Source organism: Paenibacillus koleovorans NBRC 103111 (assembly GCF_004000845.1).
GTDB classification, from domain to species: domain Bacteria; phylum Bacillota; class Bacilli; order Paenibacillales; family NBRC-103111; genus Paenibacillus_AA; species Paenibacillus_AA koleovorans.
In genome coordinates, this window is record NZ_BIMA01000004.1 from 1 (window position 1) to 57,671 (window position 57,671).

Sequence of the window (57,671 nt, forward strand, 5' to 3'; positions counted from 1 at the left end):
CACAATCGAAGACTAATAGGAAAAACCGCCTCAGGACACATGCTTCAATGTCCTGAGGCGGTTTTTTATTTCAGCGTCTCACTGCCATCCGGCAATCGGATCGCCACGTGAGCTCTAGACGCTTCCTCAATTGCACCGAACGCCCAATGCGAGGCATTCACATCCGGCCATGTAGCGTCTGATACTCCACCCAGCGGACCTCGATTCAACAGGCGGTTCATCGTCGTCACGAGCTCCGCGCGCGTCACTTGTTGATCCGGCTTGAACGCGAGGTCGGCGTAGCCGGTCATCCAGCCGTTCTTTTTCACCGTTTCAATCGAAGCTTTCGCCCAATGCTCCGCAGTATCCGTGAAGGAACCAGCCTCTCCGCTTACCCCTGGCGCTTGTTTCATCCAGCGTGCCACGATCACCGCCAGCTCGGCTCGGGTTAGAGAAGCTTCCGGAGCAAACCGATCTTCCGTTACCCCGGTCATCATCGCGGCAGCACGCACTTTCTCAATAGCAGACGCCGCCCAATCAGACGTGCTCACATCTCCGAACGCGGAAACCGTTGCTGTCGAATCCCCCGACTCCGTCCCCGTGAGCAATCGCGCGAAAATCGTCGCTGCTTCCGCACGCGTAATCGGATTTTCAGGTCTGAACAAACCGTCCGGATATCCTTGAATGTAAGGCGTATGCGACTCTTTTTTCGGAATCGCGATCATGGTGAATGTACTGAATTTGTTGATTTCGATTTCGATCGCAACCGGGTTGTTGTTCGCATCATAGATGATGGTCCCGAATTGAAGCACCTTATCTCCGTCCGAGTGCTCCACATAGACACCTAAGCTGTCCACGAATGCTCGCCGTTCCGTTTCCCCCTTCGGCAGCACCTTGGGATCAATCGGGAATGCGAGCTTCACGCGCTGGTTCTGGAAATTGGTCTCGATCGTCATCGGCGTCCCGATCAGAATCGCTTGCTCTTCTCCCGCCACAATACGAACTTCGGTGGAGTGCACGGTGCGATCCTCGACCTGTTGCTTTTTCTCCTCATCCCGAATCGGAATGAAACGGAAGTACAGATCGTTTCCTTTGCCATCCCACTGACGAATCGAATCGCTCGGCAACGTTACCGTTGCGCCTTCTGTTTTCACTTCCATAGCCAGGGACTGGTTATTGATTTTCTCATAAGCCGCCGCTGACAAGGTAACCGTAGCCTCGTCGGCCAGGTCGTTCGGCAGGTCATCCACCACAATTCGGATCGTGTTCTTGGACTCGGTCAAGGCGCGGTTAATCGCCTCTTCCATTTTGGCCGGCTCCATCACCACTTCATCGACCTTTTTGCCGCCCGCCGCTTCCTTCCGAACTACATCCAGCGTGACCGCAGTTGATGCGCCGTTCTGATTGCCTTCAACCTCCACGTTGACTTGTCGCGTTTTGCCGCCATTCGACGGTTGTGCGGGCTCCTCCGGGATGAGCTCCCATTTCGCATACAGCGTAGTATCTCCTTTGATTACAAAGCTGCCTGAAGCCGCATAGGTCGTCCCCGAACCGTCCGCTTTCGTATTCCAACCTGCGAACGAGTAGCCATTTTTGCCCAAGCCACCGGGATTTCCGAGCAAGATGACAGAGGAATTGTAAGGATGGCTGCCGTCATCGAACGGGACAGTACCTGATGTGTGTCCATTGCCATCATAGGCAACGTGATAGTTGTTGATCGTCCACTGAGCGAATAACGTCACATTGCCGGCCCCGATTGTAAACACAGAGTCCGCCGTATACGCCGCCCCCGAACCGTCCGCCGCTGTATTCCAGCTTGCGAACGTATGCCCGGTTTTCGCCAGCCCATAAGTGTTGCCTGTTACCGTCACGCTCGTATTGTACACATGCGCCGCTCCGTCGATAGGCACGCTACCTGCTGTGTGTCCATTGCCGTCATAAAGAACGGAGTAGGAGTTGATCGTCCATTGCGCATAAAGCGTCACATTAGCCGCCCCAATCGTGAACGAGCCCGTTTCCCCATAACCCTCTCCCGACCCATCGGCTGCCTTGTTCCAACCAGCGAACGTATGCCCCAGCTTCGTCAAGCTTCCCGTATTGCTCAGCACCGTCACGCTTGAATTGTAGTTGTGATTGGCAGCGTCGATCGGCGGCGTTCCTCCGGTTGCGCCATTGCCTAAGTAAGTGACCGTGTATTGGTTGATCGTCCATTCGGCGTAAAGGAGAACATGCGCCGCGCCAATCGTAAACGTCGCCCCGCCGTCATAATGAGTACCCGTACCGTTCGCCAACGTATTCCACCCAGTAAACGTATAGCCGGTTTTGCTCAATCCGTAAGTGCTTGCCGTAACGGTAGCGGTCGTGTTGTATGGATAATTCGTATTATCCGTCGGGACGGTTCCGGCAGTCTGACTGTTGCCATTGTAAGTAATCGTGTAGTTATTGACCGTCCATTGGGCGTACAGCGTCACATCGGCGTCGGCCATGGTCAGAGTGGCATCGGGTGCAAAGCTTTCTCCCGTGCCATCGGTAGCTGTATTCCAGCCGGCAAAGGAGTGGCCTGTCTTGACCAAGCCGCCAGTATTTCCGAGGACCATTACCGTGTCGGTGTAAAAATGGTTAGTGCCATCGACCGGCGCATCTCCAGCGGTACGGCCGTTTCCATCATATAACACGGAGTAAGGGGTCAGTGTCCAGTAGGCATACAGGGTGGTGTTCGCAGCCCCCATCGGGAACTTATCCCCTGTGCCATAAACGGTTCCTCCAACGGTAGCAGAGGTGCTCCAACCGCTGAACGTATAGCCGATTTTCGTTAAGCCGTAAGTGTTCCCCGTGACAGTTACGGTTGTGTCATACACGTAGCTGACTGCAGGCGGCGCGGAACCGGTCGTGTTGGTGTTCCCGTCGTATGTCAGCGTGTAGGAATTGATTTCCCATTGTGCGTACAACGTTACATCGGAGCTGCCCATAGTTAGTGAAGACGATGCCGCGTATGGCTCTCCAGTACCATTCGATGCCGTATTCCAGCCGGCGAACGTATGACCGGTTTTCACAAGTGGGCCCGAATTGCCAAGCACGATAACATTGGACTCATAAATGTGAGTATCCGAATCTACCGGAACGTTACCACTCGTGTTACCATTCCCCACATAGGTGACTTTATATGGAATCGGAGTCCATTTGGCATACAAGATCACGTTCATCGGAGCCATCGTGTAGTCGGCTCCTTCTGCATAGCTCGTGCCATTGCCGTCCGCAGCCGTATTCCAGCCTGTGAAGGTGTATCCGGTTTTGGTTAGAGCACCTTCGTTCGACTTTAGCGTGAAGGTCGAGTCGTATTCATGGCTGTCGCTGTCGATCGGCGGCGTTCCGCCGGTCTTGCCAATGCCTTCGTATGTGATCGTATAAGTGTTGATGGTCCACTCCGCGTAGAGCAAGACGGGTTCCGCCCCCATCGTGAACGTCGCACCGCCGGCATAGTGAGTACCAGTCCCATCCGCACTCGTATTCCAACCTGTAAACGTATAGCCGGTTCTGCTCAACCCGTAAGTGTTTGCGGAAACCGTGGCGGTCGTGTTGTATAGGAAGCTGGCTGCCGTCGGAGCCGAACCCGTCGTGTTGCTGTTTCCGTCATACGTGATCGTGTAGGAATTGACCGTCCATCGGGCATAAAGGGTTATATCGGCAGCCCCCATGGTTAGGGTAGCAGCTGGCGAATAGCTCTCTCCGGATCCATTGGAAGCCGTGTTCCAGCCGGCAAACGTATGGCCCGTCTTGACCAGAGTGCCCGTATTTCCAAGAACAGTTACCGTATCGTTGTAAAAATGGTTAGTGCCACCCACCGGTGCATCACCGTCGGACTGGCCGTTTCCATCGTACAGAACAGAGTAAGGGACCGGCGTCCAGACGGCGTACAGAGTGGTGTTAGCAGCTACCATCAGGAACGTATCCCCTGTTCCATAAACGGTTCCTCCAACGGTAGAAGAGGTGCTCCAGCCGCTGAACGTATGGCCGATTTTCGTTAAGCCGTAAGTGTTCCCCGTTACGGTTACGGTTGTGTCATACACGTAGCTGGCTGCAGGCGGCGCGGAACCGGTCGTGTTGGTGTTCCCGTCGTAGGTCAGCGTGTAGGAGTTGATCGTCCATTGGGCGAAAAGAGTCACATTCGAGCTGCCCATAGTCATGGTGGACAATGCTGCATATGGCGTTCCGGTACCGTTCGCAGCCGTATTCCAGCTGGCAAACGTGTGCCCGGTTTTCACAAGTGGGCCCGAATTGCCAAGCACGGTAACACTGGACTCATATATGTGCGTAGCCCCATCTACCGGAACGGTCCCGCTCGTATTTCCGTTTCCATCATACGTCACTTTATACGGAATAGGAGTCCATTCGGCGTACAAGGTCACGTCAGTCGGGCCCATCGTATAGTCGGCCCCTTCCGCATAGCTCGTGCCATTGCCGTTCGCAGTTGTATTCCAGCCTGTGAAAGTGTATCCGGTCTTGCTTAAAGTTCCTGTGTTTGACTTCAGAGTGACGGTCGAGTTGTACTTGTGTTCGTCATCGTCGGTCGGAACGTTACCGAACGTACTGCCATTGCCATTGTAGGTGATCTTGTACGAGTTGATCGACCATACCGCGTACAGAGTCTTGGCCTCCGCTCCCATTGTGAACGTGCCGTTAGGGGAAAGGTCGGTTCCGTTTCCATCGGCTTGCGTATTCCAATGGCTGAACGTATGCCCCGTTTTCACAAGTGAACCAGTGTTGCCAAGCACCGTTACAGTGGAGTCGTAGTTGTGGTTCTGAGTCGAAGGTGGCGCGCCGCCTGAGCTGCCGTTTCCGTAATAGGTTACCGGGTAGTTGTTGATCGTCCATTTCGCATACAGCGTTGTGTTCGAAGCCCCCACTGTATAAGAAGCTCCTACTTGGTAGCTTGTTCCTAGACCATCCGCTTGCGTGTTCCAGCCGTCGAACGTATAGCCCGTTTTGCTAAGAGTGCCTGAGTTGCCTAGCGTGATAGTGGAGTTATAAAGGCTGCTGCCAGGGTCTGCCGGTGGATTGCCGGCCGTGTTCATGTTGCCGTCGTATGTAATCGTGTAGGAGTTGATATCCCATTTGGCATAAAGCACGATGTTCGATGTACCCATGGTGATGGTGGACGGAGGCGTATCGGCTGTATAGAGAGTGCCGGTGCCGTTCGAGTCCTGTGTCCAACCTAGGAAAGTATGTCCGGTTCTCACCAGGCTGCCCTTGCCTAAGACGGTGACTGTCGCGCCGTTTAGGTAGTAATTGGAGTCCGTCGGGACATTTCCGCTGCTGGCATTGTTACCGTTGTACGTGACCGTATAGCCGTTCGGCGTCCATTTGGCATACAACGTGATGTTGCCGGTAAGGAGTAGCGGCGAACCCACTGCATAATCGGTACCTAACCCATCAGCCTGTGTGTTCCATCCAGCAAACGTGTAATCGGTTCTCGTCAAAATGCCGCTGTTGCTGGCTACCGTGACTGTGGAGTTGTAGGCTTGAGAGGCGCTGCTCGGTACTGTACCGCTTGTGTTGGAATTGCCGTTATAGGTTAGGGTGTATGTAATAGGCGTCCATTTGGCATAAAGGGTCGTGTCCCCCGTCAAAGTAAAAGAGGAGGTTGCGTTGTAGACCGTGCCCGTGCCGTCAGACGACATGGTCCAACCGGCGAATGTGTGGCCCGTCTTGGTCAGCGTGCCGGTATTGCCTACTACGTTGAAGGTGGTGTTGTAGCTCTGCGAGCCGCCGGTCGGGGGGGTCCCGGTGGTTGCATCGTTTCCGTTGTAGTTCACCGTATAAGTGACTGGCGTCCAGATTGCGTACAGGATGATGTTGGAAGAACCCATGGTTAATGAGCTGCCCACAGCCTGAGATCCGTTCGAGGTTAAACTCCAGCCGCCGAAGGTGTAGTGCGTTTTGGCCAAAGTTCCCGTATTGCCGAGTACCGTCACGTTCGCACTGGGTGCATAGCTGGCAGCATCCGTTGGGACTGTCCCGGACGTCTTGCCGTTGTCGTTGTAGGTGACGGTGTAGGTAGGAGGAGGCTGATCATCATAGGTGCTCATACTTCCTGGGCCATCGGCCGAAAAATTGACTGAACCTGTAACCCCTGCCTCGTAAGAGGATATAACCACATAATAATTGACACCTTTAACTAAATCCCGTTCTATTCGTGACTTAAAATTTCCACCGCTATCACTATAATTAATATCATCATTAGCGGCTAACACATTATTCATTGGGGCACCAGGAATGAATTCGTTCTCATACAAAAACATAATAGTATCATCAGTAGAGCTATTAGCCGTGTCACGCAAATTTGCTTGAGTAATTGTGATCGTATATGTGCCTGAAACATCCACAACGAGTCGTTTGAAGAAATAGTTATAATTAACCGTACCTGCTGTCAAAGCATCCTTCTCATGCGTTGCGTTGTAGTCAGCCGCATTTGTCCCCCCTGCGCCAGGCAATACTGGCCTCATAAAAAAACCTTCTCCTGTCGATTGGTTACCGGAAAGCAAGCTCCCGCTGAATGTGGAAACAACAGCATATGCACGATTCCCGTTTAACAAATCAGCGTAACCTGCAAACGCCAGCAGGATCACAATAGCGAAACATTGCTTGAGCACCCTCCTTGTCCAGGAACTAAATAATTCGTTATTCATTTTTTCTGCCTCCTCATTAACCTCAATCCACGGGATCAATTTCCAGTTTACTATAGTTAGAGATAGGAAAAAAGACCCAGCGACTGTTAAGTTTCATACATTTTGCATTCAACTTTCGGCAGGGGCTCAAGGAGTAGCTTGACATGACTGCGGAACTCAAATAGTTGAAGTACTAGACTTGGCTTTGGGTGGATATCGGTGGACTGTAGCGAACGAGCTGGAATGCGGAAGGCTGACTACTGGGTGAATGGTGCGACTTTGTGCGGTTGTTGCGAACTTTTTGTGCGGATTGCTGCGTGAACTCGGTATGGAGCCATTACCCTCGCCACCCTAGATCAGGAAGCGAAGCCTGATCGAAAGTTCACCGATCAGGTTTTTGATTGCCTGCCGTGAGTAAACGTTGGACCATTTCTTGCTGGAGAGGGTACTGGCGGGACCCGGATTGTCGTGCTGGAATGTGGGGATGGGGAGCCGAGCGTAACGGTAGATGCAACCCAGAGCGCCGAACGCCAAGTACCCTCTGGATGCAGTCCGAACAAGTCGGTCTGCAAAGCCGCTCGTAGTCCGGATCGGTTCCCTAATCCGAGTTGGCCGAATTGGAGCGGTGCTTTCGAGAGAGGTTGCGTGGAAATGGCTCTGCAATGAGGGAAAATCGGACTACGGCACCGATCCAGACTCGCTCCCGCCATGCAGCCCGAAAAAGTCGGACTCCAGACACCGATGCCGCGTCGCGGCACATGGACCTTGTCTCCAGTTTCCCGTACTACACTCTCAGCCCCTACCAGAAACTCCCGACCTCAATGCCCACTTACAGAGCCGGTTCCACGCACCCCCATCGAAAATCGCCGCTCCAATTCGGCCCATTCGGACTACGTGGCCGATGCGGATGACGATCGCCTCCCCAGTCCGACTTTTTCGGACTCCAGACACCGTAGCTGCGAGGCGGCGCCACGGCCGCTGAAAAGCGGGCGAATGTTCAGAGTAGAGTAACGAGCGGAGATTGTCTCTTCTCCCCGAATGAATAGTTACTTGCCGGGACCGGGAGTGTCGTGCGGACAAGCCAGGAGCAAGCGGTGAAGAAGCGGCAGATGCAACCCAAGTCGGCCGAGCATCAAGTAGCCTTGCTCTGCTACTCTGCAGTCCGGCTCTCCCAGAAGTCAGGAAACCCCTGACGCAACAATACGGTGAAGGACTTAAACTTTCGCATATGTCAAAAAAAAGCACCGCCCCCGAAGGGACGATGCTTGTCGCTCACGCCTAAGCAATTAGGCAGGATTGTCTTCCGTTTCCACGTTGAATTGCCATTGGATGCCGAACTTGTCTTCCAGGGCGCCGTACATCGGGCTCCAGAACGTTTCTTGCAGCTCCATCGTGATGTTGCCGCCGACCTTCAGCTTATGGAAGGCCGACTCCACGGCTTCTTTGTCCTTCAAGACGAGGGCCAAAGTCACATTATTGCCTTTCACGAAGGGCATGCCAGGGAATGTATCGGAGAACATAAGGCGAGTGCCTGCCACTTCAATGCGTGCGTGCATGATCAAGTCCTTGGCTTCTTCCGGAAGCGGGTAGTTCGGGTCTTGAGGAGCTTGTCCGAATGTCATGATCTGCCCTACTGGCACGCCGAAAACGTCCGCATAAAACTCTACCGCCTCACGAGTGTTGCCGTCGAAGTTGAAGTACACGTTGATTGCCATGCGATTCATTCCTCCAATAAATTATTGTCTCTCGGATGCAATACTAAATCAGCATACCCCAATTGTACCATGCCCATCCAACGCACGCAAACATATGTTTGCAAACAAATGGTTAAACCGGAAACCGAACCGCATTCGGCCGTGTCCAAACGAGATGCTGAATGAAGCCTTCGGCGTATTTGCAGCCCGCCTGGATGCCGCGCGTCTTGGCGAACGTGGTTACGAAATCGACGATATCGACCCCGTCATGCTCTTGCAGCCATACGAGCTGGCTCTGATGCTTGCGCAGCATGTCCAGCTTCGTCTCCAGATGGTCGCTGATGTCCACATAGAAGGTCGGCTGGAATTCGAGTCCCGACAGGTTGTCCATGTAGTATAGCGCAGGCACTTTCTCCAGTGGAGGCTGTTTGGTCTTGAAATTCGGCAGCGTGGCGAAAAAGGTAGCGTAAAACACTAACTGGCTGACGGCGATATGATCCGGCATATAGTCGTTCTGCGCATGCGTGATGACGATATCCGGCTTTGCATACCGCACCATATCGAGGAACCGGATCCGGTTCTCCTGGTTGTCAGCGATCACTTCCCCATCCCCGAACTCCAAAGTCAGCACTTCGCTTCCAATCACCGCGCCGGCCGCTTGCGCTTCCTTCCGCCGAATTTCCGTCAACTCGGGTGCCGAAATATGATAATGCCCCTTGTCCCCTTTGCACACATGGCACAATACGACGTGATGGCCTGCCTGCTTGAGCTTGCTGAGCGTACCCGCACAAGAAATTTCGATATCATCGGGATGCGCCCCGACCGCGAGAATGTTCATGGCTGCTTTCCGCCCCTTTTAACATAAAATGGATGATGGTTGTAGCTGTCGATAATCGGTTGCAGGCGCCTCTAGCTCTCATGATATACTTTTCATATTCGGACTTACTATCGGCAATCACGAAGAGGAGGATTGATACTTTGTGCAAACACAACTGAACGCCGTCCTAACACGACTCCAAGAGCGTGAATCGCTTCAACTGCTTACCCCGACAAAAGCTTGGGACCCCGCCCTGGAAGCGCAAATCGAAGCGATCCGCCGAGCCGCGACCCGTCCCGACACGATGCAAATCGCCTTAATCGCCGGGCTGCATCTGCGCAACGACAATTTGGACGTCTCCCACTCCTACGCCCAGCAAATCGAGCATGACGCGACAGGCGCCTACTGGCATGGAATCATGCATCGGATGGAGGGCGACTATTGGAACGCCAAGTACTGGTTCCGCCAAGCCGGCCGCCACCCTGTAATGGAGATTGCGAAGCAGCAGATCGCCGAGTGGTTGAAAGCCCATATTGACGAGACGACCCTCCCGCATAGTCATGCCGGAGAAGTGCTGCAAACCTTCCGGGACGCATCGGCATGGAACCCATCCTCCTTCGTCGATCTAGTCGATTGGCAACAAAGCGGCCAAGCAGGCAGCTCCGAACAAACACGTACGATCCTGGAGCATCTGCAGCAAATGGAAATGAATGCCTTGTTCGACTATACCGCCGCAAAAGCAGCCTTGAAATAGCCGGCGGCCGACACGCAAAACCAAAACGCCTGCCTTCCGGCAGGCGTTCCCCATTTCTACGTCAAAACCGGGCGACCCAGCTGCTCCTCGATCAAAGACCAGCCTTCCCGGCACAGCTCGCCTCGCACATGGGGCTTGAACCCGTACTGCAAGTACATGTTCACGGCTTTCCAGCTCGTCGTCTGCGTGGTCAAGTAAGCCCGCTCATGCCCGAGCGCCGCCATCACGCGAAGCGCTTCGCTCAGCAGCGGCTTGGCCAGCTTGCTGCCCTGCTCCTCGGGAATGACCGCCACCCAATGGATGCGGCCCTGCACCCCGTCCCCCAACGTATCGCCATACCAAGCGGTCGTCGTACCGACATACCGCCCGACCGGCGACACAACAAACAAACAGCGCCGCTTCATCTCGTCCAGATAGGGACAGAATTCTTGCCGAAAGCGCGTTAGCGCGGCTTCCCGCTCCGGGAACTCGCTCGCCAGCGTCTCGATGTCCGCCCAGTGCGACTCGTCCCCTTCGCGGTATAGCCGAAACGAATACCCTGCGGGCAACGCCGCCTCAGGAATCGATTCCAGCCCCTCCCTGACCATTGCCAACGAAATGTGCTTCACGATTACAGCTTGACCGTCTCGCCGGTTTCACGGCTCTCATTCGCCGCTTCGATAAACCGGATCAGCTCCTGCGTCTCCGCGAAGTCGATTGCCGGCTCGCCGCCTTGGAACATAACCATAATACGTTCCAACAAGCTGGCATAATACGGCTTCGGATTCGCATAGATGTCGACAAACTGCGAAGCTTTCTCGCGATGCAGCGTCATGCCGAACTTGTTGTTGCCCTTGCGGTTGCCCCGCACCGTGCCGAGACGCCCGTCGCTCCACCGGCCTACAATCACATCGTAATCCGCATTCGTCGTAACGGTCACGCTTTCGCAGCCTTTGCCGAACGCCGCATACAGCATTTCTACCGAGTGGATGCCGTACCAGTAGAAGCCCTTCTGGGTTGGCTGGATTTCCATCGGCCCGTATGTATCGGCACCGATGACACTGCCATTCGCATCATCCTTCAAAGCCTCTACCAGTCCCTCTGCATAGCGCAGCGCGGACGAGCTCAGCACGCGAACGCCGTGTTTGGCCGCCAGGTCGGCGATCCCTTGCGCATCTGCAGAGCTTACGGCAAGCGGTTTGTCGATGAAGACCGGCTTGCCGAGCGGAGCGATAGCAGCGAACTGCTCCAGGTGCACGCGGCCATCTACGGATTCGAGCAGGATGACGTCGCTCAGCTCCGCCAATTGTTCCACGGAGTCGACGATTTGTACGCCATGCGTATTTTTCAAGGTTTCGGTGAACCCTTCCACGCGCGAAATACTGAGCTGGAAGTCAGGCGAGCCGCCTGGAAAAGCGGCGACCACTTTACCGCCCGGTACATGGTACTGGTGGTTGGCATCGTTCAAGATCGATGTAAAAGCGGTAACATGCGAGGTGTCCAATCCGATAATCCCAATTTTCAATTCGTTCGACAACTTAGTCTCCTCCTTATATTGGACCCGCCAAGCTCCTACTTAGCGGACCAGCTCATTCAAGAAGGACAGCCGGTAAATTTGCTTCGGGCGGCCCTTCGACTTGCCTTTTTCTTCCCCGATAATCTCGATCAAACCGCTGTCCAGCCAAGCCAGCAGGAAGCGGTGAGTGCTCCGTACCGTCACACCTAGCACGGAGGCGAGATCCTGCGCCGTATAGTCGATTTTGCCAAAACGCGTCACATGCGCCACCAGCTTGCTCATGTAGCCGGAGGTAAGCCCGGCCTCCTCGGCGCGCTTCAGCAAACTCGCATCGATAAGCGACAGATCGTACTCGTGCGGATGGGTCATTTCGAGCGGCCCGATCACGCTTTTGTCTTCCCGGACGATGAAGCAGATGTCGCCGCCCGTCTCCTTGGAATTGCGCAGCGCGAGTCGCGCATGCGTCCCCGCCTCGTTGGCCGAACGGCCGAAGCCGATGCCGATGCTGAGGCTGAGCCCATAATATTTTTCCGCGATGCGCGCGAGCGGGATCGACTTGTAGCCATGCGTTTCCCGCTCGAAAATGCCTCGCGTTGTGATAAACAAATATTCATTGCCGCCCAGATGGGTCAAGTGCCCGTCGAGCGACTCCACATAACCAAGCAGCATTCGATGAATGTCCAGCTTCAGCCGCTGCACCTCGTGCTCCGAGGACCGCTTGTTCGCGATCCGTTCGAAGTCATCCACGTGGATAAAACCGACGACGATCTGCGACTCCTTGCTGCGGCGCGTCTCCGTAGAGAGGAGCGCCCGCTCCAGCGAGACGACGATGTCCTGCTCGATCGGCTGCATCCATTCGGTCGGAACGCCTTTCTCCGACAATGCCAATGCTACGGAGCCGACACCTGTCATAACGCCCTGAACCTGTCCATTCCGCCAGAGCGCCTCGTGATAGTCGACAAGCGCATCCATGCCGATATATTCGATTCCGTTCGAGAACTCCAGCTTGCCCGGCGTCTCTTCGAGCTCTTTGTACGCTCGCTCCACAACAGATTTGGTCAGCGTGTCAATCGACATGTCGCTCAGACCGTGCCGCTTCTCCATCCGGAACATCGCCCGGAACAAACCCGCTCCCGTCAAGGGGACGAAATGAACCGGAATTCTGAAATTGACGTTCTCGACCGCCATCCGATACGGAACCGGACCGGAGAACAGCAGTACCTCGATTTGCTCCTGCTCGACCAGCTCCTTGGCCAGCTCAGGCGCCTCCGCCTCCTGCAGGTATACACGCGACACCGCATCGAAGGAAGGGAAACCCTTCAGGCTGTGGTTGATTTTCTCCACCAGCTCCTCGGGGCCGATTATACCGATCGCAATTCCTTTCGTTTCCGAGCTGTTCGAATCGGGCATGGTTGACTTGCCTCCATCAGGAATTGTTACTGCGCGTCTGACAAACGGGACATCGCTACCGCTGCAAGCATAGAAGCGCCGAGCGGCAAACATTCTTCATTGAGCGTAAACTTCGGATGATGCAGGCCGAAGGCGTTCTCCGCCCCTTCTTGCGGGCCGGCGCCGAGCCAGAAGAAGCAGCCCGGCACTTGCTGCAAATAAAGCGCAAAATCTTCGCCGCCTAGCGTAGGCGCAGCTTCCACTCGAAGCTCCCGACCGATCATCGCGTCCGTAACCTGTTCCACATAGGCGACATTCGCATCGTGGTTCACTAGAACGGGGGACAGCTCGGTGTAGGTCAGTTCCGCCTTGCAGCGGTACGCTTCGGCGATCGTGCAGACAAGACGTTCAATTCGTTCGCGCATCGTCTTCTGAACGTCGGGCGAGAACGTCCGAATCGTGCCGACCATCTCGGCGCGGTGCGGGATGACGTTGTACGAATCGCCCGCATGGATTTTGCCGATCGTCACGACGACCGGGGCGAACGGGGACACTTCACGGCTGACCGCCGTCTGCAGCCCCATCACGATCGCGGAGCCGGCTACGACCGGATCTATCGTCTGGTCGGGCATAGCGCCATGACCGCCGCGGCCTTGCAGCTTGATCTCGATGCGGTCGACGGAGCCCATCAGCGATCCGTACCGCGTCGCTACTTTGCCGGCAGCCAGTGTAGGCAAGTTGTGCAAGCCGTATATCTCGTCGACGCCGTCCAATGCGCCTTGCTCGATCATCAGCTTGGCGCCTTGGTTGATCTCTTCGGCGGACTGGAACAGGAATCGGACACGGCCCCGGAGCTTGTCCTTTTGCTGTACGAGCAGACGAGCGGCGCCTAGCAGCATCGCCGTGTGCGCGTCATGGCCGCACGCATGCATGACGCCCGGACGCTGCGAGGCGAACTCGAGGCCGGTCTCTTCCTCAATCGGCAGCGCGTCCATGTCGGCGCGCAAGGCGACCGTACGCCCGGCGACAGGTCCGACCAAATCGGCTACGATACCGTGAGCGCCGACGCCGGTGCGCACTTCGAGCCCCAGCTTCTTCAATTCTTCGGCCACACGCGCGGCCGTCTCCGACTCCTGCAGGCTGAGCTCCGGCTTGGCGTGCAGCTCGCGGCGGAACGCCACGAGCTCGCGCTCGCCGCTCCGGCCTCCCTCCAACACGCTTTGCAGTGTTTCCTTCGACAATGTCGTAGCGGTCATTCGGGTCCCATCCTCTCTCTGTATGCTGAATGCGGTATTCGGATTTGCTATCCGTATATAGTTCTAACTCGATGGCGTCGGTTCCTGCCCGGCGGAAGATTTCGGTTTGCCTTTGCGATACAGCTGATCCATGATCGCTTTGCCTGTCGGCGTCTGGGCAAGTCCGCCCTTAGCCGTCTCGCGATGCGATTCGGGCATAGCGCTACCGACCTCAAGCATCACTTGAATAACCTCGTCCGACGGAATGACGCTGCGGACGCCGGCCAGCGCCATGTCGGCCGCGGCCAAAGCGTTGACCGCCCCGAAGCCGTTACGCACGATACAAGGAATTTCCACTAATCCGCCGACCGGATCGCAGATCAGGCCGAGCGTGTTCTTCAGCGCGAGCCCTACGGCATGCGCCGCTTGAGCGGGGGTACCGCCGCGCAGCTCGACCATCGAACCCGCCGCCATGCCGATCGCGGAGCCGACCTCCGCTTGGCAGCCCCCTTCGGCGCCGGAGACGAACGAGTTGTTGGCAATAACATAGCCGATCGCCCCGGCGGAGAAAAGCCCCATGACGAGCTTGTCGTCGTCCCAGCCGAACCGCTTCTGGCTGCTGACGAACACGCCTGGAATAATGCCGCAGGAGCCGGCTGTAGGCGTGGCGATAATGCGGCCCATCGAAGCGTTAACTTCCGAGACGGCCAGCGCATTCGCCATCGCTTCGCAGGCGATGTCGCCGACGGCGGCTTCATTCGTCTCCATATACTGCACGACGCGCTGCGCGTCGCGGCCGGTAAGCCCGCTGCGAGACGTCGTATCTTCCGTCAGGCCCTTGCGTACGGCCTCCTTCATGATCTGGTAATACTCCGCCATTTTCGCGTATTCCGTCTCCACGGAACGTCCCGATTCGGCGGCTTGCTCTTCCAGCATCATTTGGCCGAACGACTTGCCTTCTTGCTCGCATAGCGCTACGAGCTGCTTCAGCGTGCGGAATCTCATGGCCCGCTCCTTTCCGTCAAATCCACCTTCCGGACTTCCTTCACGGTCGACAGCTGCTCGATTTCTTCCACCAAAGCATCCGTGATGGAACCGTCGACGTCGATGACCGTTACAGCCTCTCCGCTGCGTCCCCGTCGATCGACCGACATATGTCCGATGTTCACACTGTCCCGGCTCAAGATTCGGGTTACTTCAGCGATCATCCCCGGCCGATCCTCATGGAAAACGATTAGAGTAGGATACATAGCGGTAAATTTCACATCGAAATCGTTGATGCCCAGCACCTCGATATTTCCCCCGCCGATGGACGCGCCGACGACGATCGCTTCCCGTTCGCCCGCGCGGACGATCAGCTTGGCCGTGTTCGGATGAGGGAACTGCCCTTTGCCGGGTCGAAAAACAATTTTCATGCCGAGCTGTTCGGCTATCGTAATGGAGTTCGGGATGCGCGGATCGTCGGTATCGAAGTCGAGGAGCCCCCCGATAATCGCCAGATCGGTGCCATGCCCTTGGTACGTATCGGCGAAAGACCCGTAGAACAATATGTCGGCCTGCTCCGGCAGCTCTCCCAGCAAATGGCGCGCAACGCGGCCAATCCGGACGGCACCCGCCGTATGCGAGCTCGAAGGCCCGACCATAGCCGGCCCAATGATCGAGAATACATCTTTAAAGCGCATCCCTGGTCCCCTCGTTTTCCATATCGATCGAATAAAAGCTTTTCCTATCCCTATTATATGCCGATTGGCACAATTGGATAAAATACGCGGAAAACGGACAGCACAATACTGTCCGTCCTCCGTATCCTATTACTTCAGCCATTCGGTCAAATTCGCCCGGACGAACTCGTCGTCATTCAAGTGCGGATAATCGTTATACATGCGCGTTATTTCTTCCGCTTGACCCGGCGACAGCACCTCATGCGGGTTCAGGCACCAGGTTCCCTTCAAGAGCCCTTGACGGCGAAGCACTTCGTGAATGCCCGGTATACAGCCTGCGAAATTGTGAGCCGGATCGAAGAAGGCCGCGTTCGTCTCGGTCACTTCGATATTGCGAGTCAGCCACTCGGCCGACAGCGTTGCGTCGTTGCGTACTTGCTTGACTTCCTCAAGCAGCTCGACCGCCTTCTTGGTCCAGACGCACCAGTGGCCGAGCAGACCGCCGACGATCTTCTTCTCCACTTGCTCGCCGTCCACTTGGAAGCGGTAGGTGGTGAGAAGATCGTTCACAATATTATCGTCGTTACCTGTGTAGATTGCAATGTCGTCGCGCCGTTTCGAGTAGCTGACTGCACGAATGACATCGATTGTCTGGTAACGATTGAACGGAGCGATCTTGATCGCTACAACGCCTTCGATATCGGCGAGCTGGCGCCAGAAGTCGAAGCTGAATATACGACCGCCGACGGACGGCTGCAGGTAGAAGCCTACGACCGGGATCACTTCGGCTACAGCGCGCAGGCGCTCCAAGTGCTGCTCCTCCGTCCATTCCTTCAAGCCGCCCATGCTTACTAGACCTGCGTCATAACCGAGACGGACGGCAATAGCCGCTTCGTTCAGGGCTTGCTCGGTCGGGCCGCAAATGCCGGCGATTTTGATAAACGGACGGTTCAAATCGGCATTCGCCACTTCCTCAGCCGCCAGCTTGAGCACCGGCTCATACAGGTTGTGCTGCGGCTCGCGAATCTCGAACTGCGTCGAGTGTACGCCAACAGCCACGCCGCCTGCGCCGGCCGCGATGTAGTAGCGGGTCAGCGCGCGCTGATGCTTCTCGTCGAGCTTGCGGTCTTCAGTCAGCGCCAAAGGCTGAGCGGGGATGACCAAGCCGTCATGCAGCGCGGCAACTTGCTCGGGACTTAACGGTTTGCGTGCCATGGCTTAGTATTTCCCCTCTCTTTCTTGGAAATGGGTTGGTTTGTTCCATGTCTTGCCGTCGATCTCCACCCAATCGGCGATCCAGTCGAGCATCTGAATGATGCTTACGCGCGGGTAGCCGAATTGAGCATGCGCCTTGGAGCAGTTGCTCAGCAGGGCGGTGTCGGATTCTTGGCCCACGATGTTCGGTTGCACACCGAAACGTTTGCCGAATTCCTGAGCGACCCAACGAAGCGACAGCGTCTCCGGACCGGACATGTTGAATACGGCAGGAGGCGTGCTGCAAATGTTCAGGCAGCGGATCGCCCACTCGTTGGCGTCGCCTTGCCATACGACGTTGGCGTGTCCCATCGAGACGTCGATCGGCAGCCCGCTTTTGACCGCTTTCGCCATTTCGAGCAGAACGCCGTAACGAAGGTCGATCGCGTAGTTCAAGCGGTAAATCGCCATCGGAATCCCATAGCGGTGCGAGAAGCTCTCGAATACGCGCTCGCGGCCCAGACAGGACATGCCGTACTCGCCGTTCGCTCCTGGAGGCGTTGTCTCTGTTGCGCCGCCGGCGAATACCGGAGTCAGCGGGTATACGTTGCCGGTCGAGAAGACGACGATGCGGGAATTGCGGTACTTCTCCGCTACTCGGCCCGGCAGGTAGGCGTTCATCGCCCATGTGAAATGCTCGTTGCCGGTCGTGCCGAACTTGTTGCCGGCCATATAGATCACGTTCTTCACGTCAGGGAGCTGCTGCAGCTGGTTGTCGTTCAGCAGGTCCACCGCGATCGTCTCGACGCCGTCCGCTTCCAGCTCAGCCTTGAGCTCCTTGTCGGAAAACCGGGACGCCCCGTAAATTTTTTTGCTGACCCCGGCTTGCTTCAATGCGTTTTGCGCCAGACGGGCCAAGCTCGGTCCCATCTTGCCACCGATGCCGAGCAGCATAATGTCGCCGTCGATCTCGGCAATGTCACGGACAAGCGCCTCGGAGGGCTCCGCCAATTTCGCTTCCAGTTCTGCTACAGTTTTCATAAGTGCTCCCTTCAGAAACGTGAGATTTTCTTTGTTCCTGAATCTATCATAAGCGATCCGGGAAATTAGAGACAAGTCTATAAAGGGACCATAAATAACGGGAAAAAAGTCTGTAATTTGTCTCTAATTAGAGCCGCGCGATGGAGCCTGCAACAGCGCTGTGAAGCCGCGCCCTGAGCGGGCCGACGGACTTTTCGCGGCCATAGTGGACGCGGTTCGTGAGTATGACGATAAAGAGTCCATAATTTGGGTCCACATACAAGCTAGTGCCCGTGAACCCGGTATGCCCGTAGCTCTCCGGCGACAGCAAATCCCCCGACGCGTCGAACGGATCGCCCTGAAGCACCCATCCGAGCCCTCGATGCCCCGGCGTCAGCGCTCCGGTGTGGGAGCGGATCGCGGCGCGCACGGTGGCTGGCGCTAGGATGCGGGCGGGCTGGGCGGTGGAGACGGGCGACGAGGCGGCCGGGGCGGATGGCGACACGGTCGGAGCTGGCGCTGGCGCGGCGACGGCCATTGCGGACGGCAAGGCGTTGGAGCCGAGGGCTTGGCCGGGCGGCGGGGCGGCTGACGACACGATCGGAGCTGGCGCTGGCGCGGCGACAGCCAGCGCGGGCGGCAATGCGCCCTCGTGCAGCCACATCGCGGCGTAACGCGCGATGTCCGACGCCGTGGCGAATAGCCCGGCGTGCCCGCTCACGCCGCCCATCGCGGCGGCGTTCTCGTCGTGCACCGCGCCGTGGCGGAACGCCTGCGCGGCCGGGTCCCATTCGGTCGGAGCGACATTAGTCGCCGACAGCGGGTTGTAGCCGCTCGCGGCCATGCCGAGCGGCTCGAGCACGTGCCGCCGGGCGGCTTCCGCCAGCGGCAGCCCGTGCAAGCGCTCGGCGAGGCGGCCGAGCGCGATGTAGCCCAGGTCGCTGTAAACGACCTGGGTGCCCGGGGCGTGCGCCAGCGGCTGCGCGAGCGCTTGCGCCAGCACTTCCTCGCGCGGCCAGCCATGCGCGTGCAAGTTCACATACGGCTTCAGCCCCGCCGTATGCGTGAGCAGCTGCCGGACGGTCACGGCAGCTTTCCCTTCGGTCGCGTACTCGGGCAAATACGACGCGACCGCATCGTTCAACCCAAGCCGTCCTTGCTCGACGAGCTGCAGCACGAGCGGCAGCGTGACGACGACCTTCGTCAGCGAGGCGCAGTCGTACACCGTCGTCTCCGGATGCACCGGAAGCGCCGGCTCTCCGCTCACTGCAGCACTTCCCGCCGCGTACGATACCATCCAGCCTCCTCGCCCGCCTACGACCGCAGCCCCGCCTGGAATCGTCCCCTCCTCAATTGCGCGATCTATACACTGAAAGGCTTGCACCAGCTTTTGCGAATCCAACCCGTTCTGCTCTGCGTGTTCCATTCCTAAGGTGATGCTCGGGATTATCGTCAAGGCTGCTCCTCCTTCCTGTTCCTTATCTATGTAAAGTAGTCTCAAAAACCACCCTAATCGTACCACACCTACTCGCTGTTCAAAAAATTGCGCTGCACCATCCCCTTCTTCCTGTAAGTTGTTCCACACGCCCCCACACAAGCACCTCCAAGAGCTAATGTTACTTTTCGATACCGGGGAGATGAGCAGGAGGAGGGGGAGACGAGTACGAGTAAGGTAAGAGCAGGGCCAGACTAGAACAAACAAATGCTCGGCGGGTGGAGCAGGAGGCAGCAGGTGATGTCAGGCAGCATCGGGCAGCAGGCGATGTCGAGCACAATTGGATCTCCTTGGTGGGTCGGATGCAGTAAAAAAACGATCTGGGAAGATCACGCTGAAGGTCCTCTAGCGAAAGAGTTCAGTTGGCGCGTGGGGAGGACAGAAAGAGGGGTTCCGGCCGCTGTTGTAAGCACGGCCCTTGAATTGAAGGTTAGTCGTTGTTGGGCCACGCTTTCAAAGACGGACGCTTCGCTCCTCCACTCCCTCCTCCTGCACTTTTCGGTACTGTTTTTTTCATGGTGTTACTTTTACTTCAGGATGGGCCGCCTTCCTAGCGAACGCAGAGGATCTTATTTCGCTCAAACAAGGCCCCAACTTTACCCATTCGGACACAGGGGACCTTTGTATGCAGTCCGAAAAAGTCGGACTGCAGGGCCGCTCGTAGTCAGGATCTGCTCCCCAGTCCGATTTTGCCGAATTGGAGCGGGGTGTTCTGCAAGAGGTGCGTAAAAATGCCACTGCAAGTGGGTGAATTCGGACTGGAGCTCTAATCACGCTGTGAGGGTACTGCGTAGTCAGGAAAAATCGGACTACATCGGCATGGAGATAGCTCGGCTCGGCTCCTTAAAGGAAGTTACCGGCTGGAATCGGTGGTGTCTTGCTAGAACATGTGGGTTTGAGCGAAAGTATCTGTAGATGCAACCCAAACCAACCCATTGCCAAGTAACCTAGCCCTTGCTCTTTCACTCATCAGCCCGAAACCCTCATGAATAAGAGGGAACCTTCGGTTCGCCCCAAAACTTAAATAATGTTAAAAAAAACGATCTGGGAAGATCACCCTGAAGGTCGTTGGTCGTGGCATTCCGTTAGCGTGTATGGAGGACTGCAAGAGTGGCAGCGGCGGGGCCGTGATTTCAAAGGCGACCGCGTCGCTAGCCTGTCGATTACTTGTTAAAGAAGAGTTGAAAGCCGCCCTTCCATACTTTAGTTTTGTAAAGGTTTAACTTTCTGATCTGCCTAAAAAGGACATCAACGGGGCATCCAAGCCCGTATGACGTCCTTTTTTGCATGATCTACTGCAATCTTATCGTACACGGCGGGCGGTCACATAACGATCGTCCCAGTACCCGGAGTTCAGCGTGCTCGTGCCGACACGATTGGTCGGGGAGCTGTGAATGAACCGGCCGTTGCCCATGTAAATGCCGACGTGATTGATTTTGCCGTCGCGGTTCGTATCGAAGAACACGAGATCGCCTTTCACCAAATTGCGCTTGGCTACAAAGGAGCCCCGCTTGGCTTGCTCGCGGCTTGTCCGAGGCAAGTAAACACCTTCACGCATGAAGACGAGTTTGGTGAACGAGGAGCAATCGGAATATTTGTAGTTGGAATTCCACGGCTCGGAACCAAATTTATATTTGAAATCGCCCAAGTAATTATCGGCTCGATTGGCAATTTCGGTCCCGGTAGCTGCGAACGTCAACGTTCCTAACAGCAGAGATCCGGCCAAAAGCGAAGTCGTGGTACTGACAAGCTTCTTCAACATCGGTGTTCACTCCTAATCTGTTATAGCACGATGTGCCTGTAGTGCGATATTTTCGCCCAGAACAGATCGTAACACAGATGGAGGATGAGCTGAACCGGACAGCATTTACCAAATGAGACCGCATACAAAACGCCATAATTGACGAACACTATGGGAACACTACATAAATCGAATCTTAAGGCAACCTTAAGTACCTTAAAATTCCCACCATTTACTTGCGGATCAAGAAGCAATTTCTGTAAAATGAATGCCCGCCCTATCACTTCAGCCACAAAAAAACGTTGGAGAATCCACCAGCCTTGTAAAGCAGATGGTCTCCAACGTCTTATTCATGCCTGCAATTCCTCGTACAACGGGTTCAAGTTCTCCTGCCCCGTCAAATGCACGAGCATGTCGGCGAGCAGCTCAATCTCCTGCTCGATGTCCGCGAGGCTCGCCGTCTCGACCGGCGAGTGCATGTAGCGCAGCGGCAGCGAGACAAGGCCGATCGGCACCCCGGCACCGGTCAAGCGGATCTTGTCCGCGTCGGTGCCGGTGTTGCGGGGCGTCAGCTCGTATTGCAGCGGAATGCCCTTGCGTTCGGCGGCGAGCTCGAGCAGCCGGTTGATTTTGCGGTTGATCGGCGCACCCTTGGCGAGCACCGGGCCGCCGTCCAGGGCGACGACCTCGTGTTTGGTCGAGGCGCCGGGGTAGTCGGTCGCGAACGTCACGTCGATCGCGATCGCCATCGTCGGAGACAGCCCCGCAGCGGCGAAGTAGGCGCCGCCCATGTTCGTCTCCTCGTTCACGGTGCTCGCGGCGTACACGCCGACCGAAGCTCCGCGCTCGGCGACGCGGCGCAGCGTCTCGGCGACGATGAAGGCGCCGGTGCGGTTGTCGAGGCCGCGTCCGCTCAGCCGGTCGCCGAGCAGCAGCTCCGGCTCGCGCTTGTAGACCGCCGAGTCGCCGACCCGCACGAGTCCGGCCAAGTCCGCCTTGCTCCTGGCGCCGCAATCGATGCACAGGTCGGCAAACTCGAAGCCGTCCTTCAGGCCGCCGTGATGCTGCGCATTGGCGCCGATGACGCCGGTGACGCGCCCCCCGTAGCCGTAGATGTCCACCTTCATGCCGACCGCCAGCTTCTGGCTGATGCCGCCGAGCGCATCGAAATGGACAAAGCCGCGATCGTCGATCTTGCTGACGATCAAACCGATCTCGTCGCAATGGCCGGCGAGCAGCACCTTGAACTTCGCATCCGGATTGAGGATGCCGATGGCGTTGCCGGCGAGATCGGTGCGAATCTCATGCGCGAACGGCTTCACATAGTCGATCCATTTGGGCTGGATGCGCCATTCTTCGCCCGAGGGAGACGGTGTATTCAGCAATTCGAGCAAAAATTGCTTGGCTTGGTTGTCCATTCTTTTATCCAATTCCTCTCTATAACAGCGTTCTTCCCACCATCATAGCGGTTTTGGGACTTCTTTTCCAATCGGCGCGTGGCGGCCCAAATAAATTTCTCCGTTCTACCATTCGCCCTTTGTTTTCAACTTCTCCTCCGCCGCTTGACCGAACGCCTTTGCCGCCTCGTCGAGCCGCTTCAGCACTTCGTCTGCGGACAAGCCAAAGGAGGAGCGGGCCGCTTCTATGAGCGTGTTGCACTCATTGGTGTCCATGAACACGGAAGCCTCGAGCAGCTTAGGCGCGTCCTCGTCGGGAATAACGAGAAAGCCGTGTTTGTCGGCGTGGATAAGCTGCCCCGGATTCACCTTGCACCCGAACACTTCCACCTCGCAGCCCCAACGCACCGGATGGACGAAAGCATGGCCAACACACAGCCGGCGGGCCAGCGCCTTGAAGCCGGCGTTCGTCATTTCATCCACATCGCGGATCGCCCCGTCCGTAATCGTCCCGACACAGCCAAGCGCCCGATGAATGTTGCTGTTGACCTCGCCCCAGAATGAGCCGTACGTCTCCGGCTTGTCCAGATCCTGCACGACGACGATCTTCGGTCCGGGAATGCTGGCAATATAGCGGCGATACTCGCTCGCGGCGTTCGGATTGCTTTTCGGATGCTCCGGATTGCTCGGTTCGATCTGCACCGTCACGGCGTAGCCGACCATAGGTCCCATCTGCGGCATGAAATCCTGCGTCTCTTCCCGGTTGAAATGCGTGCGGCGGTCATGCTTGGTGATCGCTTCCCAACCATTGTACATCGTCGGCGTATTCCAACGTTTCCATTTCAACAACTCGCTATACGGCAGCTTGTCCGTCATTCGTCAGCTCCTCCTCCTGAGTCCAATACCGCTAATTCCGCTACAACCGTACAAGGACCGCTATCGACCCCGCGAATGAGCAGAGGCAAGGCGACAACCCGGCGCAGCCGATCGGCGCTCAGCTCCCGCAAATCCAAATCTTCAATAATGAGCTTAAAGTGCTCGTGATATTCCCCCAACAAAAAACGGTGCGCCTGTACCCCCTCATCCGGATGCAACACAGAGGAGAGCGAGATCCAATCCATCCCGACCGCCTTCAGCTTTGGAAATTCGTCCATCAACACTTGGCACAGCCTGGAGCTGAAGCCGGGACCGCGCTCGGAATAAGCGGTCGGATCGCTATCACGCTTCACGGAGAACCCGCTGCGAATCAGCAGCAGGTCGGCTTCCTGGAGCTCGCTGCGGTACGCCAGCACTTCCTCGGCCAACACCAGCTCGCCCTCGCCTTTCGGGATGTCGAGCAGAAGCGGCCGATCGTAGAAAAAGCTCGATACGGGCAACTGCCACATTTGCAAACCGCGGTCTACAAAATGATTCGGCGCATCCATATGGGAGCCGTAATGATTGAATAGCTCCACCTTGAATTGATTGGCCGTGTCTCCAGCCGCAATGGCGGAATACGGCGTGGCGCGCAGCTTGGGGTTCCCCGGCCAGCCCGGGGCATCTTCGGTCATCGGGTAAGACAGCAGCTTGCGGATCATGCGAAATCGTTTCCTCCTCGGCTCTCTTAAGCTTCACGTTGGGGCAGGATCACCATCTTGACGATGCTCTCATCCCTTGCCTCCATTATAGCAAGCGCTTGCTTGTATCCGTCCATAGAAATTCGATGGCTAACCAGTTTGCCGAAGTCGATCGTCTTCGATTCGAACAGCTTCACGACTGCCGGCCAAACGCTAGGGCTGCCTAAACTCCCGAATAAATCCATGTCATAGCGGATAATCGTATCGATATCCATGCCCGCCTTCTGACCGCCGCAGCCGCCAAGCAAGCAGAGTCGTGAACCCGGGGCGCACAGCTCCAGCACGCGCTCGATGGCGCCGCGATTGCCGGAAGCTTCCACGACGGCGTCGAACGGCTCCCGCTCGGCAGAGGCAATCGAACCAGCCGCTGAAGCTCCGCCAGCCATGGTCGTCCCCACGTTCACCGTCTCGTCAGCCCCCAGCTGCCGCGCCAAATCAAGCCGAAGCGGACGGCTGTCGAACGCCACAACGCGGCGGACGCCGAACGCCTTCAGCATGCACACCGTCAGCAGACCGATTGGCCCGGCGCCTACGACCGCCACAGCTTCGCCCGGCTGTACCGCTAGCCGCAGGACGGCGCGGTAGGCGACAGCCGCCGGCTCGACGAGGCAAGCGACGTCGGGGGCTACCGAATGATCCACCCGATGCAGCATCGATACCGGGTAAGTCATGTATTCGGCCATCGCGCCGTCCTTGCCGAAGATGCCGTTCTCGGCCAAGTTCAAGCACAGGTTGTACCGGCCTTTCCTGCAAAACGAACAGTGGCCGCAAGCGATGCTAGTCTCGCCCACGACCTGGTCTCCCGCAACAAATTCCGTTACCCCCTCGCCCAATTGCACGATCGTCCCCGACCATTCGTGCCCTGGCACGACGGGGAACTGAGCTTTCGAGTGATGGCCGTTATACAGCTCCAAATCCGTCCCGCAAATCCCGACCGCGCCGACCCGGATCAGCGCTTCGCGGGGGCCGGGTGTCGGGATCGGCATGCTCCTCACCTCGGCACGCTTTACGTCCTCCAAGACAACTGCGCGCATAATGGATGGTTCCCTCATCGACTGGCGCCTCCTTTGTCTTGGAGCGCCTGGACCGCCGCCGGCAACGGCACCGGGTAACGAGGGGAGTCGCCGCCCAGCACTCGCACTACTTCCTCCGCGCTCATGACGCACATACGGCGGAGCGCTTCCTCCGTATGAGAGGCGATGTGGCTCGTCAGCAGGCAGTTGCCGAGCGTAGTCAGCTTATTCCCCGCTGGGAGAGGCTCCTCGCGGAAGACGTCTAATCCCGCGCCAGCGATCATACCGTTCGAGAGCGCTTCGTACAACGCCTCCTCGTCCACCAGGGTTCCTCTAGCCGTGTTGATCAGAAAAGCCGTCGGCTTCATTTTCCCTAAAAACGCTCCGTTCACCATCCCGACTGTCTCACTGGTAGCCGGCGTGTGCAAGGTGACCACATCGGACTCGGCAAGCAGCCGATCGAGCTCGACATAACGGATCCCGTTCGACTCGGCCCAGGCGGCGTCCGGATAAGGGTCATAGGCGACGATTCTCATATCGAAGCCTGCCGCCCGCCTTGCAACCGCCTTGCCGATGCGGCCCGTCCCGACGATGCCGATCGTCTTGCTCCACACTTCGGTGCCGATCGGACCGGCCGACCAGCCTCCTGCGCGGACCGAACGATCCTGTTCCGGCAGCCGCCTCGCCAAGCCTAGCAAGTGCGCGAACACGAGGTCGGCGACCGATTGCTCGTTCGCGCCCAATGTGATCGTTACCGGAATGCCCCGCTCCGCCGCATACCGGCAATCGACCGCGTCGTAGCCGACTCCGACTCTCGCGATCACTTTCAGCTTGGCGGCCTGGCTCAGAATATCGGCCCCGAGCGGCTCCGAGCCGGCGATATGCGCATCCGCCTCCCGCAGCAGCTCCGCCATTTCCGCTTGCGTGGGCATCGGCTTCCAGACGACTTCGAACCCCTTATTTTCGAGCAACGCCTTCGCATCGTTATGAAATGCGGTCGAGGTGACCGCCACCAGATAGCTCATATTCCCGGCCTCCGTCGGTCAATATCGGATCTCTCGGCGCTCGTAGCTATGCACCGCGTTGTTTACGAGTCCGTTCAACACTTCTTGTCCTTGGTTCATCATAAAGCTGAGCTCGCTGCCGATCGCGATGAACTGGAATCCTTCCGCGATTCGAGCGTTGGCCGTCTCCGCATCGGATACGTGGATGCCGGAGGCAACCCCGTATTTCTTAGCCGTCGTCCGGACCCGCTCGATCGCTTCGATGACCGTCGGCTCCTCGCTCGTCATTTGCGGCCGCAGTCCCATCGACGACATCAGATCGTTCGGCCCGATGAAGCAGGCGTCGATGCCCGGGACGCTTAGAATATCGCCGAGATTGCGGATCGCCTCGATATGCTCGATTTGGACAACGACTAGAATCTCGTCATTCGCTTGAGCATAATAAGTTGACGGCTCCGAACTGAAGCCCATAGCATGACGACGCCCTCCAACGCTGCGCCCTCCCTCCGGAGAGTATTTCGCCTCGCGGACGACCCGCTCCGCTTCTTCCCGGGTTTTGACCATCGGCACGACGATGCCCCAGGCGCCCATATCGAGCACTCGCTTGATGTTTTCGCCGGTATTCCAAGGAATGCGCACAAGAGGCGCCGTGGAACTGCCGAACATGGAGGACGTCATCAACGCCGCTGTTTCGATCGAGATCGGGTTGTGCTCCATATCGATGACCAGCCAGTCGAACCCCAACCGGCACATGCACTCTGCGGAAAACGGACTCGGAATCGACAGCCAGGAGCCTATGCTTGGCTCGCCTCGTTTCAACCTCGCCTTGACCTCATTTCGTTTCAATCGCGTATGCCCCCTTCAACTCTACTATTTGGCCGCTTTCATGGGATCGATAAATCGCTTCCACCGCTTCAATGATCGACTTGCCGTACGCTCCCCCGCATTCCAGCTCGCCGCCGCTGCCAATCGCTCGAGCCAACATTTCCAGTTGCTCGCTATAGCTGTCCTGCTCATCCGGCTCCCCGAGGCTGATGCATTCGCTGTCCCTGATTACCCAGGCTCCCTCATTCAGGACGACCCGGATGACGCCATTCTCGCACATCAGCTCCAGTTCGTTCTTGGGTCTGCGATGATAGCCGTACAAGGTCAGCACCGCCGGAACCCCCGATTCCGTCTCGACCATCACCGTCCCAGCCGCTTCGATGTCGCCGCGTCGACCCGCGTAATGCAACCGCGCATTTACCCGGCTGACCCGGCTAGACGACATCCATTGGACAAGATCGAGCGAGTGCGAGCCCAAATTCATCAGAATGCCTCCGCCTGACAGCTTCCTGTCGAAAAACCAATCGAGCCGGTCATTGTAATAAAACGCATGCCAATTGTGATTGATCATGAGCAGCTTGCCGAGCTCCCCCGAATCGAGAAGCCGCTTGGCCAACACGTTCAAATTGGAAAAATGCATCGTATGCCCGACCAGCATCCGGACGCCGTGACGCTCCACCGCGCGGTTGATCGACTCGCATTCTTGAGCCGACCTGGCCATCGGCTTCTCCATCAAAATATGGCAGCCGCGCTCCGCGCAGTACTCAGCCGCCTCCAGGTGCAGGAACGGCGGCAACGCGATTACGGCGATATCCGGCCGTTCCCGGTCGATCATCTCGCGATAATCCGTATATACCCTCACCGTGAAGCAGGCGGCTTGCCGTTCGGCCGCTTCCGGAATCGTATCGGCGATCGCCACAGGGGTGACGTCTTCGGCATGAACGGCCGCCCGCAGATGCACGCCTCCGATTCGTCCTGCGCCTAGTATGACTACCCGATAATTTCGTTTGCTCATCCTCTGTGCCTCCCCAATATCTACCCGCCGTTCAGGTAATCGATCGCGGTCGCTGCGAATACTTGGGCCGCCCGCACCGTATCCTTGACCGGTGCCCGCTCCCCGTACTGGTGAATGGTTGAGAGATCGGCAGGACCGTACTGCAGCACCGGGATACCGTATTCGCGAAAATGACGGGCGTCGCTGGCCGCCCACTGCAGCACGCCGTAGGAGGGCTGTCCGGTCAGCCATTCGATGTTGCTCGTCAGCGTTCGGCAGACGGAATCGTCCGGATCCGTCCAGTTCGGCTCGCTCTGGATGCCGAACAGCTCGATCTCCACATCCGGGCCAAGCGGTTCCAATCGCCGCTTCACGGCTTCCAGCACTTGCTCTCGGGCCAGACCGACCGGAATCCGCATATCCGCTTCCAGCTCGCAATAGTCCGGCACGACATTGACACTCGTGCCGCCGCGGATCGTCCCTACGTTGAAGGCTATCCGGTCCAGAATCATACTCTCCGCCCGGAAGCCGAATTCGTCGAGAAACTGCTTCGAGCGCTCCATGAGCGGCTGCATTGCCGCAGGCAAGTGTACCGGCAATTCCGCCGCTGCGGCGATCGCCTGCATCGCCAGTGCCGCTGAGGCGATTGCATTGCGGCCTAGCAGCGGAGCGAGCGCGGAATGCGCCGGCTGGCCGCGGAGCTTGAGCCGCAGCCGTATGCAGCCCTTCTGGCCGATCGTCGGGTGGTATGGGAACGCCGGCTCGGCGATGATGCAGCCATCCCCGGCCAGCAAGCCACGCTCGAGCAGCCAAGGGATCCCCCATCGGCCGCCGGTTTCCTCATCAGGCACTACGGCCACAATCAAATCGCCGTCCAGCGGCACGCCTTCTCGCTTCAAGGTGACCGCGGCATACAGCAGGCCGGCGAGTCCGGCCTTCATGTCAGTCGCGCCTCGGCCGTAGATCCACTCGTCGTCGCGGAGACCGGCGTAAGGATCGAACGGCCAGCGCGCCAGGTCGCCGGCAGGGACGACGTCGGTGTGGCCGCAGAAAATCAGCCTCCTGGGCGGCGATGCGGTGCCAATGCCGTGAGTGGCACTCGTGCCCATGCTTAGATTCGTGTTCGAACTTGAGCCTGGGCTAGAGCTTGGGCTTGGACCTCCTCCGCTCGTCCGCGCCACCAGATTCCACATGCCCGGCGTCGCTTCATGCCACTCGCACTGAATACCCGCTTCACCGAGATAATCGGCGATAAACCGGGTGATCGGATACGAGTTCCCGGGCGGGTTCTCGCTCGGGAACCGGATCAGTGCGGACACAAGCTCGAGCAGCTCCTCCCGGCGCGACTCGATCGCCGTCGTTGCTTTGGTTTTCCAGACTAGCCTGTCTTGGTGCTCCATCCCGTTGCTTACCCCCTCTCCGATCCGACTGGCTACAGCTTCTCCGGCAAGCCGGACACGCGGCTGCGATTCGCCGCTTCCATGAAGCGGACGATCTCCAGCGTCTCCTTCTGTGAAACGGGCGAAATGCCGGTCCGCAGCATGCCGATCGCCTGCTCGAGCAGGCAGGCGAAGTCCGGCTTCTCGGCCGAACGGACATCGACGAGCTCCGGCTTCTCGCCTTGCTCGCGGTGAAGCATCGCGAAGTAGCGCTTGTGATGCTCCGTCTGCCGAATATCGCCATGGAAGGTGCCGATCCGCCCGTCCTCCCAATGGCCCACATAATGCTCGCGGCCCTCGCCTTGAACCGCCCATACGGTGCGGCAGCCGGCACCCAGCGCCGTGAAGAGCAGCTCCGTCAGATGGACGCCATACCAGAACAGGCCCGGCAGCTGCGGCTGCAAATCGAGCGGCCCTAGGCAGTCGATGCCGAGGATCGCGCCGTCCTTCTGCTTGCGCAGCGCCTTGTTGAATGTCTCCGCATAGCGAAGGGAGGAGCTGCAGAACACCGGCGTACGGTAGCGGTCGGCCAACTCGAAGATCGCTTCGGCATCCCGCACCGACAGCGCGAACGGCTTCTCGACGATGACCGGCTTGCCGGCCTCGGCAATTGCCCGGAACTGCCGCAGCCTCTGGCGCGCGTCGATGGAGGAGAGGAAGACGGCGTCGGATTTCTCCGCCAGCTCTTCCGCCGAAGCCGCCAGCGGAATGCCGTATTCTTCGGTCAATGTTTTCCGGTAAACCTCTACACGGTGGAAATTGAAAAAGTTCTCGTCCGTATCGTCAAAAGCGCAGCCCACGGTCGCGCCTTCTACGAAATACTTGTCATCCGGATTCATTAGCAGTTGAGCGGTCGCGACGACATGGCCGGTATCGATGCCAAGCAGTCCGATTCGATAAGTGGAAGTTTTATGGGTGCGGGGAGCCGAGTTCCCCTGAGCGGCAGTTGTCATCGGGTAATGCCTCCATATACAGGAATAAATACTTAAATCCAGCATACAGCAATAATTTGTGATTATCTTTAATACTCTTGCTTTGTTTGTCTGTTTTCTACATATCTTGCTTTATTGCCATTTCGACTGCTAGCTTAGCATGAATCCGCCTTGCTCGTGGTGTGTAAACAATCTTGCTGCTCTGCAGTTCGACTTTTTCGGACTGCATGACGTGAGCGAGTCCTGATATGCTTCGTAGTCCGATTTCACCCATTTGCAGAGCCATTTCCGCACACCTCCTCCCAACAACACCGCTCCAACTCGGCAAACTCGGACTACAACACATTTCCCCACTCGCCATCGCGCTCCAGTTAGGAAAACTCGGACTAGAGTCACTCTGCACCGTCTATAGTTTCCTTTTTCATTAACAAACTCAGTCTCCACTAATGCCCGCAGCAAGTCAGCAAGGAAGGATTCGAGCTCACGCCAAAACCGACCCAGCTAACAACTCATTAGCGAAGCCGACTCCGTCCACACCTAGCCCGGCCCAGTCCGCCACACCACCACACAACACCACAACAAGAAGGCCATCCGCGAAGATCATCCAGTTCCGTGGCCTTTCGTTTGTGCAGGGGAGGGCAGCGGCCGGGAAACTACACTCTCCAACCGACTTATCCGCCCAGCGTTGCCTCTTTGGTTCCTTATAACGACGACAAAACCGCCCGGCATCGCCGAACGGTCCAAATGGGATATATAAATGAAGGAAGGCCAGTGTCTCCTAATCGCAGTCGGCGCACATTTCGTTGCGGTCGGCGCAGCTCGTATCCTGACAGACGGAGTAGTAGGTGACGACGTTCTCGGAATCCACCGTATCGATGATGGCCGAGCAGTGTTTGCACAAAATGACACCCAAATTCAATTTGACAGCCGTATTTTCCATTCTCCGTTCCACCTTTGCGCGTATTAATGGTCCTGCAGATATAGTATACACCATTCATTATATAGTATGGAATATAAATATTTTTATTACGTCACAATTAGGCGATAAATGTATTATTCCCTCCTTTCTTATGACCTGATCAGCGATTGAAAACGGATACGATACAGCTTATGCAGCTACAGAACCGTAACATGACGACGGATGTGAGAGTTTTCTGATTCAGACGCAGGGGATGGCGCGGGAGTAATACGCCCTATCCTTATTTTTTACGCCAGTAAAATGCCATCAAAAACAAACAACGGATGAGCCCGGCTCATCCGTTGTTTGTTTTTGCTTTTGTTAACTTGGCTTTATTGATACGTAATGCTCAATTCCGGGCGATAGCTCGTCGTAGCATGCTCGGACGTGTAGAAGCGAATGATCTTGCCCGGCACCGCGGAGTACAGCAGCACCCCGTGGTTGTTCGAAGGATTGTCGAGCCAATCCTGCACCGTCGCCGTATCGAGCGTGATGTTCTTCACGATCGCCGTCCCCGTCGTCGTGAACGGTACTGTAAACGACAGCCCGCTCTTGATGTCGGTACCGACGCCGCGAGCTCCCGCTGTGTTCCAAGGCGTACTCGTAGCTTTGTTAACCCAAGTGGCCGAGGTAGCCCCCCAAGTCGTGTTCAAGTAGTACCCGGTTAAATCCATAGTGTTGTAATTGATGAACGTCAGCTTTAGTGAGGCCGACGTCACCGTCTTACCGGCCGGAATCGAGATGTTGTCGAACCGGAGCAAGCTCTGGATCTCGTAAGCACCACTCGTCAGATCCAGTTTATTGTAGACATAACTTTCCGTTCCCGTATACGAGGAACCGCTTCCCGTACGAATCTGGATATCCTTTGTCCCCGTGTAGCTGCTGACGCCTTCCTGGAACGTCACGGTCACCGGTGCCGGCGCTGCGACGGTCACGTTGACGCCGGAAGACGTCGTCGTGTTGCCGGCCGCATCGCGCGCTACCGCCGTGACGGTGTAGGAGCCCGGCGTCAAAGCGCTCGTATCATACGACACGTCGTAAGGAGCGACGGTATCTTCCGCACCGGCCGCATTTCCGTTGAAGTAGAACTGTACGCCCACCACACCGACATTGTCGGAGGCATTGGCAGTCAAGTTCGTCACACCGGTCAGCGTAGCGCCGCCTGTTGGCGATGTGACCGAAACCGTCGGGGCGGTCGTGTCCGAAGGCGAATAAGTGATGCTGAGCTTCGGTCGGTAAGCCTCCGTCGTATTCTCCGAGCCGTTGAGCTTGACGGTTGTAGCTTGAGTCATAGAGTTAATTTTAACCCCGTGATTCGAGGAAGGATCCGTCAACCAGCTCTGCACGACATCCGGATCAAGGGTAATCGTCTTATTCTGCCAGCCGGTCGTAAGGGTTGTCGTAAACGATTTGCCGGTGATGAAATCCGTACCGTCGCCGGCCGCCCCCGGCGTATTCCACGAGTCCGTAACATCGCGTTTATTCCAAGTAAGCTGCGAGGAGTCATAGTTCCAATAAGTGTTCAAGTAGCGCCCTTCGATATTCGTCGGATTCACGTTGGAGCTCATGCGAACCGTCAAAGTGGCGGAGTCCACCTTCGTATTCAGCGGAATCGTGATACCGTCGAAACGAATGATCGAGAACATATTATAAGGCGACGCCTGCTGCGTTTGGTTGTAAATATTGATATCGGCCCCCGTCTTGGCTGCAACCGTATTGCCAGAGCCTTGGCTGGTAATCCCGACATCCTTCGTGAGCGTATAGTTGTCGACTCCGTACTGATACGTAATTGTACCTGAGCCGCCGCTGTTGTTGCTGATCGTGACGCCTACGCCGGAGGAAGTCGTCGCGTTGGCCGCATAGTCGACGGCCGTTGCGGTGAACGTATGGCTGCCGTCCAGCACGCCCATCGTGTTGTAGGACATTGTGTACGGAGCCGAAGTGATCGGAGCTCCGATCGGATTGCCGTCCAGCTTGAACTGCACGCTGCCTACGCCGTAGTTGTCGGAAGCGGTAGCGGTCAAGGTAATGTAGCCGCTGTTCGTCGAGCTTGCGGTCGGCGAAGTGACGGATACGGTAGGCGCTGTGCTGTCCGGGCTGAATATGATGTTGACCGCAGGCGTCGTATACGTATTGTTCGACGTGTCGCGGACTACCGCCGTCAGCGCATGCGCGCCGGCCGACAGCATGCCGGACGTGACAGTAAGGTTGAACGGTATGCTCGTATCCTCAGCCGCCAGCGGGCTTCCGTCGGCATAGAATCTTACGCCCGCTACGCCGACATTGTCGCTGGCAACAGCCGCCAGCTGGAACGACGTCGTATAGATCGTGCCTGCAGCAGGCTGACTGATGACGCCTTGCGGCGGAGTTCCGTCCGTCACGTTGACAGTCACGCCTGTGGAGGTCGTCGTATTGCCCGAAGTGTCGCGGGCGACGGCCGTAATGGTGTGGTTGCCCGACGTGAGCGAGCTAGTGTTGAACGAAGTCGAGAACGGTGCGTTCAGCAACTCGGTCGTGGCCGGCTTGCCGTCCACGTGGAAGGTGACGCCGCCTACGCGCACGTCGTCCGCAGCGTTCGCAGACAAGGTAATCGAGCCGCTAACGGTGCCTGGGCTTGGCGAGGTCATCGAAACCGTCGGCGCAGTCGAATCCGACGAGCCGCCGCCCGTCACCGTAACGGAGACCGGTGCCGAATAGGATGTATTGCCTGCGGCATCCACCGCTTTCGCCGTTATCGTATGCGTGCCGTTCGACAAAGTAGCCGCGTTGAACGTCGTCGTGTAAGGCGAAGCCGTCAGCGTATTGCCGACCTGGATGCCGTCGATGAACAGCTGCACGCTGCTGACGCCTGTCGCATCGGTGGCGGATGCGGTAATCGTCGTGGAGCCCGAAATCGTGCTCGAGGCGGACGGTGCCGAGATCGAGACCGTCGGAGCGGTAACGTCGCCGGTGCCGCCTGTTACGTTGCCGACGAGCAAGCCGCCGATATCGCCCATTACGTTCAGCGTATCGAGGCTCGATACGACCGGCGTGCTGCGGAAGGCGATGTTCGTCGCAATCGTCAATTCCGAGCTGCTAGGCGGAGTTACATATGCGCTATACGTCTTAGCCGCCGTATCGACGACGATGCGCAGACGATACACTTGATTCGCCGAATACGTAATCGGCGTTCCCGGACCGACATAGGTAATGTTGTCGCGCGCTTCGATCTTGCCTGCCGTTCCGAAGCGTACGACGGCCGGCATCGACCAAGAGCCGCCGGCCGAGCCGAGGGAAAAGCTCACGCCGCCGTCGACCGTCGCAGCGAGCGGCATGGCATCGAGCTCTACGGTAAACGTGCCGGTTTGCGTGCCCAGCGGATAAGACTTAAATTGACCGGCATAGATCGCCGCCTTCCAGTTAGCAAGTCCCGTCGTGTCGAGCACCCGCACGTTGCGGATCGTCTCGCTGGACTTGCCGTTGCTGTCCGTCGCCTTCACCTTGATCGCATAGCTGCCTGCCGCTACGGATGACCAAGTGTAGTTGTAAGGAGGCGATGTTTTCTCTCCGAGCTTGGTAACGCCGTTGAAAAACTCCACTTTCGTAATCGATCCCGAGTTCGCGGTCACAAGCGGATCGATGCCGATCGTAGCCGATTCGGAGAAAATCTGGCCTTCCACAGGAGCGGACATCGTAATGTCCGGCGGCAGCTGCAGGCTGACCCCGATCTGGTTCGCAAGCCAGGACAAGCTGACAGAAGGTTTGTGCTCCCACGACCATTTGCGCCACGGGTTCACGCGGAAAGCCGCTTTGCCGCTTGCCGGACCTGCCGGACGCGTCCAGTAGTTGACGCCGATATCATAGCCGAGGTAGAGGTCCATAGCCAGATCCGTAATCGTAGAATCGGGCGAACCGCCAAGCAGCTGGTTGAAATATTCGGACCAGAGCAGCCCGGTCGCAATCGAAATATTGTGATCGATCGTGCTGCCTCCATGCGGATTGCCCGCACTGCCGCGGCCGCCGCTCACCGCGTCGGTCGTTCCGTCGTACTTCATCATATAGTCGGCGTAAGCCAGCGTGCCTGCATATGAATCGTAGCTATGGTACGGATCATATTTGACTGCAGCTTTCAGAAAATTGCCGACACGCTTCACGAAGCTCGCAATGTCGCTGTCCTGCGTAATCGAGTAGGCGCGAATCATCGATTGCTGCAAGAGGATGGTCATCCATGACGAAGCGACAAAATCCGCGCTCACACCGTCCCCATGCTGCGAGCCCTTGTGATACAAACCGCCGTCGACGTAACCGGACGGTATCGCACCGCCGGCGCCATTCTGATGCCAGATGAAGTCACCTGTTTGCGAGACCACGTTGTCCTTGTACTTCGTTAGCCCCAATACTTCATAAGCGATAACGTTGGCTAGCAGGCGGAACGCCGTATGCCGTTCCGTCCATGTGCTCAGACCGGCCGACCAGCGGGTGTTCTCCGTATTTTGTTCTTGCGCGTTGACGATCCAGTCGATCGGATCTAGCATCCCGGCATTGCCGGTCAGCCAGTAGTCGTACGCGAGCGGCTCGTTGTAAGAGTACATAGAGTTGTTGCCGCCGCCTGCAGATGTAGAGGTCGCCTTCAGCTTGAACAAGCCGATCGCCTTGGTCGGCGTCGTCGTAGCGTCCCATAGCTTGCTCGCATAGAACTGCGTGCTGCGCGTCGCTTCGCGAAGCGCCTTGAACGAGCCGGAGCGGAAGTACAAATCGTACATCGTCGAGGAACGATCGTACAGCCAAGTTTCGGAGTTCGCACCGGCATCCTTGTACGGATTCGTTTCGGTCACGGCGATGTTGTCTTCATTGATAACGGTATAGAAAAAGTTTTTGAACGCATAATCGGCTTCGTCAAAATCCGGATAATGCTCGACCGCCTTCATGGAGGAAGGATCGTCGCGATTGACGCCTATATCGTCGTCCATCGGATTCATCCGCTGCGGATTGAGCGTGCCTTTCGACAGGACGTCCTTCGGAAGCACCGCGTACACATCCGGCTCATAAATATTGTCCGTCGCGACGAACGTGCCGCTGACGACTTGGTGCCATGCCGTCTTCGGATCGGTCAGTGTGGAGATGTTCTGGGTGCGGGTCGTCGTCCCCCATTCGATGGTGATGTTCTCGCTGTTAGGGAAAGCGGAGGTGAATGTGTATGGGATCTGAACGGTCGCTACGCGAACGGAGGTGCCGTCCAGCGCGGGGTTCGTAATATGTCTCCAAGGGGTTTGCATGGCGACATAAGCGGGAATTTCGACGCCTCCCTTCAGCACCCGGAATTTGGTCAGATCGGCCGGGGCGACGGATCCGCGGGTGAACGGAACGCCGAAGGTGACAAGCGTCGGAACGCCGGTATCGACATTCTCGGTAGGATGCAGCTTGACTGTCATCGTACCGGAGGTCTCGGCGGAAGCGTAGAACGGGAGAACCGTTGCGCTGGCAACGCCCGGGAAGACGGGCACGATCCCCGTAATGAGCAGGATCATCAGCAAGGTTTGCTTCCAAACGCGCTTCATCATCATTAACACTACTCCTTTCGATTGTGGGTGGTGAATGGCGGATGGTGGATGAGAACGGATTCTCGGATGCAGCTCCAACTCTAGGAACGAATCACCTCCCCGATTATCGAAGTAGGAACAGGAACATATTAGACCTGATGTACGGCATAAGCAAGCGCTTACAGAATAATAATAAAGCAAAATACGAGCATTAACCTTACAATCATTGCTCATTTAGTTGTGTAATCGACATTTTTTGCTGTTTTTATTTCCATTTCAAGGAAAGAGGCTTCATTCCACGAATGGAATGAAGCCTCTGTTCCCTTGTTATGCATTAGAACATATCCAAAATATAGGGCTGCTGCTTCGACAAAAGCCGATCGAGCATTTCCGCCGTTTTGCGATCTCCAGCCAGCAAACCAGAGTCGACGTAGGACCGGCTGTCACCGAACCCCATGAACAGGGAGGAGAACACATGAATCGGTCCCGCCAGCCATCCTGCTTGCCCACTTGCCGCTCCGCCGTCTGCCGAGCCCAATTCGACTTCCCGCAGCTCTAGCTTCGTGGCCGTAGCATGCCCGTCCGCCTCGATCGTCAGCTCGAAGCGGCCGTTGTTCCATGGCGCCTGCTGATCTTCCACCTGGAACCGCAACGTAATCTCCTCCCCGTCGCTCTCGAACGGATACTGCTCCAGAAACCCTTTCATATCGACTATCCGGGTCATGTAGCATGCATTCACTTCGGATCGGGCTGGCGGCGTATCGAACAAGGTAACGAGCAGATCCCCCGCCGGTGCGGTAAATGTCACTTGCTCCGTCATCGAATCGTGCATCGCGAGAAACCGGAGCAGTCTGGAACGGCTGAGCTCATCCAGGTAGATGAACTCTTTTACATCGAGCACAGTGCCTTCCACCGAATACATGACGTACCCTCTGGGCTGCCCCGACTCGTCGAAGTCGACGGCCAGCTGACCCAGCTTCCGCCGGAATACCTGATGCTCCCACCAGGCATCGTCGCGGCTCAGCATGCCGTTGTATTTGGCGGCGAACGCTTCGTACACGTCGCGGATTACAGCCAGATCCCGTCGCGACTTCCGCTCCACATACCCACCCGGAACCGGAATGGCGGTCGTACGGCTCACCGCATATTTGTAACGTTTGATTTCTCCAAAATATCCCCAGCCGTATTTGCGGTAAAACACGAAGGAGAACGGGTTGAGCACGGAAACGGTTTGCCCTTGCTCCCGCATCGCTTGCAGCGAATGGGTGATCAGCTTGCCGACCATCCCTTTGCGCCGATGCTCCGGCCATGTCGCTACGCTTGCAATGCCTCCCATATCCAGCTTTTTCCCGCCCAAATACATACGGAATGGCAAAATGACCAGCTTGGCCGCCAATATATCATTCTCATAGTAGCCCAAGACGTAATCCGTCTTCATCTGCTCGAGCCGTCTCATCCTCTCGGCAGCTGATAAATTCAACCGGAACGAAAACTCGGTCAGCTCGAGACTGGCCTCACAGTCCTGTTCTCTCAATCTGCGGATCATGGCCAAGCTCCTTTGTGCCAAACTGTTGCCAGGCATACGCCTCGCCGGATGCACCCAAAGAGTACACATCCTCAATTTAAGGATAAAGCAAATTTCGTACATATTCAGCACATCTCTTGCTTTTTTTTCTCATTTATCCACTTAAATTGCTGTTTCAGCTAATCGTATGCTAAAATGAAGCTGGAGGTGTTCCGCTTGTCCATGTCTATGAACGGTCAGAACCTGTTTGAGCTGGAAGATCACTTTATCATTCTGCGAACCCGAAAATTGGTGACGGATGTCCACTTGTCCCAGTACCACAGCCACGAAACGTACGAGATGTATTATTTGCTGGACGGCGTCCGGAGCTATTTCATCAGAGACCGCACCTATGTGCTGGAAAAAGGCGATATGGTGATGATCGACCGTCACGACATTCACAAGAACATCGACAAGGAAAACGAGGTGCGCGAAGGTATTCTGGTCGCGTTCAACCGCCAATTTCTCGAGCATGACTTGCTGCAGCCTATTCTGGACGAAATTCTGGAGACTTTTACGCGCACGAAGCTGTTCCGGTTCACCGCCGCGGAGCAAAGCTTTATCGAATCGCTGTTGCTGAAGATGGTGCGGGAGCACGGGAAAAAGGACTTCGGCTACTTGGTGTACTTGAAGGCGACTATGATGGAGCTGCTTGTCTGGCTGAAGCGCAAAAATGAAAGCGTCTCCCGCATCACGGTCCGGCACGCCAATTCGATTCACGAGAAAATATCCGATATCGTCAAACATATCAACCAAACATACATGGAAGAGCTGACACTCGCCGGCATCTCCCAGACGTTCTACATCAGTCCCTATCACTTGAGCCGGATGTTCAAGGAGGTGACGGGCTTCACGTTCATCGAGTACATCCACAGCGTGAGGACGCTCGAGTCGCAGAAGCTGCTGCGCGATACGAACCTCAATGTGACCGAGATCGCCCAGCAGGTGGGCTTCGACAGCTCGACGCATTTCGGCCGCGTGTTCAAGGAGCAGGTCGGCTGCTCGCCGCTCAAGTATAGGAAACAATATAAATAAAAAGACCCGCAGCTTCGAGTAGCTGTCGGGTCCTTTTTGTATCGCTAACGATTATTGCGGAACATAGTTGATCGTCAGCAACGGACGATCGCCTGCCGTTGCATAGTCGGAGCTGCGGATTTGGATGCTGCGCCCCGCTACCGGCGAGCTGAGCACGACGCCCCAGTTGGTAGACGGATTGTCGATCCAGCTCTGTACGACCGCCGGATCAAGCGTTACCGTCGTCGATGGAATGCCGGATTGGAAGTCCACTTCGAACAGCTTGCCGCTGATGTAGTCGGTTCCGCTGCCGGAAGCTCCCGGGGACGCCCAGTCGTCGATCGCGTTGCGCTTCGTCCAGTGGATCGTGCCGGACGATGTATCATTCCACGGTGTCTGCAGATAGCGACCTTCGATAATTCCGTACGAGCCGCCATGACGGGTCAAGGTCAAGGTAGCGGACTGCACGACCGTCCCGGATGGGATCGACACGCCGCTGAACTTCAACAAGCTGTTGTGATAAGAAGGCGTTGTCGTATTGTAGGCGTACATGACATTAGCGGTTCGATTCGGCGAGCTTGTGCTCGTAGACAAAATGTGGAAGTCGATGGCCCCGCTATAGCTGCTCACGCCTTGTTGGAACGTTGCCGTTCCGGCGCTGACATTCGCCGTCGTCACCGTCACTTTGACCGGGGAGGACTGCAGGTCGCTAGCTGTGCTTTCGGCTACTACATAGATGTCGTAAGTCGTGTTCGGCGTCAGCGTTGTTGCGGTTAATGTCGCTTCCGTGTTAGCCGTCAAGGAAGTGCTGCCGCGCAAGCTGGAGGCTACGGTGGAACCGGCTGCATTTTGTCCGGCTTTCACTTGCGCCGACGATGGAGCCGCAGCGCCGGATGGCAGCGTGACAAAGTAGGCCGTGCCGTTGATATCCGTCTTCACCTTCACAGGGGCGGTCGTCCCCGTCGCCGTTCCCGCATCCGGATAGCCGGACACCCATGCCGGAGCGGTTGGAATCGACACATAGTTGATCGTCAGCAACGGACGATCGGCAACCGTCGCATAGTCGGACGAGCGGATCTGAATGCTGCGTCCCGCCACCGACGAGCTCAGGACGATCCCCAGGTTGGTGGACGGATTGCTGATCCAGCTTTGTACTACTTCCGGATCGAGCGCAACTACAGCCGGCGTTCCTGTCTGGAAGTCAGCCTCGAACACCTTGCCGCTGATCGTGTCGGTACCGCTTCCTGTACCGCCCGGCGTGCCCCAGTTGTCGGAAGCGGTTCGCTGTGTCCAGTTGATCGTACCGGTCACGTCGTTCCATGCCGTCTGCAAGTAGCGGCCTTCGATGACTCCATACGAACCTCCATGACGGTTCAGCGTCAACGTGGCGGACTGGACCACCGTTCCTGCCGGGATCGACAGACTGCCGAACTTCAACAAACTGTTATGGTACGAAGGCGTAGTCGTGTTGTAAGCGTACATGACGTTGGCCGTTTTGTTCGGTGCGCCGGAGCTCCCCGATGTAATATGGAAGTCTATAGCGCCGGTGTAGCTGTCCGCGCCTTGCTGGAACGTTGCCGTTCCGGACGAGCCGCTGCTGTTGGCTACCGTGACGGTCACTGCCGACGAAGTCGTTTCACCATTCAGGTTGTCGATCGCTTTCGCGGCGAACGTATGCGTTCCGTTCGTAAGGGTCGTCGTGTCAAACGTCGTCGTGTATGGCGACACCGTATCCGGAGTCCCGAAGAGGACGCCGTCCGATAAGAACTGGACGGATGCGATCCCGTCGGCATCCGTTGCGGTCGCGGTCAGCGTAATCGTACCGCTAACCGTCGAGCTGTCGCTCGGTGAGGTCATCGTTACCGTCGGCGGCGTATTGCTTGTTGTCGTGACGGTTACTTTGGTCGGAGACGATTGCAAATCGCTGGTGCTGCTCTCTGCGACTGTGTAGATGTCGTACGTCGTTGCCGCGGTCAAGCCGGTTGCGGTCAGCGTCGATTCCACATTGGCTGTGAGCGCAGCGCTGCCGCGCAGGCTGGACGCTACTGTGGATCCCGCCGCATTTTGTCCCGCCTTCACCTGAGCGGATGAAGGCGCCGATGCGCCTGAAGCAAGGGCAACGAAGTAAGCCGTGCTGTTGGTGGTCGTCTCCACCTTCACCGGCGCTGTGCTCATGGTAGCTGTACCTGCAGCCGGATAGCCGGAAGCCCATGCCGGCGCCGAAGTAGCGCTGATCGGCTCGAAGTTGATCGTAAGCTTCGGACGCGAGGCAACCGTAGCGTGCTCGGAGGAGCGGATCGTCAAGTTCGTTGTAAGCGTCGGCGAGGAGAACAGGACGATCCCGTGATTGTCGGCCGGATTGTCCAGCCAGCTCTGCACGACGGCCGTATCCAACGTTTGGGTGACCGGCGTACCCGTCGTCGGGAACGTCATCGAGAATGATTTGCCGCTGATATAGTCGGTTCCGTCCCCTTCCGCACCCGGCGTATTCCAGAAGTCGAATACCGTCCGTTTGTTCCAGTTGATCAAGCCCGAAACGCCGTTCCACGGTGTTTGGAGATAGCGGCCATCGATGATGGGTCCGAGTCCGGCTCCCCCGTTATAGACCAAGCTCAAGGACGCGGAGCTCACCTTGGTGCCGGGAGGAATCACAATGTCGTCGAATCGGAGCAGCCCGTTGGTCGTATCGCGCAAATATACGGTTGTCAACGTGCGGTTCGGTTCATTGGCTGAACCGGATATGATATGGAAATCGCGAGTTCCGTCATAGTTGCCGACTCCGTCTTGATACGATACGGTTCCGGTGCCTCCGCTGCCATTGCTCGCCGATGCCGTAACCGTAGAAGAAGTCGTTGTGTTGTTAGCGAAATCTTTAGCGGTTGCCGTGAAGGAATGATTGCCGTCCGTCAAATGCATCGTGTTGTAGGTCAGTTCATAAGGAGCTGCCGTAAGCAGCGGGCCGACCGGGTTGCCGTCGATCTTGAACTGAACATTGGCAACCCCGTAATCGTCGGATGCCGATGCCGTCAATACGATAATGCCGCTGTTCGTCGAGCTGGCGGTCGGAGCCGTTACCGAGACGGTTGGCGCCGTCGTGTCCGGACTGAACGTAATGATGACCGGCGACGAAGTGGTCGTGTTGTTCGATGTATCGCGGGCTATCGCCGTCAGTTCATGCGAGCCGGCTGACAGCATCCCGGAAGTAACCGTAAGGCTGAACGGCACCGTCGTATCTTCCGCTGCGAGCGGATTGCCGTCCGCATAGAAGCGTACGCCTGCAATGCCTGCGTTGTCAGCCGCAACAGCCGACAACTGGAACGACGTCGAATAGATCGTGCCTGCGCTAGGTGTAGCAATGATCACTTGCGGCGGCGTGGAGTCCGTCACATTGACCTCTACGCTCGACGAGGTCGTCGTGTTACCGGATGTGTCGCGCGCGACCGCTGTAATCGTATGGCTGCCTGCCGTAAGCGATGAAGTGTCGTACGAGGCCGTGAACGGCGCATCCAGCACTTCCGCTTTGATTGGTCTGCCGTCGACCTTGAAAGTCACCCCGCCTACTCGGACATCGTCAGATGCGGTTGCTGCGATCGCAATGATTCCGCTGACCGTACCGGCACTCGGCGCTGTTATCGACACGCTGGGTCCTGTCGAATCGGCCGAACCGCCTCCGGTCACCGTAACCGATACCGGTGCCGATACGGTTACGTTGCCTGCCGTATCCGTCGCTTTGGCCGTAATTGCATGCGTACCGTTCGACAATGTAGAAGCGTTGAACGTCGTCGTGTATGGCGACGTCGTGAGCAGGCTGCCGGCACGAATGCCATCCACGTAGAATTGCACGTTTGCAATGCCCGAAGCGTCGCTCGCCGACGCGGTCAGCGTCGTCGATCCGGAGATCGTGCCGGACGCCGATGGAGCGGTCACCGACACTGTCGGCGGCGTAATATCGGCACTGCCGCCGGTTACATTGCCAATAAGCAATCCGCCGGATCCGCTGCTCATCACGTTGAGCGTATTGAGCGTAGAGACGACCGGTGTGCTGCGGAAATTAATGTCCGTCGCTATGGTAATTTCAGAGCCGCCTTCCGGGGTTACATACACGCTATATGTTTTCGCCGGCGTGTTGACCACGATGCGGAAGTGGTAGGTCGTGTTCGGCGAATACGGTGTAGCTCCTGTATACGTTATATCGTTTCGCGCTTCGATGGTGTTCGATGCGCCGAAGCGGACTACGGCCGGCATCGACCAGCTGCTTGCCGCGCCTTGGGATAGGCTGATTCCGGCATCGAGATTCGCCGCCAGCGGTTTGGCATCCAGCTCGATGGTGAAGGTGCCGGATTGGGTGCCGATAGGCAATGACTTGAAGACGCCGGAGCTGAGTACAGCTCTGTAATTGCTGAATCCGGTCGTATCCAGCACCGAGATGTTGCGGATCACTTCATTCGTCTTGCCGTTGCTGTCCGTTGCGACCACTTTGACCGCATAGTTGCCTGCCGCTACGGAAGACCATGTGTAGTTGTATGGCGGCGATGTTTTCTCGCCCAGCTTGGTTGAGCCGTTGAAGAACTCTACCTTCGTAATCGAGGCGGAGGTCGCTTTGACCAGAGCCTCAATACCGATTGTTGCAGGAGCGCTTAATACTTCACCCGCTGCAGGCGAAGCGACCTCCAATTCAGGCGGTAGCTTCACGCTCGCGCCGAGCTGGTCGGCCAGCCAGGAGAGGCTCACCGACGGCTTATACTCCCACGACCATTTGCGGAAACTGTTTGAAGTTCCTGCTGCGGTTACGCCATAGCGATATTCGGCTTTGCCGCCACTGCTTACTGTATTGCCTGGCCGTGTATAGAAGTTGACGCCGATATCATAGCCATAGTACAGATCCATCGCGATGTCCGTCATTGTGGCGTCCGGCGATCCGCCAAGCAGCTGATTGAAGTACTCCGCCCAGAGCATACCGGTTGCTACCGAGATGTTATGATCAATCGTACTGCCGCCGTGCGGGTTGCCCGCGCTGCCGCGGTTGCCGCTGATCGCATCCGGTGTGCCGTCGTATTTCATCAAATAGTCTGGGTAGGCAAGCGTCCCCGGATAAGAATCGTATATGTGGTAAGGGTCGTATTTGACCGTTGCCTTCAGGAAGTTGCCGACTCGCTTGATAAACCCGGCAATCTCATTGCTGGGCAGCACCGAGTAGGCGCGGATCATCGATTGCTGCACCAGTACGGTCATCCAGGACGAACCCAGGAAGTCCTCTCGAACTCCTTCGTCATCGGCATGCTGCTTGCCTTTATGGTACAAACCTCCGTCAACATATCCGCTAGGGAAAGCCCCGTCCGCCCCGTTCTGATGCCAAATGAAATCGTCGGTTTGCGAGACAACTTTGTCTTTGTACTTGGTCAAACCAAGCACTTCGTACGCAATGATGTTGGCCAGCAGGCGGAAGGACGTATGGCGCTCCGTCCAGTTCGTCAGGCTGATCGACCAGCGCGTAGGCACCGTATTCAGCTCATGGACGTTCACAATCCAATCGATTGGATCGAGCATGTCGTCATTGCCCGTCAACCAGTAATTGTAAGCCATACTCTCATTGTAAGAGTACATAGCATTGTTGCCGCCAGCAGAGTTCGAAGCTGTTGCCTTCAGCTTGAACATCCCGATCGTCGGGACGTTTGCCGTCGAGTCATCCCACAGCTGACTGGCGTAAAATTGCGTGCTGCGAGTCGCTTCCCTCAATGCCCGGAATGAACCGTTCATGAAGTATAAGTCATACATCGTGGCGGACCGATCGTACAGCCATGTTTCCGACTGAGGCCCCGCTGTCTTGTACGGGTTCGGCAGCGTCACGCCGATATTGTCTTCATTTATGACCGTATAGAAGAAGTTTTTGAACGAATAGTCGAATTCGTCAAAGTCCGGATAATGCTCGACGGCATCCATCGAAAACGGATCGTCTCGCGTAAGTCCGATCTCGTCCTTCGCCGGCGTCATTTGCTGCGGATTCAACACGCCGCCCGACAGCACAGCCTTTGGCAGCACGGCATAGACGTCAGGCTCGTAGATATTGTCTGCCGCGACGAATGTGCCGCTGACGACTTGATGCCAGGCCGACTTCGGATCGACCTTCGTCGAGACGTTCTGCGTGCGGGTTGTCGTCCCCCACTGCACCGTAATCTCTTCGTAGCTCGGGAACGTATTGGTGAACGTATACGAGATTTGAATGCGCGCTACCCGAACGGAAGTCCCGTCCAGCAGCGGATTCGAGATATGACGCCACGGTGTCTGCATTTCGACGAAAGCACCGATTTCCACGCCTCCCTTCAGCACGCGGATCTTGTTCAGATCGGCCGGTGCGACCGAACCGCGGGTGAACGGCACGCCGAACGTGACCACCGTCGATACGCCGGGGCTGACGTTCTCGGTCGGGTACAGCTTCACCGTCATCGAGCCCGATGTCTGAGCCGAAGCATAGAATGGCAAAACACTGGCGCTAGCTACACCGGGAAAAATAGGAATGATACTTGTAATCATTAAAATCAACAGAAGAGCTTGTTTCCAGGCGCGCCTCATCATCTTTAAGATCTCCCTTCACAATAACCAGATTGAATCATCACGAACTTTACTGCGAAATCCCGTCTTTGACCATCACCTCCAACATTTCAATAAGTGCGTACAAGGGCAATTAGCAGTAACCGCTTACATAATAAAGTTTATCTCATTCGCATGCTGGTTCACCTTACAGTGCTTGCTTCTTTTATGACGCATTCTACAATTTTTGCAACTATACATCACTTGACTTTCTACATTGTTCGACAAACAGGGCTATGTTAAAATGAGAGTACGAGCGCAAGCCAGGACAGAGAGGTGTGAGTTCGATGGATATTCTGCATCACTTTGAATTTCCATTTCCCGTCAACGATTTTTTGATCGAACGGGTCCAGAGAGACAGGCTCACTGATAACTACCCCGCTCATAATCATGACGAAACGTATGAAATGTATTACTTGCTGGACGGGTCCAGAAGGTATTGGATCAAGGATCAATTTTACAGGCTGGAGAAGGGCCAATTGATTCTGATCGACCGGACGGATGTCCACCAGCCGCTCGACGACTCGTACCGGGACGGCATCATTATTGCCTTCAATCGCAAGTTTCTGGACGGCCATATTGAATCGATTCCCGAGCTGCTCAATATTTTCACGGATATCAAGCTGCTGCGTCTTTCGGCAGCGGAGCGAAGCTTCATCGAGTCGCTCTTGACCAAGATGCTCCGTGAGTACAACAAACGTGAATTCGGTTATATGGACTACATGAGAATATCGCTGCTGGAGCTTCTGTTGTGGATGCAGCGGCATGTCCATCATGAGCGAAGCAATCGGGAGATACATAGAAACCCGTTGCACAGAAAAGTGGGCGACATCGCCAAATTCATAGCTGCCAGCTATTCGGATCCGTTGACCTTAACCATGCTCGCTGACATGTTCCATATCAGCCCGTTCCATCTTAGCCGGCTGTTCAAGCTTGTGACCGGATTTACATTTGTAAAATATTTGAACAATGTCCGCACATCGGAGTCGCAAAAATTGCTGCGAGATTCGGAATTCAGCATTACCGATATTTCACAGATCGTCGGGTTTGACAGCCCAACGCATTTCGGACGCGTATTCAAGGAGCTGACAGGCTGTACTCCAAGCCAGTACAGGTCCCAGCATCGGAAGTAACGCAGGGGAGAGCAGGACGTAGCGCCTGTTCTCTCCTGTTTTTGTGTAAACAATCGAGTGTGAACAAAAAGACTCCTCGATCCACCGCGTAGGTGAATCGAGGAGTCTGTCGATAGGCGTGGTTTACCTTATTGGAACTCGCCGACGATGTTGTTCTTCTTCATCTCGTCGTTGACTTCCTTGATCATTTGCGTACCGCCGTTCGCCAGGAATTCAGCGACAATCTTATCCCAATCGTCGAAGGAACGTTGGCCGTAGATCATCTTGGTTACTTCAGCGTCAAACGGAGAGACAAGCGCCCAGAACTTGGCCGTAAACGTCTCCGAGTAGACGCGGTTAACCGGGTTGAGGTAAATCTTCGTATCCTTATGCATTTGCTCCAGGGAGGCAAACGTACTCTTCTGCAACGGATCCGTTACCGTTGGAACGCGGGAAACATCATTGGCTTCGTCGTTCGGAGCCCACATTCTGTTCTCCATGTACTCGATCGGCACCAAGCCCTTGCCGTACTCTACGGTCAGGAGGTTGTTGTCGAACTTGTAGCCTGCATTAAGACCGCCATAGTTCCAATCGAACAGCTTGTTGCTCGGATTGCGCTGATCGACCGGGATAAAGGTACGGAAGTTCTCCAAAATGCTGAGAATGCGGCGTACTTTGGCTTTGTCGTCCTTCAGCTTGCCGTTCAGGACGTACATGCCGGACCAGCCTGGTTGACCCATATAGCCTTGGCTGCCGTCAGGAGCTTTGAATGGCGGGATGGCTACGAGCTTCGCTTCCGGTTGCAGTTCACGCAGCGACTTGAACGCAGACGGCCCTTGGTCATACGGTTGTTGCTGATAAATACCGCCCTTGCCGGCGTAGAAGCTGTTTCTCGCATTGGTCGCATTCGTAGTCGCCCAGTCCGGAGGAAGCGCTCCCGCCTTATGCAGATCCGCGAGGAACATTGCCACTTGTTTGTTGGCGTCGCTGATAATGTTTGGAATAACTTGGCCTTCTTTGTTCTTCTGGTACCAGGCATCCGGCTTCCAATAAGCGCCCATTCCGTAGTTCGGTGCAATACCGGTCTGGAGAATCATACCGTAAGTATCGTTCTTGCCGTTGCCGTCAGGGTCTTTCGTAGTGAAGGCAAGTGCGACCGCTTTCAGCTCTTCATAGTTGGTAGGCATCTTCAAGCCGAGCTTATCCAGCCAGTCCTGGCGGATGATCGGCGTATTGCCGTACTGAACCGGGAAGTAACGCGGGATTCCATAAATTTTGCCATCTACCTTAACGCCGTCCCAAACGTAGGAAGGCACCATCTTAAGCGAAGGGAACTCATTGATAAATTCGTCCAGAGGGAGGAAGGCTCCTTGCTTGGCCAAGGCTACGAAGTTCGTGCCTGACCACCCCATGAGATCCGGCATGTCGCCTGCCGCGATTGTAGTCGATACTTTTGCTCCGTACTCACCGCTAGGAACCAGAACTGGCTTGTAATCCACATTGAACTTCTCGTTGATCATCTTGACGCCTACGCCGTCGGCAGGAGGAATAACGCCCCCTTGCGATTGCATAAAGGTCACCGTGAATTTTTTGGTTAAATCATCCTTGGGTGCAGCCGATGCCGTCGGCGATGCGGATGGCGATGCCGTCGGGGATGAGCTGCTCTCGGTGCCTGCCGAATTGCTGCACGCGCTGACGACCAGCAAACTTCCCGCGATCGCAAGGCCGGTCCACTTTTTAATTTTCATGCAAGAACCCCTCCATAGTATTAGTCAATGGTACAACTGGATGAATCAAGATCCTTTAACTCAGACGGATGTAGCGGCTATCCTTTTACGGAACCCAGCATCACCCCTTTCGCAAAGTGTTTTTGCAGGAACGGGTAAACCAGGAGAATTGGAATCGTGGCCACCAGAATGGCAGCCATCCCGATCTGTTCTTCCGGCACATCATACATCAAACGCGCCGCATCTTCGTTGTTAAGCGTATTTAGCGTTTGACTCTGAATGACCATTTGCCTCAGCACGACCTGCACGGGCCACTTGGCCGGATCGTTCAGATAGAGCACCGCGCCGAAGTAGGCGTTCCAATGTCCCACTGCATAGAATAGCCCGAAGGCGGCCAAGGCCGGCTTGGACAAGGGCAAAGCGATCCGAGTGAAAACCTGCATCTCGTTCGCACCGTCCATCAGGGCAGATTCGTTCAATTCTTGTGGAATATTCTGAAAAAATTGACGAATGATAATTAAATTGAACGTGCTGATCGCGCCTGGAATGATCAAAGCCCAATAGCTATTTAGCAGCCCCGTCGCCTTGACGATCAAGTAAGTAGGAATCATCCCCGCGCTGAACACGATCGTGAACAGGACCATGAACAAGATCGCCTTTTGCCCGAACGCATTTCTCGTCAATCCGTATGCCATAGTGGTCGTAAACAATAGATTGACAAACGAACCTACAACCGTAATACCCACACTGACTCCAAGGGCGTGGACAAATTGCGAGGAGTTGAAGATCAGCCTGTAGGAATCCAGCACCCACTTATGCGGGATGAGGAAAAACTCGCGCGAAATGTATTCCGCGTTCGTGGAAAACGAAACCGCCGCTATATAGAGAAAAGGAACGGTAGTCGACAAGGCTAGCAAAAGAAGAATAAACATATTGACGGAATCAAACACTCGGTTGCCAATCTTATACATAATGCAAGTTCCTCTCCTTGTAACGATGCGTGCGGTTTAGAACAACCCTTCGCCACCCATGCGCTTCGCAAATTTATTGGCAGCTATGATGAGCACAAACCCTACTACCGACTTAAACATCCCTACAGCTGCGGCAAAGCTGAATTGAGCATCCTGGATCCCCTTGAAATAAACGTAAGTATCCAGTACGTTGCCCGCTTGTTTCGTAAACGCGTTCAAGTTCAGAAAGATTTGTTCGAAGCCGGAGTCCAGCACGTTCCCCAAGGCAAGAATCATGAGAATAACGATCGTGGGGCGCATGCCTGGGAGCGTAACATTCCAAATTTTGCGCCAACGCCCTGCACCGTCTACAATGGCCGCTTCATACAACTCAGGATTGATGCCTGCGATGGCCGCCAAATAGATGATCGTGCCCCAACCGCTTTCCTTCCAAATCGCTTCCGCAACAATCAGCGGCATGAACAGATCCGGCTTAATCAGGAATTGAATCGGAGCGATTCCGAACCAGTCGCCAAGCATGTTATTGAGAATGCCTTCCCCTTTCAGGAACAAGGTCACAAGGCTGACCACAATAACCCAAGAGAAAAAGTGCGGCAAATAGAGAACCGATTGCATCGTCCGCTTGAACGGCTCGAACTTGACTTCATTCAGCATGATTGCCAGCACGATCGGAACCGGAAAAGCCACAGCAAGCATCAGGAACGACAGGTAAAGCGTATTCAAGATGACCCTTACAACTTCTTTATCGCTGAACAGCTCTTTAAAGTGCTTCAACCCGACCCAGTCACTGCTTAAGAACCCCTTAAAGACCGAATAATCTTGAAATCCAATTACCAGACCACCCATAGGGATATACCTGTAAATAATGAAATACAACAACCCCGGGAGAACCAGCATATGAATGAATCGTTCTTTCCAAAGGCGAGCGAGTAAGCTTACTTTCTTCTTCCGGTATACTGGCGGCACTTGCTGCCCTGGAGCTTCTGCGGATTGTAAGGCCATGCGATTCTTCCTTCCCATCATGGATGTAACCCTTTTCATAGGTTCAAGCTTAGATTCATTATAATGCAATATAGGATGATATTCATTACAATAATTGCTTTCAATCGATGATTCTCAACATATCTTGCCGAATGCCCAATAAAAAACCGCCATTCTGACCAGCAGAAGGACGGTTCGCAGAGGGGAAAATCCACAAAAGCGCTGTACAGTTAGGGTTGGGACTTGCCGGTGTCCGGCGTGTAGTAGCGGCTCTTGATGAATTTCTCAATGGCCTCCGCCCGCGTCTCCACGCCGAGCTTGTCATAGATGCGCCGCTGGTAGTTGTCGATCGACCGCTTGCTCGTATGGATCCTCTCGGCGATCTGATCCAAGGTCGCTCCTCTGAGAATCAAAGTCATGATCGTAATTTCGTCCTCCGTCAGCTGCTGTTGATAGCCCGTGCCGGCGAGACTGAGCTTCTGCATCGAGGAGCGGGGAATGACGATGTGATCCTCGAGCACGCACCCGATCGTGCTCTTGATCGCCGCCCGGGTCGTCCCCTTCGAGATGATGGCGCTCACCTGCAGCTCGAGCAAATGGTTCACCATGTCGGAGACGTCGACCCCCGTGAAAATAATAACATGCGTATCCGGGAACTTCGCTTTCAATTGCCGGGTCACATCCGTCCCGACTAAATCCGGCAGCTGGTAATCGAGGAATACCATGTCGGGCTTGTGTTTGTCCGCCGCAGCCATGCAGCTCCTGCCATTGTGCACCACATCGACCACTTCAATATCGTCGATCTGCTCCAGAAGCTGTTTGGTCGCTTCCGCCATGAGGGGGTGATCGTCTACTACCAGAACGCGCAATCTTCGGCTCATGCTGTCTGCACCTCTCCCAGTGGAAATGTGGCTCTGAACTTGTACCCGTTGCCGCGGCTCGTCTCCAGCTCGTACTGGCCGTTCAGCGACAGGATGCGGCTCTTCATCTGCGCCATCCCGATACCGGAGCTGCCGATCTCCTGCGTGACCGTCTGATGCCCGGGCTCATACCCGATCCCGTCGTCCTCATAATCGAGAATGATCTGCGCATGGCTCCCCCTCAGAGAAAGGCGGATGCGGGAGGCATCCGAATGCTTCTTGGCATTGTTGATCAATTCTTGCGCGATGCGGAACAGATGCCGCTTCGTCTCCAGATCGGTGCGCTCAATAATCGCCGGCTGGACCGTATAGAACTCGATGTCGAACGGAGCGATCGCCTTCTCAAGCCGCACGAGCTTCTCCAACGTCGGCACGAGACCGATCTCCTTGAGCAAATAAGGGTGAAGCTCGAAGCAGCTTTGCCGCAGGTTCGAATGGATGACGTCGATGTAGTCGATCATGCTGCGAATTTGCTGCAGTTCCGAACCGGTGAACGGGAAGTGCTCGAGAATCGACTGAAGCCGGCCCTTCAGGAAAAACAAATCCTGCATCGTCGTATCGTGCAGGTCGGCGGCGATGCGCACCCGCTCCTTCTCCTGCAGCTCGAACATCAGCTTGCGGAACCAGACGAGGTCGACGGCCGTTTGCTCGCTCGGCATTTGCCCGGCCAGCTGCTCCAGCCGTTCCGTAAGCTTGCGCATCAGGTGAATGTTCTCGAGCGACACGGAGAGGTACGTGATGATCAAGTTCAGCCATTGCCGCTCCTCCAGCCCGAGCTTGGTGTTCGTCCTTTTGGGCGTCATGACGAGGTAGCTCGTGAACTCCTCATGCCGGGTGATCTCGAGGATCGTGAACGAATCGCTCTCGCTTTCTCCTTTCCGGACAAGCCTTCTGACTTCTTGCTCTTCGATTACTCCTTCATGGATAATCTCGAGCGAGTCCTTGTATTGGAAGACGATCGCCCCGCCGAACACTTGCAACGAGTGGACGATATCGACGAGGAACAGATCCTTCAGCTGCCGGAAGCTGGACACCGAGCCCAGGCTTCGCGCTATCGTCCGGAGCGCCTTCTGCAAATAATGTTTGCGCGGAAACATCGTCGGCTCCAGCTTCGTCGTGAAATATTCGAGCGAATACAAGATGCAGCTCAGCACCAGCAAAAAAAGCAGAAATTCAATCGCCAGCCGCGAAGGCGTCATATCGTTCGGGGCGAGAATTCGCGTAATGAGCGTCATCCCGGCGCTTGGCAACGCGGCGATCATCACAGTGAGCAGAATACGGCGGAAAACGAGCCCCAGGTCAAATAACTGACGAGTCACAATCAAATAGGCGAACGATAGCGGAGAAAACAAAAGGAACCAGCTGCTATACAACGGATCGAGAATCGGCGAAAAGTCCAGAAGCATCGGTATAAAAGAAAGAATCACCAGCGGTGCGAACGACAGCAGCAGAGAGACCCAAATCGTGCGGATGAGCATGGACGCGTAGGAGGTCTCCTTGCGGTGTCTCACATAGAGCCGGAATAGCATACCGAAGCAGTAGGCGAGCGAGATAACGAGCATAAGCAGAGCGAAAACCGAATCGATACGATGCACGAAACGGGCTAGATCGTCATCCATAAAGTAGGTGAACCGAGCCACGAACGAGATGGCGGTTACCCACGCAAGCAGGCGGATGAAGCGGAAGGAAAGCGTGAGATTCGCTTTTTCTTTCAGGAAGACGAACAGCAAATGCAGGAACAGGACGGGCAGCGCGACCAGCGCCGAGGAGACGAGATGTTTCCCCAGCGCGTCGCCTCGGATGGAAGCGACCAAGCTCATGAAGGTGATCCCGATCGTCAGGAACAAAAATACCAAGTACCGCGCCGAAACCGAGTGCCGCATACGCCGGAATAGGAGGGCGGCGAAGGCGAAGCACGCGATCCCTCCGCCTATGGCGAAGACGTCGTAGCGCATGGCGTTATGTACGCCGGCTGTGGACACTTCCATAAGCTCGTTCCCCCTCAGAAGCACCGTCGTATCCGCCTGGTCGGAGCCTTGCTCCAGATCCGTCACAATAATGCCGCCGGCCGGATGATGGACAAATATATGAAGGAACCACAGCTGAGACAATACTAGCGCGGCCAGCAACCCTTTCCAGCCAACCGCTCTGATCCAATTGTTCAAGCGTCCACCTCTTTGGTCTAGTAGCAGAAACCTTATGCTGCGCCAGAATGAAAGCGATCTCATTTATTGAAAATGATTCTCTATCGCCCTTTTATTCTATCAACAATAGGTTTCTTCAACAATAGGAGAGAGGTAGGCAATGATTGCATCAGCCCTCTCTCCATTGCCCGCATCCGAATCTAGCTCCCTTTTGCCCCCCGGTATTCAACCGGAGTAACGCCGAGATGCGCCTTGAACAGCTTGATGAAATAGCTTAAATTGTCGTAACCGAGCAGCTCCGCTATTTTCCCTATCGGGTAATTCGTCTGATCGAGCAGCTCCTTGGCCCGATTCAGCTTGGCATGCGTCACATAATCGATAAATGTGCGGCCGGTCTCCTTCTTGAACAATCGGCTGAAATAGCTTGTGTTCAAATGCAGATGCTCGGCAACCTCCTCCAGCCCGATGCGCTTGTCGAGATGCTGCGAGACGTACTCCAACGCCACGACCACCTCGCTGCGGCGGGCATGGCCCTTCGCTTCCTCGGCAAACGACATCGCGGACTGAAAATACTCGGTCAGCCAATCGCTCAGCTCGTCGAGCGTGTCCATCTCAAGCAGCTCGTCGTGCAGGATGTCCGCCGAGTAGACGGGCTTCGCATATTGCAGCGACTGCAGCTTGAGCCGCAGGTCGAGCAGCAGCTTCAGCAGCCAGTCGCGCACTTGCTCCGGCGCGAACCGCTTCGCGCTCAAGTAGCTCGCCAGCTCGCGAACGGCCGGGTCGAGCTGCTCCACCCGCTTGCCGAGCAGAATCGACCGGAACTGCTCGCTGCGGCTCTCGTACTGCGCGAACAAATCGTCCGTGCTGAACGGCGCCTCGGCCGCGCTCAGCTTGACGATCGTGCCGGCCGGCCAATAGAAACGCCGCCGCCTCGTCTCGAGCAGCCGGTTCAGCTCGGCCTTGAGCGTCTCCGGTGTCTCCACGCTGCCGCCGAGCACGAAGCTCGTGCCGATGCGCAGCGTGCGGCGAAGCGCCGACTGGATCGACAGCGCGAGATCGGTCGCCTGCTGCACCGGATTGCGCTTTAACCCCGCCTCATGCGGCAGCAGCAGCACCCATTCCTTCGCACTGTAAGCGAAGGCGGCGGCGCCCGGCGCTCGCTCCGCGGTCACTTCGCCGATGACGTTCGACAGCGCGAAGCGCAGCGTCTCTTCGGAGACGAAGCGTTTCAAGACAGAGCGATACGTCTCGACATACACAAGGATCGGCAAACACCAACCCGCCTCCAGGCGCAGGCCGACCGCCTCCGCCTCTTGCCGCCAATGCTCCGGGCCTAGCAGCGGCTGGTGAATCGTGTTGCGGATGAACCTCTCCTTCACTGCCTCAAGGCCGCGATTCACCTGCAGCTCGAGCTGGACATGCTGCTGCGTCACCTTGCGCTCGCGCTCCAGTCCCGTCCTCAGCTCCTCCAGCACCTTGGCCAGCTCCTCCGGGTCCAGCGTCTCCTTCACCAGGTAGTCCTGCACATTCAGCTTAAGCGCTTGTTGGGCATACTGAAATTCGCTGTGGCAGGACAGGATCACCACTCGCAGCTCGGGCTTGCGCTCCTTCAGCAGCTTGATCAGCTCGAGCCCGTCCATCTTCGGCATGCCGATGTCGGTTATCAATATATCCGGCATAGCGGCCGTCGTCGCCGCGTCGAACGCCTGCGCTCCGTTCTCATATACGCCGCTCAGTTGCAAGCCGAGCCGTCCCCAGGGAATCGCTTCGGACAACAGCTCCAATACCGGATAATCATCGTCCACCATCATCACATCAAGCATTCAGTTTCACCTCCTCGTCCCTAACAGGAATCCTCATGGTCACCGTAGTCCCTTCGCCCGGCACGCTCTCCACTTCCATGCGGAATGAAGGACCGAACTGCATCCGCATTCGCTCGTACACGTTCGACACGCCGATGCCGGAGAAGCCTTGCCGGTGTCCTCCATCCGGCTCCCCGGACAGCAGCTTCCTCCGCAACGCCTCCAACTGCCCCTCATCCATGCCCAAGCCGTCGTCGATCACCTTCACGACATAGAACCCGCCTTCCCTCACCGCAGTCAGACGGATCAACCCGGCGCGCTGATTCAAGCCGTGGATCATCGCGTTCTCGATAATCGGCTGCAGGAAAAAACGCGGTACGGGCAGCCTAAGCACCTCACCATCTGCTTCACTCGCAGCTCCGTCGACTTCCCCAGCCCCGCCATCAGCTTCACCATACACGCCGCCAATCTCCACCCGCAGCTCCGCCCACTCCTTCTGCCGCATGTTCATCAGCCGCACATAATCCTCCACGATCTGAATCTCATCGGCGAACGACACGTTCTCCTTCTTAGGATCGATCGTCATGCGCAGCAGGCGGGCCAGCGAGGTGAGCATGTCGGCGCTTGATTTGTCGCCGCTCCGCAATATTTTCATCCGGATCGAGTTCAGCACGTTGAACAGGAAATGCGGATTGATCTGCGCCTGCAGCATCGCCATCTCCGCTTCCCGCTTGCGGGTCTGATTGACCGATATTTCCTCGATCATCTCCTGAATCCGATCCAGCATTCGGTCGAATGAGCGCCCCAGATGGCCGACCTCGTCCGATCCGCTTATTTTGGCCCTAACCTCCAGATTGCCGATCTCGACCTTCTTCACCACTTGTCCCAATCGCACAAGCGGCACGGTGATACGCCGGATCAGAACCATCAGCAGGAGCAAGAAAACAGCCGCGCAGACGACCTGGAACAGAAAGACGCGATTGAAAATCGAGTTGATTTTGTAAGCCGCCTCCGCATACGGCCGAAGCGAAACGAGCTTCCATTCGGTGAAAGGCAACGCAATACCGGTCACCAAATAATCCTGGTCGCCGATATGCGCAATCGTAGAAGCCAGCCCCGAGCGGGGAGTGGCATCCGCATACTCGAACCGCGACCCGATCCGGGAGCTGTTAGCATGCGAGACGATGGTTCCGCCGGTATCGACGAGCGCGATGTCCTGGCCGGCGGCCAGCTTCACGAATTGCTGATTCACATCGATTTCGAGCATAGTCACGATAACATAGCCGAACACGCGCCCCGTCGCATCGCGCAGCGTACGGGCCAGCGAAATTTGATAAGGGCTTCTGGACTTCTCGAAAATGAAAGGCGTCAGCCTGCCACCGATCCAATAGGACTGATAGCCGATCTGCTCGCCCCATTGCGGCGTCCATAGCTCCTCGTACAGCTTCTGCGGAGCGTAATCGGCCAGGCTGTAGTTGGCCAGCGCTTCGCCATTGATCAGACGAATCGTAATGAACAAGTTTCCGCCGATGTTCCATGGAGTAGAGATTCGTTCCAACACCTGATCTCGTAGACTGAACTTCTCATATTCGTCGGTCTCGCCTGCAGGCTCGAAGAAGGCAAGCCGCTTAAGCGCAATGCTCATATCGGAATCCAGCTGCACGAAATTCGCCGCCGCGAGCATTCCCTGGAGCGACTTGCTTACATAACCCTCGACTAGCCGGAGCGACTCCTGCGCATTGGCAATCGCCTGCTCCTTGACCTCTTCCCGAGTCAAAGCGTTGTAAACATTTATGGAAATGAGCACAGGCAGCAGCAGGCAGAGCAGCGAGACAAGCATGATCTTAGAACGAAAAGAAGAGAAGGAGAACAACCGCCTCAAGCGGAGCATCGCAAGCCATCACCTCGCCAAAATGCAAAAGCAGGGTGCCGATTGCTCGAGCACCCTGGTAGTATTTCCGTTTATTTCTTGTTGCTGTCGATAATTTTTTGCGTGCGCTCTTTAGCTTTCT

General features: G+C 56.3%; 38 protein-coding genes (1 of these 38 running past the window's edge). 3 read left to right on the forward strand and 35 right to left on the reverse strand.

Translation table 11 applies throughout. The features are described 5' to 3' along the window. Window positions 1-65: 65 nt before the first annotated feature. From PKO02S_RS02250 to PKO02S_RS02260, 3 genes are all read right to left on the reverse strand, one after another. Complete coding sequence (locus PKO02S_RS02250; protein ID WP_164821249.1) at window positions 66-6,065, reverse strand: InlB B-repeat-containing protein; 6,000 nt, start codon at window positions 6,063-6,065, stop codon at window positions 66-68. A 1,865-nt stretch (window positions 6,066-7,930) separates the two neighbouring features. Continuing rightward, window positions 7,931-8,359: a VOC family protein gene (locus tag PKO02S_RS02255; protein ID WP_127579464.1), complete on the reverse strand. Its 429-nt coding sequence runs from the start codon at window positions 8,357-8,359 to the stop codon at window positions 7,931-7,933. A gap of 112 nt (window positions 8,360-8,471) precedes the next feature. After that, window positions 8,472-9,176 (reverse strand): PIG-L deacetylase family protein, encoded by a 705-nt coding sequence (locus PKO02S_RS02260; protein WP_127579465.1) that lies wholly within the window; start codon window positions 9,174-9,176, stop codon window positions 8,472-8,474. Between the two features lie 142 nt (window positions 9,177-9,318). Here PKO02S_RS02260 and PKO02S_RS02265 point away from each other — a divergent pair, with 142 nt between their 5' ends. After that, window positions 9,319-9,909, forward strand: coding sequence for a hypothetical protein (locus PKO02S_RS02265; RefSeq protein WP_127579466.1), 591 nt, complete (start codon window positions 9,319-9,321; stop codon window positions 9,907-9,909). A gap of 56 nt (window positions 9,910-9,965) precedes the next feature. Here PKO02S_RS02265 and PKO02S_RS02270 read toward each other — a convergent pair whose 3' ends face one another. The 23 genes from PKO02S_RS02270 to PKO02S_RS02375 all read right to left on the reverse strand — a co-directional run bounded on the left by PKO02S_RS02270 (window position 9,966) and on the right by PKO02S_RS02375 (window position 38,382). Further along, complete coding sequence (locus tag PKO02S_RS02270) at window positions 9,966-10,496, reverse strand: GNAT family N-acetyltransferase (protein WP_246066802.1); 531 nt, start codon at window positions 10,494-10,496, stop codon at window positions 9,966-9,968. 23 nt (window positions 10,497-10,519) lie between these two features. Next, window positions 10,520-11,425, reverse strand: a complete 906-nt coding sequence (locus tag PKO02S_RS02275) for a Gfo/Idh/MocA family protein (RefSeq protein WP_127579468.1) — start codon at window positions 11,423-11,425, stop codon at window positions 10,520-10,522. 39 nt (window positions 11,426-11,464) lie between these two features. Continuing rightward, on the reverse strand, window positions 11,465-12,814 hold the full coding sequence (locus PKO02S_RS02280) for a helix-turn-helix domain-containing protein (RefSeq protein ID WP_127579469.1): 1,350 nt from the start codon (window positions 12,812-12,814) through the stop codon (window positions 11,465-11,467). 26 nt (window positions 12,815-12,840) lie between these two features. Continuing rightward, window positions 12,841-14,049, reverse strand: a complete 1,209-nt coding sequence (locus tag PKO02S_RS02285) for a M20 metallopeptidase family protein (RefSeq protein ID WP_127579470.1) — start codon at window positions 14,047-14,049, stop codon at window positions 12,841-12,843. Window positions 14,050-14,112: 63 nt separating this feature from the next. Further along, window positions 14,113-15,033 carry an L-serine ammonia-lyase, iron-sulfur-dependent, subunit alpha gene (sdaAA, locus tag PKO02S_RS02290; RefSeq protein ID WP_127579471.1) on the reverse strand — a complete coding sequence of 307 codons (921 nt, stop codon included), beginning with the start codon at window positions 15,031-15,033 and terminating at the stop codon, window positions 14,113-14,115. Further along, on the reverse strand, window positions 15,030-15,710 hold the full coding sequence (gene sdaAB / locus PKO02S_RS02295) for an L-serine ammonia-lyase, iron-sulfur-dependent subunit beta (RefSeq protein WP_127579472.1): 681 nt from the start codon (window positions 15,708-15,710) through the stop codon (window positions 15,030-15,032). The genes sdaAA and sdaAB overlap by 4 nt, the downstream gene beginning before the upstream one ends. Window positions 15,711-15,839: 129 nt before the next feature. After that, on the reverse strand, window positions 15,840-16,904 hold the full coding sequence (locus PKO02S_RS02300) for a dihydrodipicolinate synthase family protein (RefSeq protein ID WP_127579473.1): 1,065 nt from the start codon (window positions 16,902-16,904) through the stop codon (window positions 15,840-15,842). A 3-nt stretch (window positions 16,905-16,907) separates the two neighbouring features. Next, window positions 16,908-17,924 (reverse strand): NAD-dependent epimerase/dehydratase family protein, encoded by a 1,017-nt coding sequence (locus tag PKO02S_RS02305; RefSeq protein WP_127579474.1) that lies wholly within the window; start codon window positions 17,922-17,924, stop codon window positions 16,908-16,910. Between the two features lie 127 nt (window positions 17,925-18,051). Then, window positions 18,052-19,404, reverse strand: coding sequence for a serine hydrolase domain-containing protein (locus tag PKO02S_RS02310; RefSeq protein ID WP_127579475.1), 1,353 nt, complete (start codon window positions 19,402-19,404; stop codon window positions 18,052-18,054). Window positions 19,405-20,701: 1,297 nt separating this feature from the next. After that, complete coding sequence (locus PKO02S_RS02315; protein WP_127579476.1) at window positions 20,702-21,160, reverse strand: C40 family peptidase; 459 nt, start codon at window positions 21,158-21,160, stop codon at window positions 20,702-20,704. Window positions 21,161-21,489: 329 nt separating this feature from the next. Continuing rightward, complete coding sequence (locus PKO02S_RS02320) at window positions 21,490-22,557, reverse strand: zinc-binding metallopeptidase family protein (RefSeq protein WP_127579535.1); 1,068 nt, start codon at window positions 22,555-22,557, stop codon at window positions 21,490-21,492. Window positions 22,558-22,662: 105 nt separating this feature from the next. Then, window positions 22,663-23,412: an RraA family protein gene (locus PKO02S_RS02325; protein WP_127579477.1), complete on the reverse strand. Its 750-nt coding sequence runs from the start codon at window positions 23,410-23,412 to the stop codon at window positions 22,663-22,665. Then, entirely contained in the window at window positions 23,409-24,113 is a 705-nt protein-coding gene (locus tag PKO02S_RS02330) for a cyclase family protein (protein WP_127579478.1), read from the reverse strand. Before PKO02S_RS02330 ends, PKO02S_RS02325 begins: the two co-directional genes overlap by 4 nt. Before the next feature lie 26 nt (window positions 24,114-24,139). Then, complete coding sequence (locus tag PKO02S_RS02335) at window positions 24,140-25,204, reverse strand: zinc-dependent alcohol dehydrogenase (protein ID WP_127579479.1); 1,065 nt, start codon at window positions 25,202-25,204, stop codon at window positions 24,140-24,142. After that, window positions 25,201-26,190: a phosphoglycerate dehydrogenase gene (locus tag PKO02S_RS02340; protein WP_127579480.1), complete on the reverse strand. Its 990-nt coding sequence runs from the start codon at window positions 26,188-26,190 to the stop codon at window positions 25,201-25,203. The genes PKO02S_RS02335 and PKO02S_RS02340 overlap by 4 nt, the downstream gene beginning before the upstream one ends. A gap of 18 nt (window positions 26,191-26,208) precedes the next feature. Next, the gene (locus PKO02S_RS02345; RefSeq protein WP_127579481.1) at window positions 26,209-27,015 is read right to left on the reverse strand and encodes an HpcH/HpaI aldolase family protein; all 807 of its coding nucleotides are present in this window, start codon (window positions 27,013-27,015) and stop codon (window positions 26,209-26,211) included. Then, window positions 27,002-28,009 carry a Gfo/Idh/MocA family protein gene (locus tag PKO02S_RS02350; RefSeq protein ID WP_127579482.1) on the reverse strand — a complete coding sequence of 336 codons (1,008 nt, stop codon included), beginning with the start codon at window positions 28,007-28,009 and terminating at the stop codon, window positions 27,002-27,004. Before PKO02S_RS02350 ends, PKO02S_RS02345 begins: the two co-directional genes overlap by 14 nt. Window positions 28,010-28,029: 20 nt before the next feature. Then, entirely contained in the window at window positions 28,030-29,388 is a 1,359-nt protein-coding gene (locus tag PKO02S_RS02355) for a M20 family metallopeptidase (protein ID WP_127579483.1), read from the reverse strand. 32 nt (window positions 29,389-29,420) lie between these two features. Next, entirely contained in the window at window positions 29,421-30,380 is a 960-nt protein-coding gene (locus PKO02S_RS02360; RefSeq protein ID WP_164821250.1) for a Gfo/Idh/MocA family protein, read from the reverse strand. Window positions 30,381-30,477: 97 nt separating this feature from the next. Then, window positions 30,478-30,645, reverse strand: a complete 168-nt coding sequence (locus tag PKO02S_RS32205) for a hypothetical protein (protein ID WP_164821251.1) — start codon at window positions 30,643-30,645, stop codon at window positions 30,478-30,480. A gap of 492 nt (window positions 30,646-31,137) precedes the next feature. Then, window positions 31,138-31,299: a GapA-binding peptide SR1P gene (locus PKO02S_RS02365; RefSeq protein WP_164821252.1), complete on the reverse strand. Its 162-nt coding sequence runs from the start codon at window positions 31,297-31,299 to the stop codon at window positions 31,138-31,140. Window positions 31,300-31,649: 350 nt separating this feature from the next. Continuing rightward, complete coding sequence (locus PKO02S_RS02370) at window positions 31,650-36,860, reverse strand: Ig-like domain-containing protein (protein ID WP_164821253.1); 5,211 nt, start codon at window positions 36,858-36,860, stop codon at window positions 31,650-31,652. A gap of 310 nt (window positions 36,861-37,170) precedes the next feature. After that, a complete protein-coding gene (locus tag PKO02S_RS02375) occupies window positions 37,171-38,382 on the reverse strand; it encodes a GNAT family N-acetyltransferase (RefSeq protein WP_164821254.1) in 1,212 nt (403 codons plus the stop codon). Window positions 38,383-38,583: 201 nt separating this feature from the next. Here PKO02S_RS02375 and PKO02S_RS02380 point away from each other — a divergent pair, with 201 nt between their 5' ends. After that, window positions 38,584-39,435, forward strand: a complete 852-nt coding sequence (locus PKO02S_RS02380) for a helix-turn-helix transcriptional regulator (protein ID WP_246066803.1) — start codon at window positions 38,584-38,586, stop codon at window positions 39,433-39,435. Between the two features lie 51 nt (window positions 39,436-39,486). Here PKO02S_RS02380 and PKO02S_RS02385 read toward each other — a convergent pair whose 3' ends face one another. Next, window positions 39,487-45,987, reverse strand: coding sequence for an Ig-like domain-containing protein (locus PKO02S_RS02385; protein ID WP_127579489.1), 6,501 nt, complete (start codon window positions 45,985-45,987; stop codon window positions 39,487-39,489). 302 nt (window positions 45,988-46,289) lie between these two features. Between PKO02S_RS02385 and PKO02S_RS02390 the strand changes: the two genes are divergently transcribed. Then, entirely contained in the window at window positions 46,290-47,135 is an 846-nt protein-coding gene (locus tag PKO02S_RS02390; protein WP_127579490.1) for a helix-turn-helix transcriptional regulator, read from the forward strand. 128 nt (window positions 47,136-47,263) lie between these two features. Here the strand turns inward: PKO02S_RS02390 and PKO02S_RS02395 are convergent, their stop codons facing one another. The 8 genes from PKO02S_RS02395 to PKO02S_RS02430 all read right to left on the reverse strand — a co-directional run. Beyond that, window positions 47,264-48,862: an extracellular solute-binding protein gene (locus PKO02S_RS02395; protein WP_127579491.1), complete on the reverse strand. Its 1,599-nt coding sequence runs from the start codon at window positions 48,860-48,862 to the stop codon at window positions 47,264-47,266. Between the two features lie 77 nt (window positions 48,863-48,939). Continuing rightward, entirely contained in the window at window positions 48,940-49,812 is an 873-nt protein-coding gene (locus PKO02S_RS02400) for a carbohydrate ABC transporter permease (protein WP_127579492.1), read from the reverse strand. Between the two features lie 36 nt (window positions 49,813-49,848). Further along, window positions 49,849-50,814, reverse strand: a complete 966-nt coding sequence (locus PKO02S_RS02405) for an ABC transporter permease (RefSeq protein WP_127579493.1) — start codon at window positions 50,812-50,814, stop codon at window positions 49,849-49,851. A 209-nt stretch (window positions 50,815-51,023) separates the two neighbouring features. After that, complete coding sequence (locus PKO02S_RS02410) at window positions 51,024-51,674, reverse strand: response regulator transcription factor (protein ID WP_127579494.1); 651 nt, start codon at window positions 51,672-51,674, stop codon at window positions 51,024-51,026. Continuing rightward, window positions 51,671-53,878, reverse strand: a complete 2,208-nt coding sequence (locus PKO02S_RS02415; RefSeq protein ID WP_164821256.1) for a sensor histidine kinase — start codon at window positions 53,876-53,878, stop codon at window positions 51,671-51,673. The genes PKO02S_RS02410 and PKO02S_RS02415 overlap by 4 nt, the downstream gene beginning before the upstream one ends. 179 nt (window positions 53,879-54,057) lie before the next feature. Beyond that, a complete protein-coding gene (locus PKO02S_RS02420; protein ID WP_127579496.1) occupies window positions 54,058-55,680 on the reverse strand; it encodes a response regulator transcription factor in 1,623 nt (540 codons plus the stop codon). Continuing rightward, on the reverse strand, window positions 55,673-57,550 hold the full coding sequence (locus tag PKO02S_RS02425) for a sensor histidine kinase (protein WP_127579497.1): 1,878 nt from the start codon (window positions 57,548-57,550) through the stop codon (window positions 55,673-55,675). Before PKO02S_RS02425 ends, PKO02S_RS02420 begins: the two co-directional genes overlap by 8 nt. A gap of 71 nt (window positions 57,551-57,621) precedes the next feature. Further along, a protein-coding gene (locus PKO02S_RS02430; RefSeq protein ID WP_373865177.1) for an ABC transporter substrate-binding protein crosses the window boundary here: on the reverse strand, window positions 57,622-57,671 show its final stretch. 1,339 nt of this gene lie beyond the right edge of the window; only the last 50 of its 1,389 coding nucleotides appear in the window; the start codon falls outside the window, past its right edge — the gene reads right to left on this strand; it ends in the stop codon at window positions 57,622-57,624.

Excerpts from the sequence above, each read along its gene's own strand:
- PKO02S_RS02250 (WP_164821249.1), bottom strand. The coding sequence starts at position 6,065 with ATGAGCACCTATGATGATCAGCCTCCTCCTACCTACACCGTCACCTAC.
- PKO02S_RS02255 (WP_127579464.1), bottom strand. The coding sequence starts at position 8,359 with ATGGCAATCAACGTGTACTTCAACTTCGACGGCAACACTCGTGAGGCG.
- PKO02S_RS02260 (WP_127579465.1), bottom strand. The coding sequence starts at position 9,176 with ATGAACATTCTCGCGGTCGGGGCGCATCCCGATGATATCGAAATTTCT.
- PKO02S_RS02270 (WP_246066802.1), bottom strand. The coding sequence starts at position 10,496 with ATGGTCAGGGAGGGGCTGGAATCGATTCCTGAGGCGGCGTTGCCCGCA.
- PKO02S_RS02280 (WP_127579469.1), bottom strand. The coding sequence starts at position 12,814 with ATGCCCGATTCGAACAGCTCGGAAACGAAAGGAATTGCGATCGGTATA.
- PKO02S_RS02285 (WP_127579470.1), bottom strand. The coding sequence starts at position 14,049 with ATGACCGCTACGACATTGTCGAAGGAAACACTGCAAAGCGTGTTGGAG.
- sdaAA (WP_127579471.1), bottom strand. The coding sequence starts at position 15,033 with ATGAGATTCCGCACGCTGAAGCAGCTCGTAGCGCTATGCGAGCAAGAA.
- sdaAB (WP_127579472.1), bottom strand. The coding sequence starts at position 15,710 with ATGCGCTTTAAAGATGTATTCTCGATCATTGGGCCGGCTATGGTCGGG.
- PKO02S_RS02300 (WP_127579473.1), bottom strand. The coding sequence starts at position 16,904 with ATGGCACGCAAACCGTTAAGTCCCGAGCAAGTTGCCGCGCTGCATGAC.
- PKO02S_RS02305 (WP_127579474.1), bottom strand. The coding sequence starts at position 17,924 with ATGAAAACTGTAGCAGAACTGGAAGCGAAATTGGCGGAGCCCTCCGAG.
- PKO02S_RS02315 (WP_127579476.1), bottom strand. The coding sequence starts at position 21,160 with ATGTTGAAGAAGCTTGTCAGTACCACGACTTCGCTTTTGGCCGGATCT.
- PKO02S_RS02320 (WP_127579535.1), bottom strand. The coding sequence starts at position 22,557 with ATGGACAACCAAGCCAAGCAATTTTTGCTCGAATTGCTGAATACACCG.
- PKO02S_RS02325 (WP_127579477.1), bottom strand. The coding sequence starts at position 23,412 with ATGACGGACAAGCTGCCGTATAGCGAGTTGTTGAAATGGAAACGTTGG.
- PKO02S_RS02330 (WP_127579478.1), bottom strand. The coding sequence starts at position 24,113 with ATGATCCGCAAGCTGCTGTCTTACCCGATGACCGAAGATGCCCCGGGC.
- PKO02S_RS02335 (WP_127579479.1), bottom strand. The coding sequence starts at position 25,204 with ATGAGGGAACCATCCATTATGCGCGCAGTTGTCTTGGAGGACGTAAAG.
- PKO02S_RS02340 (WP_127579480.1), bottom strand. The coding sequence starts at position 26,190 with ATGAGCTATCTGGTGGCGGTCACCTCGACCGCATTTCATAACGATGCG.
- PKO02S_RS02350 (WP_127579482.1), bottom strand. The coding sequence starts at position 28,009 with ATGAGCAAACGAAATTATCGGGTAGTCATACTAGGCGCAGGACGAATC.
- PKO02S_RS02355 (WP_127579483.1), bottom strand. The coding sequence starts at position 29,388 with ATGGAGCACCAAGACAGGCTAGTCTGGAAAACCAAAGCAACGACGGCG.
- PKO02S_RS02360 (WP_164821250.1), bottom strand. The coding sequence starts at position 30,380 with ATGACAACTGCCGCTCAGGGGAACTCGGCTCCCCGCACCCATAAAACT.
- PKO02S_RS32205 (WP_164821251.1), bottom strand. The coding sequence starts at position 30,645 with ATGGCTCTGCAAATGGGTGAAATCGGACTACGAAGCATATCAGGACTC.
- PKO02S_RS02365 (WP_164821252.1), bottom strand. The coding sequence starts at position 31,299 with ATGGAAAATACGGCTGTCAAATTGAATTTGGGTGTCATTTTGTGCAAA.
- PKO02S_RS02370 (WP_164821253.1), bottom strand. The coding sequence starts at position 36,860 with ATGATGATGAAGCGCGTTTGGAAGCAAACCTTGCTGATGATCCTGCTC.
- PKO02S_RS02375 (WP_164821254.1), bottom strand. The coding sequence starts at position 38,382 with ATGATCCGCAGATTGAGAGAACAGGACTGTGAGGCCAGTCTCGAGCTG.
- PKO02S_RS02380 (WP_246066803.1), top strand. The coding sequence starts at position 38,584 with ATGTCTATGAACGGTCAGAACCTGTTTGAGCTGGAAGATCACTTTATC.
- PKO02S_RS02385 (WP_127579489.1), bottom strand. The coding sequence starts at position 45,987 with ATGATGAGGCGCGCCTGGAAACAAGCTCTTCTGTTGATTTTAATGATT.
- PKO02S_RS02390 (WP_127579490.1), top strand. The coding sequence starts at position 46,290 with ATGGATATTCTGCATCACTTTGAATTTCCATTTCCCGTCAACGATTTT.
- PKO02S_RS02395 (WP_127579491.1), bottom strand. The coding sequence starts at position 48,862 with ATGAAAATTAAAAAGTGGACCGGCCTTGCGATCGCGGGAAGTTTGCTG.
- PKO02S_RS02400 (WP_127579492.1), bottom strand. The coding sequence starts at position 49,812 with ATGTATAAGATTGGCAACCGAGTGTTTGATTCCGTCAATATGTTTATT.
- PKO02S_RS02405 (WP_127579493.1), bottom strand. The coding sequence starts at position 50,814 with ATGGCCTTACAATCCGCAGAAGCTCCAGGGCAGCAAGTGCCGCCAGTA.
- PKO02S_RS02410 (WP_127579494.1), bottom strand. The coding sequence starts at position 51,674 with ATGAGCCGAAGATTGCGCGTTCTGGTAGTAGACGATCACCCCCTCATG.
- PKO02S_RS02420 (WP_127579496.1), bottom strand. The coding sequence starts at position 55,680 with ATGCTTGATGTGATGATGGTGGACGATGATTATCCGGTATTGGAGCTG.
- PKO02S_RS02425 (WP_127579497.1), bottom strand. The coding sequence starts at position 57,550 with ATGCTCCGCTTGAGGCGGTTGTTCTCCTTCTCTTCTTTTCGTTCTAAG.